Annotated in this window: 47 protein-coding genes; 26 read left to right on the top strand and 21 right to left on the bottom strand. The window is 72.1% G+C overall.

Annotated features, from left to right (window positions below):
- Positions 1-110: 110 nt before the first annotated feature.
- Genes ACWEBX_RS13720 through ctaC form a run of 3 tightly spaced genes read right to left on the bottom strand, consistent with a single transcriptional unit; the run spans position 111 to position 3201 of the window.
- Positions 111-509 (bottom strand): cytochrome c oxidase subunit 4, encoded by a 399-nt coding sequence (locus tag ACWEBX_RS13720; RefSeq protein ID WP_355765877.1) that lies wholly within the window; start codon positions 507-509, stop codon positions 111-113.
- On the bottom strand, positions 506-2239 hold the full coding sequence (ctaD, locus tag ACWEBX_RS13715; protein WP_384784736.1) for an aa3-type cytochrome oxidase subunit I: 1734 nt from the start codon (positions 2237-2239) through the stop codon (positions 506-508). Before ctaD ends, ACWEBX_RS13720 begins: the two co-directional genes overlap by 4 nt.
- A complete protein-coding gene (ctaC, locus tag ACWEBX_RS13710) occupies positions 2236-3201 on the bottom strand; it encodes an aa3-type cytochrome oxidase subunit II (RefSeq protein WP_451885051.1) in 966 nt (321 codons plus the stop codon). Before ctaC ends, ctaD begins: the two co-directional genes overlap by 4 nt.
- Before the next feature lie 297 nt (positions 3202-3498).
- On the opposite strand from ctaC, the gene ACWEBX_RS13705 reads away from it, so the two are divergent.
- Positions 3499-4881 (top strand): aminotransferase class V-fold PLP-dependent enzyme, encoded by a 1383-nt coding sequence (locus tag ACWEBX_RS13705; protein WP_451885050.1) that lies wholly within the window; start codon positions 3499-3501, stop codon positions 4879-4881.
- Between the two features lie 126 nt (positions 4882-5007).
- Here ACWEBX_RS13705 and ACWEBX_RS13700 read toward each other — a convergent pair whose 3' ends face one another.
- Complete coding sequence (locus tag ACWEBX_RS13700; RefSeq protein ID WP_451885049.1) at positions 5008-5982, bottom strand: carbohydrate kinase family protein; 975 nt, start codon at positions 5980-5982, stop codon at positions 5008-5010.
- 133 nt (positions 5983-6115) lie between these two features.
- On the opposite strand from ACWEBX_RS13700, the gene ACWEBX_RS13695 reads away from it, so the two are divergent.
- Positions 6116-6337 (top strand): hypothetical protein, encoded by a 222-nt coding sequence (locus ACWEBX_RS13695; RefSeq protein ID WP_451885048.1) that lies wholly within the window; start codon positions 6116-6118, stop codon positions 6335-6337.
- Positions 6338-6545: 208 nt separating this feature from the next.
- Positions 6546-8738, top strand: a complete 2193-nt coding sequence (locus ACWEBX_RS13690; RefSeq protein ID WP_451885047.1) for a hypothetical protein — start codon at positions 6546-6548, stop codon at positions 8736-8738.
- A 120-nt stretch (positions 8739-8858) separates the two neighbouring features.
- Here ACWEBX_RS13690 and ACWEBX_RS13685 read toward each other — a convergent pair whose 3' ends face one another.
- Positions 8859-9215: an iron-sulfur cluster assembly accessory protein gene (locus ACWEBX_RS13685; RefSeq protein WP_451885046.1), complete on the bottom strand. Its 357-nt coding sequence runs from the start codon at positions 9213-9215 to the stop codon at positions 8859-8861.
- 337 nt (positions 9216-9552) lie between these two features.
- On the opposite strand from ACWEBX_RS13685, the gene nadA reads away from it, so the two are divergent.
- Positions 9553-10737, top strand: a complete 1185-nt coding sequence (gene nadA, locus ACWEBX_RS13680) for a quinolinate synthase NadA (RefSeq protein WP_451885045.1) — start codon at positions 9553-9555, stop codon at positions 10735-10737.
- Positions 10738-10830: 93 nt separating this feature from the next.
- On the opposite strand, the gene ACWEBX_RS13675 is transcribed toward nadA, so the two are convergent.
- The 5 genes from ACWEBX_RS13675 to ACWEBX_RS13655 all read right to left on the bottom strand — a co-directional run bounded on the left by ACWEBX_RS13675 (position 10831) and on the right by ACWEBX_RS13655 (position 17328).
- The gene (locus ACWEBX_RS13675) at positions 10831-13968 is read right to left on the bottom strand and encodes an efflux RND transporter permease subunit (protein ID WP_451885044.1); all 3138 of its coding nucleotides are present in this window, start codon (positions 13966-13968) and stop codon (positions 10831-10833) included.
- Positions 13969-14124: 156 nt separating this feature from the next.
- The gene (locus ACWEBX_RS13670; RefSeq protein ID WP_451885043.1) at positions 14125-14802 is read right to left on the bottom strand and encodes a response regulator; all 678 of its coding nucleotides are present in this window, start codon (positions 14800-14802) and stop codon (positions 14125-14127) included.
- A complete protein-coding gene (locus ACWEBX_RS13665) occupies positions 14799-16094 on the bottom strand; it encodes a sensor histidine kinase (RefSeq protein ID WP_451885042.1) in 1296 nt (431 codons plus the stop codon). Before ACWEBX_RS13665 ends, ACWEBX_RS13670 begins: the two co-directional genes overlap by 4 nt.
- 130 nt (positions 16095-16224) lie before the next feature.
- A complete protein-coding gene (gene pspAA, locus ACWEBX_RS13660) occupies positions 16225-16503 on the bottom strand; it encodes a PspA-associated protein PspAA (protein ID WP_451885041.1) in 279 nt (92 codons plus the stop codon).
- Positions 16504-16533: 30 nt separating this feature from the next.
- A complete protein-coding gene (locus ACWEBX_RS13655) occupies positions 16534-17328 on the bottom strand; it encodes a PspA/IM30 family protein (protein WP_388779202.1) in 795 nt (264 codons plus the stop codon).
- Positions 17329-17573: 245 nt separating this feature from the next.
- On the opposite strand from ACWEBX_RS13655, the gene ACWEBX_RS13650 reads away from it, so the two are divergent.
- Positions 17574-18200, top strand: a complete 627-nt coding sequence (locus ACWEBX_RS13650) for a DUF3043 domain-containing protein (RefSeq protein WP_451885040.1) — start codon at positions 17574-17576, stop codon at positions 18198-18200.
- 83 nt (positions 18201-18283) lie between these two features.
- A complete protein-coding gene (locus tag ACWEBX_RS13645; protein WP_451885039.1) occupies positions 18284-18985 on the top strand; it encodes a class I SAM-dependent methyltransferase in 702 nt (233 codons plus the stop codon).
- A 204-nt stretch (positions 18986-19189) separates the two neighbouring features.
- Here the strand turns inward: ACWEBX_RS13645 and ACWEBX_RS13640 are convergent, their stop codons facing one another.
- Positions 19190-19402 (bottom strand): hypothetical protein, encoded by a 213-nt coding sequence (locus tag ACWEBX_RS13640; protein WP_361691930.1) that lies wholly within the window; start codon positions 19400-19402, stop codon positions 19190-19192.
- A gap of 113 nt (positions 19403-19515) precedes the next feature.
- Between ACWEBX_RS13640 and ACWEBX_RS13635 the strand changes: the two genes are divergently transcribed.
- Positions 19516-20715, top strand: a complete 1200-nt coding sequence (locus ACWEBX_RS13635) for a bifunctional adenosylcobinamide kinase/adenosylcobinamide-phosphate guanylyltransferase (RefSeq protein WP_451885038.1) — start codon at positions 19516-19518, stop codon at positions 20713-20715.
- Between the two features lie 99 nt (positions 20716-20814).
- Here ACWEBX_RS13635 and ACWEBX_RS13630 read toward each other — a convergent pair whose 3' ends face one another.
- Positions 20815-21882, bottom strand: coding sequence for a class I SAM-dependent methyltransferase (locus tag ACWEBX_RS13630; protein ID WP_451885037.1), 1068 nt, complete (start codon positions 21880-21882; stop codon positions 20815-20817).
- Between the two features lie 122 nt (positions 21883-22004).
- On the opposite strand from ACWEBX_RS13630, the gene cobT reads away from it, so the two are divergent.
- The 3 genes from cobT to ACWEBX_RS13615 all read left to right on the top strand — a co-directional run bounded on the left by cobT (position 22005) and on the right by ACWEBX_RS13615 (position 26029).
- Positions 22005-23213, top strand: coding sequence for a nicotinate-nucleotide--dimethylbenzimidazole phosphoribosyltransferase (cobT, locus tag ACWEBX_RS13625; protein ID WP_451885036.1), 1209 nt, complete (start codon positions 22005-22007; stop codon positions 23211-23213).
- A gap of 268 nt (positions 23214-23481) precedes the next feature.
- Complete coding sequence (locus ACWEBX_RS13620; RefSeq protein WP_451885035.1) at positions 23482-25284, top strand: phosphatidylglycerol lysyltransferase domain-containing protein; 1803 nt, start codon at positions 23482-23484, stop codon at positions 25282-25284.
- A gap of 43 nt (positions 25285-25327) precedes the next feature.
- A complete protein-coding gene (locus ACWEBX_RS13615) occupies positions 25328-26029 on the top strand; it encodes a hypothetical protein (protein WP_451885034.1) in 702 nt (233 codons plus the stop codon).
- On the opposite strand, the gene ACWEBX_RS13610 is transcribed toward ACWEBX_RS13615, so the two are convergent.
- On the bottom strand, positions 25966-26733 hold the full coding sequence (locus tag ACWEBX_RS13610; protein ID WP_451885033.1) for a hypothetical protein: 768 nt from the start codon (positions 26731-26733) through the stop codon (positions 25966-25968). The genes ACWEBX_RS13615 and ACWEBX_RS13610 overlap by 64 nt on opposite strands.
- Positions 26734-26793: 60 nt before the next feature.
- On the opposite strand from ACWEBX_RS13610, the gene ACWEBX_RS13605 reads away from it, so the two are divergent.
- On the top strand, positions 26794-27588 hold the full coding sequence (locus tag ACWEBX_RS13605; protein WP_451885032.1) for an adenosylcobinamide-GDP ribazoletransferase: 795 nt from the start codon (positions 26794-26796) through the stop codon (positions 27586-27588).
- A 9-nt stretch (positions 27589-27597) separates the two neighbouring features.
- Here ACWEBX_RS13605 and ACWEBX_RS13600 read toward each other — a convergent pair whose 3' ends face one another.
- The 4 genes from ACWEBX_RS13600 to ACWEBX_RS13585 form a co-directional block, all read right to left on the bottom strand.
- Positions 27598-28245 carry a spherulation-specific family 4 protein gene (locus ACWEBX_RS13600; protein WP_451885031.1) on the bottom strand — a complete coding sequence of 216 codons (648 nt, stop codon included), beginning with the start codon at positions 28243-28245 and terminating at the stop codon, positions 27598-27600.
- Complete coding sequence (locus ACWEBX_RS13595) at positions 28242-29870, bottom strand: hypothetical protein (protein WP_451885030.1); 1629 nt, start codon at positions 29868-29870, stop codon at positions 28242-28244. Before ACWEBX_RS13595 ends, ACWEBX_RS13600 begins: the two co-directional genes overlap by 4 nt.
- Positions 29867-31390, bottom strand: a complete 1524-nt coding sequence (gene pelF / locus ACWEBX_RS13590) for a GT4 family glycosyltransferase PelF (RefSeq protein WP_451885029.1) — start codon at positions 31388-31390, stop codon at positions 29867-29869. The genes ACWEBX_RS13595 and pelF overlap by 4 nt, the downstream gene beginning before the upstream one ends.
- A gap of 123 nt (positions 31391-31513) precedes the next feature.
- Entirely contained in the window at positions 31514-33544 is a 2031-nt protein-coding gene (locus tag ACWEBX_RS13585) for a hypothetical protein (RefSeq protein WP_451885028.1), read from the bottom strand.
- A gap of 346 nt (positions 33545-33890) precedes the next feature.
- Here ACWEBX_RS13585 and ACWEBX_RS13580 point away from each other — a divergent pair, with 346 nt between their 5' ends.
- The 7 genes from ACWEBX_RS13580 to ACWEBX_RS13550 all read left to right on the top strand — a co-directional run bounded on the left by ACWEBX_RS13580 (position 33891) and on the right by ACWEBX_RS13550 (position 44840).
- Positions 33891-35417: a leucyl aminopeptidase gene (locus ACWEBX_RS13580; protein WP_451885027.1), complete on the top strand. Its 1527-nt coding sequence runs from the start codon at positions 33891-33893 to the stop codon at positions 35415-35417.
- 316 nt (positions 35418-35733) lie between these two features.
- Entirely contained in the window at positions 35734-37122 is a 1389-nt protein-coding gene (gene lpdA, locus ACWEBX_RS13575; RefSeq protein WP_451885026.1) for a dihydrolipoyl dehydrogenase, read from the top strand.
- 146 nt (positions 37123-37268) lie between these two features.
- Positions 37269-39065: a 2-oxoglutarate dehydrogenase, E2 component, dihydrolipoamide succinyltransferase gene (gene sucB / locus ACWEBX_RS13570; protein WP_451885025.1), complete on the top strand. Its 1797-nt coding sequence runs from the start codon at positions 37269-37271 to the stop codon at positions 39063-39065.
- A 369-nt stretch (positions 39066-39434) separates the two neighbouring features.
- Positions 39435-40058 (top strand): GntR family transcriptional regulator, encoded by a 624-nt coding sequence (locus ACWEBX_RS13565; RefSeq protein WP_355765485.1) that lies wholly within the window; start codon positions 39435-39437, stop codon positions 40056-40058.
- Between the two features lie 349 nt (positions 40059-40407).
- Positions 40408-43107, top strand: coding sequence for a pyruvate dehydrogenase (acetyl-transferring), homodimeric type (gene aceE / locus ACWEBX_RS13560; protein ID WP_451885024.1), 2700 nt, complete (start codon positions 40408-40410; stop codon positions 43105-43107).
- A 124-nt stretch (positions 43108-43231) separates the two neighbouring features.
- Positions 43232-44215 (top strand): helix-turn-helix transcriptional regulator, encoded by a 984-nt coding sequence (locus ACWEBX_RS13555; protein WP_451885023.1) that lies wholly within the window; start codon positions 43232-43234, stop codon positions 44213-44215.
- A 103-nt stretch (positions 44216-44318) separates the two neighbouring features.
- Positions 44319-44840 carry a DUF4240 domain-containing protein gene (locus ACWEBX_RS13550; RefSeq protein WP_355765523.1) on the top strand — a complete coding sequence of 174 codons (522 nt, stop codon included), beginning with the start codon at positions 44319-44321 and terminating at the stop codon, positions 44838-44840.
- Between the two features lie 21 nt (positions 44841-44861).
- Here the strand turns inward: ACWEBX_RS13550 and ACWEBX_RS13545 are convergent, their stop codons facing one another.
- Together ACWEBX_RS13545 and ACWEBX_RS13540 are read right to left on the bottom strand one after the other, a co-directional pair.
- Positions 44862-45197, bottom strand: coding sequence for a hypothetical protein (locus ACWEBX_RS13545; RefSeq protein ID WP_451885022.1), 336 nt, complete (start codon positions 45195-45197; stop codon positions 44862-44864).
- A gap of 122 nt (positions 45198-45319) precedes the next feature.
- Positions 45320-46012, bottom strand: coding sequence for a peptidoglycan recognition protein family protein (locus tag ACWEBX_RS13540; RefSeq protein WP_451885061.1), 693 nt, complete (start codon positions 46010-46012; stop codon positions 45320-45322).
- Between the two features lie 429 nt (positions 46013-46441).
- On the opposite strand from ACWEBX_RS13540, the gene ACWEBX_RS13535 reads away from it, so the two are divergent.
- Together ACWEBX_RS13535 and ACWEBX_RS13530 are read left to right on the top strand one after the other, a co-directional pair.
- Positions 46442-47626, top strand: coding sequence for a MarP family serine protease (locus ACWEBX_RS13535; protein ID WP_451885021.1), 1185 nt, complete (start codon positions 46442-46444; stop codon positions 47624-47626).
- 58 nt (positions 47627-47684) lie between these two features.
- Positions 47685-48386, top strand: a complete 702-nt coding sequence (locus ACWEBX_RS13530) for a TetR/AcrR family transcriptional regulator (RefSeq protein ID WP_451885020.1) — start codon at positions 47685-47687, stop codon at positions 48384-48386.
- 7 nt (positions 48387-48393) lie between these two features.
- Here ACWEBX_RS13530 and ACWEBX_RS13525 read toward each other — a convergent pair whose 3' ends face one another.
- Positions 48394-48882: an N-acetyltransferase family protein gene (locus ACWEBX_RS13525; protein WP_451885019.1), complete on the bottom strand. Its 489-nt coding sequence runs from the start codon at positions 48880-48882 to the stop codon at positions 48394-48396.
- 72 nt (positions 48883-48954) lie between these two features.
- Between ACWEBX_RS13525 and ACWEBX_RS13520 the strand changes: the two genes are divergently transcribed.
- Positions 48955-49872, top strand: coding sequence for a TIGR01777 family oxidoreductase (locus ACWEBX_RS13520; RefSeq protein WP_451885018.1), 918 nt, complete (start codon positions 48955-48957; stop codon positions 49870-49872).
- Positions 49873-50297: 425 nt separating this feature from the next.
- Entirely contained in the window at positions 50298-51692 is a 1395-nt protein-coding gene (locus tag ACWEBX_RS13515) for an NAD(P)/FAD-dependent oxidoreductase (protein ID WP_451885017.1), read from the top strand.
- A gap of 771 nt (positions 51693-52463) precedes the next feature.
- Here the strand turns inward: ACWEBX_RS13515 and ACWEBX_RS13510 are convergent.
- Positions 52464-53936 (bottom strand): regulator, encoded by a 1473-nt coding sequence (locus tag ACWEBX_RS13510; RefSeq protein ID WP_451885016.1) that lies wholly within the window; start codon positions 53934-53936, stop codon positions 52464-52466.
- Positions 53937-54268: 332 nt separating this feature from the next.
- Here ACWEBX_RS13510 and lipB point away from each other — a divergent pair, with 332 nt between their 5' ends.
- The 4 genes from lipB (at position 54269) to ACWEBX_RS13490 (ending at position 57489) form a co-directional block, all read left to right on the top strand.
- Positions 54269-55075, top strand: coding sequence for a lipoyl(octanoyl) transferase LipB (gene lipB, locus ACWEBX_RS13505; RefSeq protein WP_451885015.1), 807 nt, complete (start codon positions 54269-54271; stop codon positions 55073-55075).
- Between the two features lie 167 nt (positions 55076-55242).
- On the top strand, positions 55243-56208 hold the full coding sequence (lipA, locus tag ACWEBX_RS13500) for a lipoyl synthase (RefSeq protein WP_328453235.1): 966 nt from the start codon (positions 55243-55245) through the stop codon (positions 56206-56208).
- A gap of 292 nt (positions 56209-56500) precedes the next feature.
- Positions 56501-56695, top strand: coding sequence for an SCO2195 family GlnR-regulated protein (locus tag ACWEBX_RS13495; protein WP_103553051.1), 195 nt, complete (start codon positions 56501-56503; stop codon positions 56693-56695).
- Between the two features lie 95 nt (positions 56696-56790).
- Positions 56791-57489, top strand: coding sequence for a DUF4191 domain-containing protein (locus ACWEBX_RS13490; protein WP_451885014.1), 699 nt, complete (start codon positions 56791-56793; stop codon positions 57487-57489).
- Positions 57490-57551: the final 62 nt, after the last annotated feature.

Here is a 57551-nt window from a genome sequence, read left to right as displayed (position 1 = left end):
CGTCAAGCACGGCGCGCCGGGTGAGCCGAGCGAGGGACACAAGTCGCGGCAAACGAGGGAGCCCGGACTCTCCTGACGGAGTGTCCGGGCTCCCGGGCGTTCAGCGCGTGCTACTGGGTGCGGTTCTCACCGTGGTAGTACTCGAAGACCCAGCCCCACAGGCCGAGCATGATCAGCGGTGCCGAGAAGTACAGCAGCCACCAGCCGAAGACGACGCCCAGGAAGGCGAGCGCGCCACCGGTGCCGAGCGCGAGCGGCTGCCAGCTGTGCGGGCTGAAGAAGCCCACCTCGCCGGCCTCGTCCGCGACGTCGGCCTCCTTGTCGTCCTGCGCCATGGCGTCGACCCGCCGGGCCGTGAAGGCCAGGTAGTAGCCGATCATCATGCTCAGGCCGAAGCCCATGAAGAGGGCCGTGGTGCCGGCCGGCTCCTTGGACCAGACGCCGTAGACGATCCCCATGATGAGGATGAACAGCGCCAGCCAGATGAACATCTTGCCTTGGACCTTCACTTGCCGGCCTCCTTTCCGCCAGGAAGGGCCGACGAACCGTGACCGGCGTTCTCGAGCTGGTCGAGAGCGGCGATCTCCGGGTGGTGCAGGTCGAACGCCGGGGATTCACTGCGGATCCGCGGCAGGGTGAGGAAGTTGTGCCGCGGCGGCGGGCAGGAGGTCGCCCACTCGAGCGAACGGCCGTAACCCCACGGGTCGTCGACCTCGACCTTCTTGCCGTACTTGGCGGTCTTCCACACGTTGTAGAGGAACGGCAGGATCGACAGGCCGAGCAGGAACGAGCTGATCGTCGAGACCGTGTTCAGCGCGGTGAAGCCGTCGGCCGCGAGGTAGTCCGCGTAACGACGCGGCATGCCCTCGGCACCCAGCCAGTGCTGCACCAGGAACGTGCCGTGGAAGCCCACGAACAGCGTCCAGAAGGTGACCTTGCCGAGACGCTCGTCGAGCATCTTGCCCGTCATCTTCGGCCACCAGAAGTGGAAGCCGGAGAACATCGCGAACACCACGGTGCCGAACACGACGTAGTGGAAGTGCGCCACCACGAAGTAGGAGTCGGACACATGGAAGTCCATCGGCGGCGAGGCCAGGATGACGCCGGTCAGACCACCGAAGGTGAAGGTGATGAGGAAGCCGACGGCCCAGAGCATCGGTGTCTCGAAGGACAGCGAGCCCTTCCACATCGTTCCGATCCAGTTGAAGAACTTCACGCCGGTCGGTACGGCGATGAGGAACGTCATGAAGGAGAAGAACGGGAGGAGGACGCCCCCGGTGACGTACATGTGGTGCGCCCACACGGTCACGGAGAGACCCGCGATCGCGATGGTCGCGCCGATCAGGCCCATGTAACCGAACATCGGCTTGCGCGAGAACACCGGGATGACTTCGGAGATGATGCCGAAGAACGGCAACGCGATGATGTACACCTCTGGATGGCCGAAGAACCAGAAGAGGTGTTGCCAGAGCAAGGCTCCGCCGTTTGTCGCGTCGAAGACGTGCGCTCCGAATTTTCGGTCCGCCTCCAGGGCGAACAGCGCCGCGGCGAGGACGGGGAAGGCCAGCAGCACCAGAACCGCGGTGAGCAGGACGTTCCACACGAAGATCGGCATACGGAACATCGTCATGCCGGGAGCGCGCATGCAGATGATCGTGGTGATGAAGTTGACCGCGCCGAGGATGGTGCCGAAGCCGGAGAAGGCCAGACCCATGATCCACATGTCGGCGCCGATGCCCGGCGAGCGGACCGCGTCCGACAGCGGACTGTAGGCGAACCAGCCGAAGTCGGCCGCGCCCTGCGGGGTGAGGAAGCCACCGACCGCGATCGTCGAACCGAAGAGGTACAGCCAGTAGGCGAACATGTTCAGCCGCGGGAACGCCACGTCGGGCGCGCCGATCTGCAGCGGCATGATCCAGTTCGTGAAACCGGCGAACAGCGGCGTCGCGAACATCAGCAGCATGATCGTGCCGTGCATCGTGAACGCCTGGTTGAACTGCTCGTTCGACATGATCTGCAGTCCGGGACGCGCCAGCTCGGCACGCATGAGCAGCGCCATGACGCCGCCGACCAGGAAGAACGCGAACGACGTCACCAGATAGAGCGTGCCGATCGTCTTGTGGTCGGTGGTGGTGAGCCACTTGATCACGACGCTGCCGGGCTGCTTGCGCCGCACCGGCAGCTCGTTCTCGTACGAGTCTTCGGCGGCGGCACCCTGGGGTTCGTTGAGGATGCTCACAGGTTGTTCGTCTCCCGGTTCTTCTCGTGGCCCGTCTGCTCAATGCCGGCCGGGACGTAACCGGTCTGTCCCTTCGCCACGAGCTCCTTGAGGTGGGCCTCGTAGCGCTCGGGGGAGACGACCTTCACGTTGAAGAGCATCCGGGAGTGGTCGACGCCGCACAGCTCGGCGCACTTGCCCAGGAAGGTGCCCTCACGGTTGGGGGTCACCTGGAAGGAGTTGGTGTGGCCCGGGATGACGTCCTGCTTCATGAGGAACGGCACCACCCAGAAGGAGTGGATGACGTCCCGCGAAGTGAGGATGAAACGGACCGTCTTGCCCTTGGGGAGCCAGAGGGTCGGACCCGGGTTGCCCGTCTGCGGGTTCCGCGTTGCGGGAGTGCCGACGTCGTAGACACCACCGGCGTTCGCCGGGAAGTCCGTCTTGAACCGGTCCGGAATGGCGGCCAGGTTCGGGTCGGTCTTGGCGTTCCCGGAAGAACCGGGGACGTCCTCGACGTAGTTGAAGCCCCAGCTCCACTGGAAGCCGACCACGTTGACCGTGACGTCGGGCTTCGGCTTGAGGCTGAGAAGCTTCGTCTCGTCGCGTGCCGTGAAGTAGAACAGCACCGAGACGATGATGAGCGGGACCACCGTGTACAGCGCCTCGATGGGCATGTTGTACCGGGTCTGCGGAGGAACTTCGACCTTGGTCCGGCTGCGCCGGTGGAAGACGACGCTCCACAGGATCAGGCCCCAGACCAGCACGCCCGTGGCGAGCGCGGCCGCCCACGAGCCCTGCCAGAGGGAGAGGATCCGCGGAGCCTCCTCCGTGACCGGGGTGGGCATACCAAGGCGGGGGAAGTCTTCCCAGTTGTACGAGCAACCAGTGGCTGTCGCCAGGACCAGGCCCGCAGTCATTGCCTGCAGCAGCTTCCGCCGCATCGGGCGCCGCGGCGAGCGGTCGGAGCCGTTGGGACTCACGTAGCGCCTTCCCGAGAGTCTCGCCCGCGCTGTTGGCTGCGGCCTTCTCGCTGGTCGGTCGCCGCCCTGCGTCGGGCAGGGGTTTGGATGTTTATGCGGACCAAACCCTACTGGACGCTATTTGGGGTCGCGCGGGGAGGGTGCCCAACGCGCCGCCCGACTCCCCGAAGGAGTGCTGTTTGACCTGGAAGCCCCTGTCAGAGCACCTGGAATGCCCCAGTCCGGATGGCTTCTGACGCCCCCTTGGAAGGGCCGGCGGCGGGCGGTCGCGGGCCCTCGCGGAGCTAGCGTGGGGGTGTGTCCTACTTCGACGCCGCGTCCGCGGCCCCGCTGCATCCCGTCGCCCGGCAGGCCCTGCAGGCCTCGTTCGACGAGGGGTGGGCCGATCCCGCCCGTCTCTACCGTGAGGGAAGGAGGGCCCGGCTGCTGCTCGACGCGGCGCGCGAGGCGGCGGCCGAGGCGGTGGGCTGCCGCCCCGACGAGCTGGTCTTCACCCCCTCCGGCACCCGCGCGGTGCACTCCGGGATCGAGGGTGCGCTGGCGGGCCGGCGACGCGTCGGACACCACCTGATCGTGTCAGCCGTCGAACATTCGTCGGTACTGCATTCGGCGGACGCGCACGAGGCGTCGGGCGGTGCGGTGACCCGCGTTCAGGTCGCGCGCACCGGAAGGGTGTCCCCTTCTTCCTACGCCGAGGCCCTGACCCCCGGCACCGCGCTGGCCTGCCTCCAGTCCGCCAACCACGAGGTGGGCACGGAGCAGCCGGTGGCCGAGGTGGCACAGATGTGCCGGGAGGCAGGAGTGCCGCTGCTGGTGGACGCGGCCCAGTCGCTGGGCTGGGGACGGGTGGAGGGCGACTGGTCCCTGTTGGCGGCGAGCGCCCACAAATGGGGAGGCCCCTCGGGTGTCGGCCTGCTCGTCGTGCGCAAGGGCGTACGGTTCGCGCCCCAAGGGCCCGTGGACGAGCGGGAGTCGGGGCGGGCGGCCGGGTTCGAGAACATCCCCGCGATCGTCGCCGCGGCGGCCTCGCTGCGTGCCGTCCGGGCGGAGGCGGCGGTGGAGGCGGCACGGCTGCGTGAACTGACGGAGCGGATCCGGGCGCGGGTGCCCGCCTTGGTGCCGGACGTCGAGGTGGTCGGCGAAGCGGTCCGCCGGCTCCCGGGGATCGTCACCTTCTCCTGTCTCTATGTCGACGGAGAGACTCTGCTGCACGAACTGGACCGCGCGGGCTTCTCGGTCTCCTCGGGCTCGTCCTGCACGAGCAGCACCCTGATCCCCAGCCATGTCCTGAAGGCCATGGGTGTCCTGAGCGAGGGCAATGTCCGGGTGTCGCTGCCGCCCGGTACCGCGGAGGAGGACGTCGACCGCTTCCTGTCGGTGCTCCCGGGCGCGGTCTCGGGCGTCCGCGAGAAGCTGGGGGCGCCGACGGGGGTGACGAAGGTGCCCGCGTCCGCCGACGCGCTGGTGGTCGACGCGCTGGGCAGGCGCTGCCCGATCCCCGTCATCGAGCTGGCCAAGGTCATCGGGGACGTACCGGTCGGCGGCACGGTCCGCGTCCTGTCCGACGACGAGGCGGCCCGCCTCGACATCCCCGCGTGGTGCGAGATGCGGGGCCAGGAGTACGTCGGAGAGGAACCGGCGGATCGCGGCTCGGCCTACGTGGTCCGCCGGCTGTCGTAGGTCGTGGCACCGCGAACCGGGACCCCGGCCTCCGGGGGCACCGGGCGGGCCCGCCTCCCCCGGACAGAGCTCCGGGCCCGCCCCGTCGTACGGAGGCGGGCCCGGACCCGGGTCTGCTGCGCGGGTCTAGGACAGGTGCGCCCGGACCTCGGTGGCGGCGTCGTCGCCGTACGCCTTGGTGAAGCGGTCCATGAAGTGGGCGCGGCTGAGCTGGTACTCCTGCGTGCCGACCGTCTCGATGACGAGGGTGGCGAGCATGCAGCCGACCTGCGCGGCGCGCTCCAGGTCGACGCCCCAGGCGAGACCGGAGAGGAAGCCGGCGCGGAACGCGTCGCCGACGCCCGTCGGGTCCGCCTTGAGCTCCTCCTCGGGGCAGCCGACCTCGATCGGGTCGTGGCCGACGCGCTCGATGCGGACACCGCGCGAGCCGAGGGTGGTCACCCGGTGGCCGACCTTGGAGAGGATCTCCGCGTCGTTCCAGCCCGTCTTGGACTCGATGAGCCCCTTCTCGTACTCGTTCGAGAAGAGGAACGTCGCGCCGTCCAGCAGGACCCGGATCTCGTCGCCGTTCATGCGCGCGATCTGCTGCGAGAAGTCGGCGGCGAACGGGATCGCGCGCGAGCGGCACTCCTCGGTGTGGCGGAGCATCCCCTCGGGGTCGTCCGCTCCGATCAGGACGAGGTCGAGACCGCCGACCCGGTCCGCGACGGCCTTGAGCTCGATGAGGCGGGCCTCGCTCATCGCGCCCGTGTAGAACGAGCCGATCTGGTTGTGGTCGGCGTCCGTGGTGCACACGAAGCGCGCGGTGTGCAGCACCTCCGAGATGCGCACGGAGGCGGTGTCGACGCCGTGCCGGTCCAGCCAGGCGCGGTACTCGTCGAAGTCGGAACCCGCGGCTCCCACCAGGATCGGGCGGGTACCGAGCTGCCCCATGCCGAACGCGATGTTCGCGCCGACCCCGCCGCGGCGGACATCGAGGTTGTCGACCAGGAAGGAGAGGGAGACCGTGTGCAGCTGGTCCGCGACGAGCTGGTCGGCGAAACGGCCGGGAAAGGTCATGAGGTGGTCGGTGGCGATGGAGCCGGTGACTGCGATACGCACGGCTAGGACACGCTCCTGCGAGGGGAGGGGATTGACAGTTAACGCTACCGGGTCCGCACGCGACCCCTGAAGGGCCAAAACTACCCGATAGTAGATCTTTCTTCGTGACGGCAACGGTGCATACGGTTCCGGTATGACGAACCTCAAGGTCCACGGCACTGCTTCGCTCGGCCCGGTCGGCGACGTGGAAGGCGATCTGGCGTCGCTGCGCGGCGACTGCGCCCGGATGGCCGGTCACTGGTCGGCCCCCGCACCTGTTCCCCCGCTCCATGTCTCTCCCTCCCTCATCCACGGCGTGACCGTTCCGCCCGCCTCCGCGCGGCTGCTGGACGCGATGTCCGACTACGGCGACTGACCGGCGGCGTCCGTTCGGCGCCGCCGTACGGGTGAGAGCCCGGCGGCGCCGACCGGGTGAAGAAGGGGTGCGCTCGCAGGGAACCGTGCGCTCCCCCGCTGCGTCCCATCGCCGTCCCCCGTAAAAGGGATGTGCCATACGACCCTGGAGTGCCCGTCATCGACAGGGCCGGGTCATGGGACTGCAGTGGAGCCGAAGGAGCGATGCGGTGAGCACCGAGCGACCCGACAACGACGCGACCGATCCCGCCGGGAGTCACGCCGAGGGTCCCGCCGAGGAGGCGACCGAGAACACCGCCGAGGCCGCCCCGGCGAACACCGCCGCGGATCCCGCCGACAGCACGGCGGAAGACTCCGCCGGGGACCGGACCGAGGACCACGCCGAGGTTTCCGCCGGGGACCGGACCGAGGACCACGCCGAGGTTTCCGCCGGGGACCGGGCAGACGGTCCTGCCGGGGACGCTGACGACGGGGTGGTGGAGGACCCCGCCGGGGACCGGGCCGGGGTTTCCGCCGGGGAGCAGGCGGAAGGTTCCGCCGAGGAGGCCGCCGACAGCACGGCGAAAAACCACGCTGCGGATGCCGAGGACGCGGCCGCTCCCGGCACGCGCGGCTCCGTCGCGGGCTCCGGAGAGGAAGCCGACTCGGGTTTCGGCCAGGGCTCCGGCGAGCAGGCCGACACGAGTTCCGGCCAGGGCTCCGGCGAGCAGGCCGACGCGGGTTCCGGCCAGGGCTCCCCCGGTTCCGCCGCTTCCCTCGAGGGTTCCGACGCGGGTGTCCCGGAGGGCTCCGGCGGCGGTGGGGCCGGGGAGACGTCCCGGGACGAGCACCCCGAAGTCGCCGTCCTCAGGAACGGCTCGGGCACCGTCGAGGGTGACGGGGCCGGTGGGGGCCGCCGGCGGCAGACCCCGGTGCTCGTCGCCTCGGTCGTCGCCGCCGTGTTGCTCATCGGGGGCGGCGGCGCCTACTTCGCCACGACGGCGTCCGGCGGCGGCCGTTCCGGCACCCCCGGCGCCGATGGCACTCCCCCGCCGCTCGCCCTCGACGGCTACGCCGCGAGCACCACGGGCGACGGGTCCACGGGCGGTACGGCGGGCATCGCGCCCGGCGAGCCCAACCCCTACGGCACGACGTACCGCGCGAGCGGCACACTCCCCACCGGCCCCGGCTCGGCGCACGTGCAGTGGGCCGAGGGCCGGGTGAGCCGCGCCGAGGTGGCGCGGCTCGCGAAGGCTCTGGGCCTGGCGGGAACGCCCCGGCTCGCCGGGGACGCCTGGACGGCCGGCACCGCCAAGGACGGGACCGAGCCGAATCTGCGGGTGACCGCCGACGCCCCGGGAACCTGGACCTACAGCTCCGCCCTGCCGGGAGGCGACAACTGCGTCAAGGTCACGATGTGCGGCCCCGCGGGCTCCGGCTCCTCGGACTCCGACTCCTCGCGCTCCGGCTCCGCGCCGGGCCCGGTGAGCGAGGCGGCGGCCGAGAAGGCGGCGGCGCCCGTGCTGAAGGCGGTGGGCCAGGACGACGCGAAGCTCGACGCGAGCCAGCTCATGGACCGGGTACGGGTCGTGAACGCCGACCCGGTCGTGGGCGGACTGCCCACGTACGGCTGGACGACCGGGCTGCGGATCGGCACGGACGGTCATGTCGTGGGCGGCAGCGGCCAGTTGAAGACACCGGTGGAGGGAGACGCGTACCCGGTCGTCGGCGCGCGGAAGACGCTGGACGAGATGAACGGGTCGGCGCCGGCGACGGGCGGCGACCGGCGCATGGGCATCGGCGGCTGCGCGAGCCCCGTACCGCTGAAGGACCGGGACGAGATGCCGTGCGAGCACCCCTCCCCGGAGCCGAGGGACACGGCGGTGACCGTCGAGAAGGCCACCTTCGGACTGGCGGCGCAGCGCGCGAACGGGCGGCAGGCGCTGGTGCCGTCCTGGCTGTTCGAGGTGCGGGCGCCGGGCGCGCAGGACACATACACGGTGACGCATCCGGCGGTCGACCCGGCGTTCCTGGCCTCGCCGGAATCGCCGGCGGCGCCAAGTGCCGACCCGACCGTGCCGGCACCGTCCGGCGAGCCCTCCTCACCGGCGGCCACGCGTGACGTCGGCGTCCAGGGCTACACCGCCGACGGCAGGGACCTGACGGTCGACTTCACCGGCGGGGTGTGCGCCGACTACACGGTGTCGGCGAGCGAGAGCTCCGGCAAGGTCACCGTCACCGTGACGGAGAAGCCCTGGAAGAACAAGGTCTGCATCATGATCGCCAAGTTCTACGAGAAGACCGTGCGCCTGGACGAGCCGCTGGGCGGCCGCGAGGTCGTGGGCAGCGACGGCAAGGCGGTCCACCACGGACGCGTCAATATCCCCGAGGCGTCGGGAGCCACGTCGGCGGGGCCCCGGTAGCGGCCGGCCGGTCCCGGACACGCGAAGGCGGCGTCCCCCTCACAGGGGGACGCCGCCTTCGTCCGTACTCCGCGTGTACGCGCCTTCGCCACGGGCCGTGGACCAGGCCCCGGGGGCGGACTAGCTGAAGGAGTCGCCGCAGGCGCAGGAGCCCGTCGCGTTCGGGTTGTCGATCGTGAAGCCCTGCTTCTCGATGGTGTCGACGAAGTCGATCGAGGCGCCGCCCAGGTACGGGGCGCTCATGCGGTCGGTGACGACCTTCACACCGTCGAAGTCCTTCACGACGTCGCCGTCGAGCGAGCGCTCGTCGAAGAAGAGCTGGTACCGCAGGCCGGAGCAGCCGCCGGGCTGAACGGCGACGCGCAGCGCCAGGTCCTCGCGGCCTTCCTGGTCGAGCAGGGCCTTGATCTTGGCCGCAGCGGCGTCGGACAGGATGATGCCGTCGTTCACGGTGGTGGTCTCGTCCGATACGGACATCTGCTTCTCTCCCGGGTTGTACGGAGACTGCTTGCCGCAGGTTGCAACCCGCGGGGCCGCGGATTCATTCCGGGCCGAGCTCTTGTTCTTCTGCCTTCTCTTCTCATGCTCGCACATGCGCCCGCGCACGAACACCGGCCTGTGGACAACCCCACGGACACCCGGGTGTCACCCGCCGGAGAGGCGACCGGGATTCACGTCACATGGACGCTATGGCCATCGTCAACGTGACGTGAAGCGGTTATGATAGATAGCGTCAAATAGACGAAAAGGCATCGTACCGCCGGCCTGTTCCGCGAGGAGCCCGGCGACCCGCAGAACAGAAAGGGTGCGTGTCGTGACCACCGCCCAGACCCAGGAGCTCGACGTACAGCCGACGCCCCTCGCCCTGCTGCTGCTCGGCCGCCAGGCCGACCCGAAGAGCGAGCGGGGCGTCGAGTGCCCCGGCGACCTGCCCTCGCCGTCCGACCCGGACCTGGTCGAACGCGCGCGGGCGGCCAAGGAGAAGCTCGGCGACAAGGTCTTCGTGCTCGGCCACCACTACCAGCGCGACGAGGTCATCCAGTTCGCTGACGTCACGGGTGACTCCTTCAAGCTGGCCCGCGACGCGGCGGCCCGCCCGGAGGCCGAGTACATCGTCTTCTGCGGTGTGCACTTCATGGCGGAGTCCGCCGACATCCTGACGGACGACGCCCAGAAGGTCGTCCTGCCGGACCTCGCCGCGGGCTGCTCGATGGCCGACATGGCCACCGCCGAGCAGGTCGCCGAGTGCTGGGACGTCCTGACCGAGGCCGGTATCGCCGAGCGGGTCGTGCCCGTCTCGTACATGAACTCGTCCGCGGACATCAAGGCGTTCACCGGCAAGCACGGCGGCACGATCTGTACGTCGTCGAACGCCCAGCGCGCCCTGGAGTGGGCCTTCGAGCAGGGGTCGCAGGTGCTGTTCCTGCCCGACCAGCACCTCGGCCGCAACACCGCCGTCCGCGACATGGGCATGTCCCTGGACGACTGCGTGCTCTACAACCCGCACAAGCCGAACGGCGGGCTGACCACGGAGGAGCTGCGCGGCGCGAAGATGATCCTGTGGCGCGGCCACTGCTCGGTGCACGGCCGCTTCAGCGTGGACTCGGTGAACGACGTGCGCAAGCGCATCCCGGGCGTCAACGTCCTCGTGCACCCCGAGTGCAAGAACGAGGTCGTCGCGGCGGCGGACTACGTCGGCTCCACCGAGTACATCATCAAGGCCCTGGAGGCCGCCCCGGCCGGCTCCAAGTGGGCGATCGGCACGGAGCTGAACCTCGTACGGCGTCTCGCGAACCGGTTCGCGCCCGAGGGCAAGGAGATCGTCTTCCTCGACAAGACGGTCTGCTTCTGCTCGACGATGAACCGCATCGACCTGCCCCACCTGGTGTGGACCCTGGAGTCCCTCGCCGAGGGCAACCTCGTCAACCGCATCGAGGTCGACAAGGAGACCGAGGCGTTCGCGAAGCTGGCGCTGGAGCGGATGCTGGCGCTGCCGTAGCCGCCGCCCCCGCACGTACGTGACATGGAAGAGGCGCCCCTCCTGACCGAGGGGCGCCTCTTCTCTTTCTTTTCCTTCTTTGCCGGAACCCGATCAGACTTCGGCCGGCTCCGGGGACTTGTCCTCGTCGCCGACGGCACTCTTGTCGGTGCCGACGCCGGACTTCGCCTCGCGCTTCGCCGCCCGCTTCTTCGTCCGGCGCTCCTTGCGCAGTTCGATCATCGCGTAGAGCGTCGGGACGAGCAGCAGCGTCAGCAGCGTCGAGCTGATGAGTCCGCCGATCACGACCACCGCGAGCGGCTGCGCGATGAAGCCGCCCTCACCGGTCACGCCCAGCGCCATCGGCAGGAGGGCGAAGATCGTCGCCAGCGCCGTCATCAGGATCGGGCGGAGCCGGTGCCGGCCACCCTCGATCACGGCCTCGACCACGCCGTAGCCCTGCGCCCGGTACTGGTTGACGAGGTCGATCAGCACGATCGCGTTCGTCACCACGATGCCGATGAGCATCAGCATGCCGATCATCGCGGGGACACCCATCGGGGTGCCCGTGGCGACGAGCAGGCCGATCGCGCCGGTCGCCGCGAACGGGATCGACACGAGCAGGATCAGCGGCTGGACCAGCGAGCGGAACGTCGCCACGAGCAGCATGAAGACGATCGCGATCGCCGCCAGCATCGCCAGGCCCAGGTTCTTGAACGCGTCGCTCTGGTCCGAGGAGACACCGCCGATCGACGCCGTGGCACCGGCGGGCAGCTTCAGCTTCGCGAGCTTCGCCGTGAGGTCGTTGCTGACCGCGCCGGTGTTGTCGCCGGTCGGCCTGGCGGTGATCGTGGCGGCCCGCTGGCCGTCGATCCGGGTCATCGAGACCGGCCCGTCGACCAGCTTCACGTCCGCGATGTCACCGAGCTTCACCGCGCCGAGCCGCAGCCCGCGCAGCTCCGCGATCGTGGTGACGGGCTTCGCGGACTTGATGACGACGTCCCGCTCGGTGTCGTCCAGGATCGCCTTGCCGCTGGTGGTTCCGCGGACCGCCTGGCCGACCGCCGCGCCGAGCGTGGCGTCGTCGAAACCGGCCGCCGCCGCCTTGGAGTTGGCCTTGACCGAGATGCGCGGCACGCTCTGGGAGAGGTCGCTCGTGACGTCGGTGACGTCGTCGAGCTTCGCGACCTCGTCGCGGACCTGGCCGGCCGCCTTGCGCAGCACGTCCCCGTCCGCGGCCTTCACGACGACCTTGAGGTCCTGGCTGCCGAACCCGTCGCCGGCCGCGACCGTGATGGTGCCGGCGCCGGAGAGCTTGCCGAGCTCCTTCTCCACGCGGTCCTGGACGTCCTTCGAGGACGCGGAGTCCGCCAGCATGATCTGGTACGACGCCTGGTTGGTGTCCGTACCGCCGCCGAAGGCCGCCATGAAGCCGGAGGAGCCGATGGTGACCTGGTAGTCCTTGACGCCCTTGACGCCGTCGAGGAGCTTCTCGACCTTCTTCGCCTGCGCGTCGGTCTCGGCGAGGCTGGTGCCCGGCTTCAACTGCTGCTTGACGGTGAGGACTTCCTGCTCGCCCTGGTCGAAGAAGTTCGTCTTCAGCAGGGGTGCCATGCCGAACGTGCCGACGAGGATCGCGGCCGCGATCAGCACGCTGGTCAGCCTGCGGCGGGTGGCGAAGCGCAGCACCGGGACGTAGAAGCGCTGGAGACGGCTGCGCTCCTCCTTCTCCTCGGCCTTGCGGCGGGCCTCCTCGGCGTCCGCAGGGGTGCCCTTGGGCGCGCGCAGGAACCAGTACGAGAGCACCGGGACGACCGTCAGCGAGACGAGCAGGGACGCGAGGAGCGCCGCCGTGACCGTGAGGCTGAAGGAGCCGAACAGCTCACCGACCATGCCGCCGGTCAATCCGATCGGCAGGAAGACGGCGACCGTGGTGAGCGTCGAGGAGGTGACCGCTCCGGCCACCTCGCGGACGGCGGTGAGGATCGCCTCCTGGCGCTCCTCGCCGTAGCCGAGGTGCCGCTTGATGTTCTCCAGGACGACGATCGAGTCGTCGACGACCCGGCCGATCGCGATGGTGAGCGCGCCCAGCGTCAGCATGTTCAGCGACAGGTCGCGGGTCCACAGCACGACCAGGGCCAGCACCACGGACAGCGGGATGGACACCGCGGTGACCAGCGTGGAGCGGACCGACGCCAGGAAGAGCAGGATGACCAGGACCGCGAACAGCAGACCGAGGGCGCCCTCGGTGGTCAGCCCGTGGATGGACTTGGAGACCGCCGGGCCCTGGTCGCTGACGACGGTGATCGTCGAGCCGGCACCGAGGTCGGCGCGCAGGCCGGGGAGCTTGTCCTTGACCGCGTCGGAGATGGCGACGGCGCTGCCGTCGTGGTCCATGGTGACCATCACGGCGAGGCTCGGGCTGCCGTCGGTGCGCGTGATGGAGTCGGCCTTGGCCGGCTCCTGCTTCACGGTGGCGACGCTGCCGAGGCGCACCGGCTTCCTGCCGGGCTGTCCCACGACCATCAGGTCCTGGATCTGCCCCAGCGAGGTGAAGCCGCCGCCGACCCGCACGGTGTGGTTGCTGCCGTCCTCGTCGAAGGAGCCGGCCGGGACGGTCGCTCCGCCGGTCTGGAGGGCCTGGCCGAGGGCGGCCGTGGTGAGGCCGGCCTTCGCCAGCTTCTTCTCGTCGGGCGTGACGGTGACCTGGAGGTCACGCACACCGGTGACCGCGACCCGGCCGACGCCGTCGATGCCGTCGAGGGCGGGGACGACCGTGCGGTCGAGCTGGTCGGCCAGGGCCTGCTGGTCCTTGCCGGAGGTGACGGCGAGGACGACGGTCGGCATGTCGTCCGTCGAACCGGCGATGACCTGCGGGTCGACGTCGTCCGGGAGCTGGGCGCGAGCCCGGTTGACGGCCTGCTGGACGTCGGCGACGAGCTGCTTGGTGTCGTTGCCGTAGTCGAAGGACGCCATGATCACGGCGTTGCCCTCGCTGGCGGTGGAGGTGACACCGGTGATGCCGTCGACGGCTTCGAGGTTGTCCTCGATGGGCTCGACGACCTGCTTCTCGACCACATCCGGAGACGCACCCTGGTACGGCGCGAGCACGGACACCATGGGCAGTTCGATGGTGGGCAGCAACTGCTGCTTGAGCTGGGGGATCGCTATCGCCCCGAAGACGAGCGCGATGATCGACATCAGCCCTATGAGGGCCCGCTGCGCGAGGCTGAATCTGGACAGCCAGGACATGGGTGGTGGGTCTCTTTTCCGTGGTTCGAGCGGAACGCGGGGGACGGGGGAACTCCCCACGTCACACCTTGGGTCATGGACGGGCGGTGATCCGTAGCCCCTGGGTCCATTTCCTTACCCGGAACCTACTCCAGCCGCAGTACGCGCAGGTAACGCTCAGTCCACCCTCGGGCGTACCAGCCCCGACTCGTACGCGATGACCACGAGCTGAGCCCGGTCACGGGCGCCGAGCTTGGCCATGGCCCGGTTGACGTGCGTCTTCACCGTGAGCGGACTCACTTCGAGACGCTCGGCGATCTCGTCGTTGGAGTGGCCCGCGGCGACCTGGACGAGCACCTCGCGCTCGCGCCCGGTGAGCGCGTCGAGCCGCTCGGAGCGGACGGCACCCGGCTCGTCGTCGTCGCCCCGCGCGAGGAACCGGGCGATGAGGCCCTTGGTCGCGGCCGGGGACAGCAGCGCCTCTCCGCCCGCGGCGATCCGGATGGCGTTCAGCAGTTCCTCGGGCTCGGCGCCCTTGCCGAGGAACCCGGACGCGCCGGCGCGCAGCGACTGCACGACGTACTCGTCGACCTCGAACGTGGTCAGCATCACGACGCGTACGTGCGCGAGGCCCGGGTCGGCGGTGATCTGACGGGTGGCGGCGAGTCCGTCGGTGCCCGGCATCCTGATGTCCATCAGCACCACGTCGGCCCGCTCCTCGCGGGTCACCGCCACGGCCTGGGCGCCGTCGGAGGCCTCCCCCACGACCTCCATGTCGGGCTCCGAGTCGACCAGCACGCGAAAGGCGCTGCGCAGCAGCGCCTGGTCGTCGGCGAGCACGACTCGGATCGTCATACGGGGTCCCCCAGGGCAGTCGCGTGGTTCTTGACCGGAAGGATCGCATGGACGCGGAAACCGCCTCCGTAGCGGGGACCGGCCGTGCAGCTCCCGCCGATCGCGGTGACGCGCTCGCGCATGCCGAGCAGCCCGTGGCCGCCGCCCTCCGGCGGCCCGGTGTCCGCTCCGGGGCCGTCGTCCTCCGCTCCCGGGCCGGTCTGCTGTCCCGGGACGGTCTCCCCGCCGCGGCCGGTGCCGTGTCCCGGGCCGTTGTCGAGGACGGTCACCTCCAGCACCGGCCCGACGCGGACCACGCTGACCTCGGCCTTCGCCCCCGGGCCCGCGTGCTTGCGCACATTGGTCAGGGCCTCCTGGATCACCCGGTACGCGGCGAGGTCGGCGGCCGCGGGCAACGCCGTTCCGGAGTCGGAACGGGCCACCTCGACGGGGAGCCCCGCGTTGCGGAAGGTGTCCGCGAGCTCGTCGAGCCGGGCCAGCCCGGGGGCGGGCTCGGTCGGAGCCTCGGGGTCGCCGGACTGACGCAGCAGGCCGACGGTCGCGCGCAGTTCGTTCAGCGCGGACCGGCTCGCCTCCCGTACGTGGGCGAGCGCCTCCTTGGCCTGGTCGGGGCGCTTGTCCATGACGTGGGCGGCGACTCCGGCCTGCACGTTGACGAGGGCGATGTGGTGGGCGACGACGTCGTGCAGATCGCGGGCGATCCGCAGCCGCTCCTCGGCGACCCGGCGGCGCGCCTCCCCCTCCCGGGTGCGCTCGGCCCGCAGGGCGCGTTCCTTGATCGCGTGGACGAAGGCACGCCGGCTGCGGACGGCGTCACCGGCCGCGGCGGCCATGCCGGTCCAGGCGAAGACGCCGAGGTTGTCCTGGGCGTACCAGGGCAGCGGCCCGGCGAGCATGGCGACCGCCGTCAGGACCGTCATGGTGACCAGGCCGACGCGCCAGGTGGTGGGGCGGTCGGTGGACGAGGCCACGGTGTAGAGGGCGACGACGGCGGACATGGCCACCGGGGCGCGGGGGTCGGCGGTCACCAGTTCCACCAGGGAGATGCCGACGGTCGCCGCGAGGACCTTCATCGGCGCGCGGCGGCGGAAGACCAGGGCCGCGGCCGCGAGGACCATCAGGGCGAGGCTGAGGCCGTCCGGGGTGCGGGCGCTCCAGGTCGTACCGTCGGAGCCGTGCGGGTCGACGAAGGACCCGGCCACCATGGCGACGAGGACGCCGGCCGCAACGGCGGCGTCCAGGGCGAGGCGGTGGTCCCGCAGCCAGTCCCTCGTACGCTCCAGGGTGCTCATCCGGTCCACGGTACGGGGCTCTGCCGGGCCGGGAACCCGCCGGTACGGCACCGCTGCGGGCCCGGCCCGATTCCCGGCCGGGGCGCGGGCCGGCCCCGGCGTCCCGGGCGGCGCCCGGAACGCGGGGAGGTCAGCCGGGGATCAGACCGTCGTCGCTGAGCATCTCGCGGACCTCTTCGAGCGTGGCGTCCGGAGACGGGAGGATGAGCTCCGACGGCTCCAGCGAGTCGTCGGGGAGCGGGCTCCCGGCATCGCGCACCGCGTCCAGGAGGGCCGCCAGAGTGCGGCGGAAGCCGGACTCGTCGCCCCTCTCCATCTCGGTGAGCAGCTCGTTGTCCAGCTTGTTCAGGCTGGTGAGGTGGCTGTCGTCCAGCCTCACCTGCCCCTCCCCCATGATCCGTACGATCATGTCGCCCTCCTCAGGCATGGGCCCGCCAGGTCACTGCTTGTCGAAGCGCGGAGTGTCCTGCTGCTGAGACGACTGGGACTGGCCGTTGCCGCCCTCGATCGCCTGCTGCTGCGACGAGGAACCGCCGGCCAGCTCGGCCTTCATGCGCTGCAGCTCCAGCTCCACGTCGGAGCCGCCGGAGATCCGGTCCAGCTCGCTCTGGATGTCGTCCTTCGCCAGCCCGGACTGATCGTCCAGGGCCCCGGAGGCGAGCAGCTCGTCGATCGCGCCGGCCCGCGCCTGGAGCTGCGCGGTCTTGTCCTCGGCGCGCTGGATGGCGAGCCCCACGTCGCCCATCTCCTCGGAGATGCCGGAGAAGGCCTCGCCGATCCGGGTCTGTGCCTGGGCCGCCGTGTACGTCGCCTTGATCGTCTCCTTCTTCGTACGGAAGGCGTCGACCTTGGCCTGCAGACGCTGGGCGGCGAGGGTGAGCTTCTCCTCCTCGCCCTGCAGGGTCTGGTGCTGCGTCTCCAGGTCGGTGACCTGCTGCTGGAGCGCGGCGCGGCGCGACAGCGCCTCGCGGGCGAGGTCCTCGCGGCCGAGCGCGAGGGCCTTGCGCCCCTGGTCCTCCAGCTTGGAGGACTGGTTCTGGAGCTGGTTGAGCTGAAGTTCCAGACGCTTGCGGCTCGTCGCCACGTCGGCGACGCCGCGCCGGACCTTCTGGAGCAGCTCAAGCTGCTTCTGATAGGAGTAATCGAGGGTCTCGCGCGGGTCCTCGGCCCGGTCAAGGGCCTTGTTCGCCTTCGCGCGGAAGATCATCCCCATACGCTTCATGACACCGCTCATGGGCTTCGCGCGCCCCCTTCTGACGGACTCCGGCTCCAGGTACTGCAACAGGACCCACAGTACGGGCCCTGCATCCATTACCGCACTGTTCGGGGACGGATGCGCTCATCCCCAAGGACGACTGCGCCCGCCACCGCTCCGGCGTAAGGAGTAGGTGGCACCCGGGGGGCACCCCGGGGCGACGTCCCCTCTGTCCAGCACAGACGCACGGTGTTGCCGGATCGTTCCCCACTCGATCGACGTCCATGCCCGCCGACCCCGTACCCTTGGGTTTTGTGTTCCGTAGCCGTGCGAAGGAAGAGAAGGCCCCCGCCGACAAGGCGCCGGTGACCGACTCCACAATGACCCGTGACCCTCAGGCCCCCAAGGGCCGCCCCACGCCGAAGCGCAGTGAGGCCCAGACCCAGCGCCGCAGCGTCGCCCAGACGCCGACGACGCGCAAGGAGGCCGCAAAGCGCCAGCGCGACGACCGCCGTACGGCGATGGAGCGGCAGCGCCAGGCTCTCGCCAACGGGGACGAGCGTTATCTGCCCGTGCGCGACAAGGGCAAGATGCGCCGGTTCGCGCGCGACTACGTGGACTCGCGGCTGTGCGTCGCCGAACTCTTCCTGCCGCTGGCCGTGATCATCCTCATGCTGAGCGTGGTGCCGGTCGCCGTTCTCAAGAACGTGGCGCTGCTGCTCTGGCTGGTCGTCATCGTGATGATCGTTGTCGACTCGTTCGTCATCGCGATCCGCCTGAGGAAGCAGCTCAACGCGCGCTTCCCGGACGAGAACACGAAGGGCGCCGTCCGCTACGCGCTGATGCGCACGCTCCAGATGCGTCGACTCCGGCTGCCGAAGCCGCAGGTCAAGCGCGGAGAGCGGCCCTGAGCACTACGTCGTTCTCCGGGGGCGCGGCGGATGCCTGGCTGAGCAGGCTGGGCGGGCTGCGGGATGTCGTACGACAGGAACTGGTGGCCCGGCAGCTCGATGAGCAGATAACCGGGCGGTATCCGGTGGGACAGCGCCTGCGGGTGCTGGACGTCGGGGCGGGCCAGGGCACGCAGGCCCTGCGGCTCGCGCGGGCCGGCCACCAGGTGACCGGCCTCGAGCGGGACGCCACGATGATGTCCGTGGCCCGTGAGTCGCTGGCCGCGGAGCCCGAGGGCATCCGGAGCCGGGTGCGCCTCATCGAGGGCGACGGGCACGAGACCGGTGTGCACTTCCTGCCGGGCAGCTTCGACGTGGTGCTGTGTCACGGCGTCCTGATGTACGTCGAGGAGCCGGACGCCCTGCTGGCCGGGCTGGCGCGGATGCTGGCCCCGGGCGGGCTGCTCTCGCTGCTGGTGCGCAACGCGGACGCGCTGGCCATGCGGCCGGGGATCGGCGGGGACTGGGCGACGGCCCTGGTCTCGTTCGACACGACGGCGTACACGAACCGGCTCGGTCTCGACGTCCGCGCCGACCGTCTCACCACGCTGACCGGCACGCTCGCCGGGATCGGGGCCCCGCTGCACGCCTGGTACGGGGTGCGCGTCTTCACGGACACGGCGTCCGACGGCGCCCCGGTGCCGCCGGACGCGGAGGCCATGCTGGCCGCGGAGGAGCGGGCCGGCCGGACGGACCCCTACCGCCAGGTGGCGGCCCTCCTCCATCTGTGCGGCGTGCGGGGCTGAGGGCCCACGGTCGCCGACCGGCTCCGAGCCGTTGACGGGTCCCGGCCGCTGCCGGGTCCGGAGCCGTCGGCCGGTCCCGGGGCGCCGAACGGTCCCGAAGCCCGTACCGGTTCGCCGGGCGGACCGCCGCCGGTGTCGCTCGCACGGGTGCCGTGGCGGGCGGCGGCGGGTTGCCGGAGTGTGGTCCCGGCAACCCCTACCGGCCTACTCCGCTTCGGCGTGCAGGCTCATCGGGCCGTAGATCTGCGTGCTGTCCTCGAAGAGGAACACCTGGTCGGCGCCACCCGCCAGAAGGTCCTTCCACACCTCACCGATCCAGGACTCGGCGTCGCCCTGGGTGGTGAACTCCTCGGGCTGCACCGCGGGTTGGACCTCTGTCCCGTCGGACTTCTCGAACCGCCACGTCCATGCCGCCATGTACGCCTCCAAGATGTGAGCACACTGCACAGCGGAAGCCGGACAAGATCCGTCTCCCGTCCGAAGCCTAGCCGGACGCGCAAGACGTCCGGGGACACGGAAAAATCGGCGGCGTGGAACTGACTCTGCTCGGCACCGGTGCCCCCGCGGGCCTGCCCCGCCCCGACTGTCCCTGCGCCGCCTGCGCGAGCGCGCTCGGCGAGGAGGCGCGGGCGGCCACCGCGCTGCTCGTGGACGGCACACTGCTGCTCGACCTCACACCCGGCGCCGCGTTCGCGGCGGCCCGCGCCGGGCACTCGCTGGGCGGCGTACGGCAGGTACTGCTCTCCCATCCGCACGACGGACCCGCCGTGGAGGTGCCGGCCGGGCTGCCGCAGCCCGGCCGGGTGCCCGACGGACGGGAGTTGGCGCTGCTGACGGGTCACCGGGTGCGGGCGGTGCCGATGGACGCGCCCGGCACGGGGTACGCGGTGACCGGCCCGGCCGGACAGCGGCTGCTGTACCTGCCGCCGGGCGCGGCCCCGGCGGGTCTGGACGAGAACGGCGAGGCCTACCACATGGTGCTCCTGGACGTCGTGGGGCGGCCGGACGCGCTGGCGAGGCTGCGCGCGGCCGGCGCGGTCGACCCGACGACGGACGTGATCGCGGTGCACCTCGACCACGACGTGCCCCCGGGGGCCGAGCTGCGCAGGCGGCTCGCCGCGGCGGGCGCGCGGGCCGTGCCCGACGGGACGACGCTCGACGTGGGTGTCTACGAGGACGTGCCCGACGTGCCGCGCAGGACGCTGGTGCTCGGCGGAGCGCGGTCGGGCAAGTCCGTGGAGGCGGAACGCCGGATGGAGGCCTTCGCCGATGTCCTGTACGTCGCCACGGGAGGGACGCGCGGCGGGGACTCCGAGTGGACGCAGCGGGTGAGGGTCCACCGTGAGCGGCGGCCCGGCTCCTGGGGGACCGTCGAGACCTGCGACCTGGTCCCCCTCCTCGCGGAGGACGGCCCGCCCCTGCTCGTCGACTGTCTCTCCCTGTGGCTGACGGACGCCATGGACGCGGTGAACGCCTGGGACGACGCCGAGTGGTCGGGGGGCGGTGAACGCGCCCTGCGCGCCCGCGTGGAGGAACTCGTCGCCGCTGTCCGCGACACCCGCCGCACGCTCGTCGCCGTCTCGAACGAGGTCGGCTCGGGCATCGTTCCGGCCACGGCGTCCGGACGCCGCTACCGCGACGAACTCGGCCGTCTGAACGCGGCCTTCGCCGGGGAGTGCGAGCACGTGCTGCTGGTGGTGGCGGGACAGGCCCTGACACTGCGGGGCTGACGGAGGAAGGCGGCGGTCCGGATCGCCCTCGCCGGCGGCGGCGGTTCGGTCCTCCTCGCGGGTGGCCGGGGTTCGGGCCTCCTCGCGGACGGCGGAGATTCAGTCCTCCTTGCGGGCGACGACGCGGTACGCGTTCGAGAAGCGGGTGCGGCGCAGCAGGGGAGCCAGCAGCCGGTCCAGCGCGGCGGCCGAGGCGAGGAGCGGGGCGGACGCCCGGCTCAGGGCCCGGCGCGTGGTCCGCTGGAGGGGCGTCGGCGGTGCCGGGCGCCAGGGGGAGTCGGGTCCGGGGAGGACGCGCCCGAGCGCCAGGGCGAGGGCGCCCGAGAGATCGTGGGGGATGTGCGGCTCGCGCCGGTCCGTGGCGACGACCACGCAGCCGAGGGCCTCCAGTTCGCCGAGCAGGTTGGGCAGCGGCATGAGGTGCAGATGGCGCGGCTGGCCGTACGCCGGCCACCATTTCCCGAGCAGCGCGCCGAACGCGCAGTCGGGGTCGGGCACTTCGACCAGGAGGTGCCCGCCGGGTCTCAACACCGCCAGCGCGGCGCGCAGTTCCTCGCGCGGTTCGGGGGTGTGCTCCAGGTGGTGGAGCATGCTCACGACGTCGTAGCGGGCGCGCAGCCGCTCGGCGATCCGCGGGTCGCTGAGCCGTCCGACGTGCGCCTCCTCCACCCGTCCCGCCGCCCGCGCCCGCTCGACGCGCCGGGTCGGGTCGAGGCCGTCGAAGGAGGTGTACGGGTGGACCTCCTTGGCCGCCGCCGGGAAGTGTCCGTGCCCGGTGCCGATGTCGAGCCAGCTCTCCGCTTCCCCGAAGGGCAGCAGGGCGCGGGCCGCCGCGAGGTGGCGTCCGGCTCCGCCGCGGGCACCGAGCAGCCGTTCGGCGAGGCCGTCGTGGGCGTCCTCGCGCACCTCCCGCCGGTAGAAGGCCAGGCCCTCGGCGGTGAGCCGGGGGTTCTGGAAGGCGTGGGCGCAGTCCCCGCACGCGTCGACGACGAACGTTCCCGGCTTGCGCTGGCGCAGATCCGGCGTCCGCAGGCGGGTGCGCAGGCGGTTCGAGCCGCACCACGGGCAGTCGGCCCGGCGTGGTTCATGGAACCGGGCGGTGCCCTGGGCGAGTTCGGCCGCGTAGGCGGCACGGCGTTCGGAGACCGGCTGCGGGGTGGGGGGCATGGACGCTCCTGTCGGGGACGAGCCGTACGACAATCCGATACAAACGGTACGTATGCGATGACGATCCAGAGCGCACCGACGTGGCGCGGACGCGTTCGATCAGTGCCGGTACTGTTCGGCGAATGAGCTCGCTTAATCTCGACGACTTCACCGATCTGATCGAGCGTCCCGACGGAGGCGTACGCCGTGACGCCGAGGCGTACCGGGAGCGCCGGACCGTGCCGCCCGGGGCGCTGGGCCGCCTCGACGACCTGGGTGAGTGGCTGGCGGCGGCACAGTCCGCGGTGCCGGTACGGCCGATCGAGCACCCGCGCGCCGTGCTGTTCGCCGGCGACCACGGCGTCGCCGCCCTCGGCGTGTCGGCGCGCCCCGCGGGCGAGGCCGGCCGGCTGGTGCGGGCGGTCCTGGAGGGCGGGAGCCCCGCGTCGGTGCTGGCCCGGGGGCTGGGCGTGCCCGTGCGCGTGATCGACATGTCGCTGGAGTCGGATCCCGAGGGGCTGCCCGACGAGGTCGTACGGCACCGGGTCCGGCGCGGTTCGGGGCGGATCGACGTCGAGGACGCGATGACCCTGGAGGAGGCCGAGGCCGCGTTCCGGGCCGGCGTGGCCATCGCCGACGAGGAGGCGGACTCCGGTACGGATCTGGTGGTGCTCGGCGACATCAGCGTGGGCGGGACCACGGCGGCGGCCACCCTGGTCGCGGCGCTGTGCGGGACCGACGCGTCCGTCGTGACCGGGCGGGGCGGGCAGGCCATCGACGACCTCGCGTGGATGCGCAAGTGTGCCGCGGTGCGCGACGCGCTGCGGCGGGCGCGGCCCGTGCTCGGGGACCAGCTTCAGCTTCTGGCGACGGTGGGCGGGCCCGATCTGGCGGCGATGACCGGGTTCCTGCTGCAGAGCGCGGTGCGCAAGATGCCGGTGATCCTCGACGGTGTGGTGTCGGCGGCGTGCGCGCTGGTCGGTCAGCGGGTCGCCTTCCGGGCGCCGGACTGGTGGCTGGCGGGGCAGCGGAGCGGGGAGCCGGCGCAGGCGAAGGCGTTGGACCGGATGGCTCTGGAGCCGTTGCTCGATCATGGGGTGACCGTGGGCGAGGGGGCGGGGGCGCTGCTCGCGCTGCCGTTGGTCCAGGCCGCGGCGCGTCTTGCGGCGGAGTTGCCGGAGGCCGCTGTTCCGGCGGCGGAGGAAACCCCGGAGAAGTCCTCGGAGCCCGAGTCCGGCTCCGGGCCCGATGCAGATTCCGGGCCCGAGGCCGAGGCCGATGCTGATTCCGGACCCGACTCCGAGCCCGGCACCGCGTCCGAGCCCACCCCGAGCCCCGGCTCCGAGGCGTAGCCCCGGCGGGGTTCCGGCCGGAGTTCGCGCCCAGGTCGGGTTCCGGCTCCGGTCGGGGGCGTCGCCAAGACCTTCTCTCGCCCCCTCCGCCCCTACCCGACCCCGGGGCTCCGCCCCGGACCCCGCTCCTCAAACGCCGGAGGGGCTGAAATTTCCCCGCGCCCGAAAAGGGGCCGGAGGGGCTGAGTTTTTCGTGTGGCTGACAGGAATCTCCCCCAGGGACTCAATGACCTCTTAGTACTGTTCTTGCCCCATATCATCCCGTTTTATGGGAGATGTCGGGATTGCCGTTGCCGTTGAGCAGGAGCGGGCTTCGGGGCGTCGGAGTGACGGGGAACGGCGGTCCACGGCCGGCTCCCGGCGGGCCGCCGCCCTGGCCGTCTGGTACCTGCGCGCGGTCACGTTCATCAACTTTCTGAGCGCCGCCTGGGTCTCCCTCGGACAGGACGTGCGACGGCACAACACCGAGAACTACTTCACGCCCTACCTGCTGACCGCCGGCTTCGCCTCCGGTGTGTTCACGATGTTCCTGGCCACCACGATGCGGCGGCGCAAGCGGGCCGCGTGGATCCTCAACTCCGTGCTCGGCGGGCTGTTCCTGCTGCTGTTCGGCGTCGCGATGGCGTTCCCGGAGATCCGCCAGTACGCGCAGAACTGGGTCTCGCTCGCACTGACGGCGGCCTTCGTGGGCTCCCTGGCCGTCGGCCGCCGGGAGTTCTACGCCAAGGGCGACCGGTCGAACCCGAAGCTCGCGGCGGCCGTCGCGATCGGCGGGCTCCTGGTCACCTCGCTGCTCGCCGCGCTGCTGGTCACCGTCACCAACGACGCGCACGACGCGCACCGTTCGACCTTCCTGGACCGCTGGCGCTACGGCACGCTGCGGCTCGTCTCGGTCGCCGCCGACGACTCCCACTACCCCGGGATCGCCACCCCGAACTGGGTCAACGTCAGCGTCAACGTGCTCAGCACCCTGCTGGTCCTCGCCGTCCTCTATGCCGCGTTCCGCTCCCGCCGCGCCGTCGACCCGCTCACCGAGGACGACGAGAAACGGCTGCGCGCGCTGCTGGAGCGCAACGGCGACCGGGACTCGCTGGGCTACTTCTCACTGCGCCGGGAGAAGAGCGTGGTCTGGTCGCCCACCGGCAAGGCGGCGGTGGCGTACCGGGTGGTGGGCGGGGTCTCCCTGGCGAGCGGTGACCCCATCGGGGACCCCGAGGCCTGGCCCGGCGCCATCGAACCCTGGCTCGCCGAGGCCCGGGAGCACGGCTGGATCCCGGCGGTGATGGGCGCGAGCGAGGAGGCGGGCACCGTCTACTCCCGGCACGGCCTCGACGCCCTGGAGCTGGGCGACGAAGCCCTCGTCGAGACGGCCGAGTTCACCCTGGAGGGACGGGCGATGCGCACCGTCCGGCAGGCCTACAACCGGGTCGGGCGGGCCGGGTACCGGGTGCGCATCCGACGGCACGAGGACATCCCGGCCGCCGAGATGACGTATCTGCTCCGGCGCGCGGACGACTGGCGCGACGGCGCGACCGAGCGCGGTTTCAGCATGGCGCTGGGACGACTCGGCGACCCCGAGGACGGGCGCTGCGTGATGCTCGAATGCACCGACGCCGAGGGCGACTTGAGGGCGGTGCTGTCCTTCGTGCCCTGGGGTCCCGGCGGGCTCTCCCTCGACCTGATGCGGCGCGACCGCGACGCGGAGAACGGGCTCATGGAGTTCATGGTGATCGAACTCCTGCGGCGCGCCCGGGAGATCGGGATCACCCAGGTCTCGCTCAACTTCGCGATGTTCCGTTCGGTCTTCGAACGTGGGGCGCGTCTCGGCGCGGGTCCGGTGCTGCGGCTGTGGCGTTCGCTGCTCAGCTTCTTCTCCCGCTGGTGGCAGATCGAGTCGCTGTACCGGGCCAACGCCAAGTACCGGCCCATCTGGGAACCGCGGTTCCTGCTGTTCGAGAAGAGCGCGGACCTGCTGCGCATCGGGGTCGCGTCCGCGCGCGCCGAGGGGTTCCTGGAGGCGCCCGGCCTGCCGAAGTGGCTGCACCGCAGGCACCTGGAGTCGCACCGATGACACCGGCCGGGGCCGGCGCGAGGAGAGCCGCGGGGACGACCGGATGACGGCACTCGCCCGCTGGGCCCGCGCCGAGTGGGGCCCGCTGTACGCGACCGTGCGCCGGGCCCTGCGGGCGAGGGGGTGGCGGGCGGTCCCGATGACCCTCGGCGCGGTGTGCCTGACGGCCGTCCTCCAGTTCGTCCAGAACCAGTCCTGGGGCTACCGGCTGGTGCAGGACGCGGGTGCCGTCCGGGCCGAGGACCCGCTGTGGCTCGCCCTGGTCCGCACCCCGCTGTCCCTGTTCGTGCCGGCGCTGGATCTGCCCGTGTGGGGCGCGCTCGCGCAGATCCTGATCGTCTTCGGGATCGCCGAGATCTGTCTGGGGTGGTGGCGCACCCTCGTCGTCGCGTACGTCGCCACGCTGGCCGGGACGCTGTACGCCCGCGTCGGCATCGCGCTCGGACCGCACGCGCCTCTGGGGCTGCCCGGGGCGGACGCGCTGGTCGTCGACACCGGTCCGTCGGCGGCGGTGGTGGGCCTCGCGGTGTTCCTGGGCTGGCGCTACCGGGCGTACGCGACGGCGGCGATCGTGACCGGGGCGATGGTGGCCGAGGTGATCGTCAAGGACAACCTGGCGGGCAAGGAGCACCTGGCGGCGATCGCCGCGGTACTGGTGGTGTGCGCTCTGTCCGCCGCGCGTCACCGCCGTTCGGACAGGGAGCGGGCGGGGGCGGGGTCGGGTTTGCCGCCGATCCACTCCTGAAGCCTGCGGGCGGGGCCCGACCAGCGGCGGTCGTGCCGGTACGCGCGCAGCCTGGCCTTGGCGCGGGCGCGCGGCCGGTTCCGGTAGAAGCGCTTGGCCCAGGGCGAGGCGGGCTTGGCCAGTCGGACGGCTCCGATGAAGGCGATGAAGGGCACGATCACTCCGAAGATCGCCATGCGGGCCTTGCCCTTGCTCAGGGTGAGCAGCGCGAAGAAGAAGTTGAGGGCGATGGTCGCGATCGCGCTCACGCGGCTCTGCGCCTCCTGGTCGCTGACGTCGTTGACGCCGAACGGTGAGAAGCCGCTGAGCATCAGGCCGACGAGGGCCGCCGTGACCACCACGACCTCGACGCTCTTGCGGCCGTCATCGGTCCAGTAGACGTCGTCGAGGTGCAGGATCAGCGCGAACTCGTCGAGTACGAGGCCCGTTCCGACACCGAAGACCACGGCGCTCACGCAGGGCCAGAAGCCGTGGCGGCTGCCGGCGACCGCGCCGAAGCCGCCGATCACCGTGAGCACGACTCCGGGGACCACGTGGTGGATGTGCAGATCACCGGCCTTGACGTTGCCGAAGGGCCCTTTGCCGGCGCGGATCATCCGCACGACGGCGCGGGTGACCACGAAGGTCACGACGAACGAGGCCAGCGCCAGAAACAGGGGGAGCTTCCCGGGCTCGACGATGTTCCGATTCAACCAATGACCCATATGCGAACTTTATCCAGCACCGCTGTATCCGCCCTCCGGGCGTCCGGATAGCCTGCGCCGATGTCCAAGACCGCCTCCGGCGCCTCCCTGCCCGACAGTCTCCGCTTCGCCTTCGGCACCCTCACCGTGCTCCCGGTGAACGTGACCCGCTGGGACCGTGCCGCGGCGCGCGGCGGCATGCTGTGCGCCCCCCTGGCCGGTCTGGTGGTGGGGGCGGGCGCGGCGCTGGCCGGTGTGGCCCTGCTGGCCATGGGTGCGGGCCCGCTGCTCGCGGCCGTGGCCACCGCCTCCGTACCGGCCGCGCTGACCCGGGGTCTGCACCTCGACGGTCTCGCCGACACCGCCGACGGACTGGGCAGCGGAAAACCGGCCGAGGACGCGCTGCGGATCATGAAGCAGTCGGACATCGGGCCGTTCGGCGTGATCACCCTCGTGTTCGTCCTGCTCGCCCAGGTGGCGGCACTCGCCCAGGCGTACGAGGTCTCGTGGGGCCGGGGTGTCCTCGCGGCCGTCGTCTCGGCGGCCGCGGCCCGCCTCGCCCTCACTCTGGCCGCCCGCACCGGGGTGCCCGCGGCCCGCCCCGGGGGGCTGGGCGCGGCGGTCGCGGGCACCGTGCCGGTGTGGGGCGCGCTGCCGGTGGCGGCGGCCGTGACCGGGGCGGCGGCGGGCGCGGGCGCGCTCGTCGGGACGTACGACGTCGTGCGCGCCGCGATGGCGGTGGTGCTGTCCGTCCTGACCGCCGAACTGCTGCTGCGGCACTGCACCAGGCGCTTCGGCGGTGTCACCGGCGATGTGTTCGGCGGTCTCGCGGAGACGGCGGCGACGACCGCGCTCGTGGTGCTCTCGCTGGGCTGATCACCGCGTTCACGGGGTGGGGGCCAGCCCGTGGGGCAGGGTGCCCCAGGGATGGTCTCCGGTGCCGGGGACGGCGCAGAAGAGTCCGGCACCCCGTTCCCGGGCGAGCGCCGCCGTGTCGACGCCGGCGGGCGCCGCGTGGACGAGATGACACAGGCCCACGCCGGTGCCCGTCCACGGCGGCGGGGGCTTCCTCCGGTAGGTGGCCCAGGTGCCCTCGAAGGTGACGAGGGCGTCGGCGACACGGGCGTACGAAGGGTGCGGTGCCGTGCCGTGGTTGAGGACGAGGGTGCCGCCGTCCCGTCCCCGGACCGCGGTCGCCAGCCGCCGGTAGTAGCCCACCTCGCCCTCCGCCGCGGCCACCTGGTCCAGGAAGACGCCGTCGGTGCCGAACCAGTCGCGGTGGCGGGCCAGTTCGCCCTGGACGTCCCCGAGCGGCCTGCGCCCGTAATCCGTGTCGACGTACCCGAGGACCCGGACGTCCGCCGCGCGCAGCCGGGCGGCGACCGCCGCGAACCCCGGGTCGGGGCGGTCGCCGGGTCCACTGGCGGGGTTGAGCACCACGCCGTACAGCCGGGGCGCGGCGGCGACGAGCGCGTCCCACTCGGCCGGGCGGACGGCGGGGTGTTCGTAGTACGGGACGAGGAGGGTCTTCACCGGTGGGCCGTCACCTTTCCCAGCCGGGCGCAGACGAGCAGGGTCTGTGCGCCCGCCGCCGCGCCGCAGGCGATCAGGCCCACCCAGTGCGCGTCGCCCGTGTGCGTGGCGAGGGCCGCGGTCTGGGCGACCGCGGCGGCACAGACGACGGCGGCGGTGCCGGTGACGGCACCGAAGGACTGGAGCAGCAGCCCGGTCCACATGACCACCCCCAGCAGGAGCAGTCCGCCGAGCCTGACCGCGTCCGCGGCGGCGGGCGCGTGCGGCCACAGCGCGGAGACGCCGAGGCCGAGCACGAGCAGCGCGGCGAGGTAGCCGGTCAGGCACCTCAGGAGCGCGCCGGCGGTGACCCGCCGGAAACTCCTCGCCGAGGTGCTGGAGCGCAGTCCGGCGAGGCTGCCGCTGCGGAAGCGGAAGAGCAGCCACTCGGCGGGGCCCATGCTGAGGGTCAGGGCGACCGCGGCCGGCGCGGCGGCCGCCCCCCGCGCTCCGGTCAGGACGTCGCCGAGCGCCGCGTACAGCACGAGGACACCGCTGCCGAGCCCGAAGAGCGCGTACGCGAGGGTTCCGGCGTGCCGGCGCGGGGCGGACCGGCGGGCGCGCAGCCGTGCGGCGAGGACGGCGACGCGGCCCGGAGCCGTCACCCGTTTCCCCGTGGCCGGCCGGCCCGCGGAGGCCGGCCGTGGGGCACCGGCCCGTGCGGACGGCTCGGCGCCGCCCCGCAGGGTGCCGTACGGCAGCAGCGCGATCAGTCCCGCGCCCCAGCTTCCCTCCCCCAGATCCCTTACCGCCGGCGCCACTTCGAGGAGTCCGAGCAGGGCGACCGCCACGAGGGAGCCGAGGAGCAGGGCCACGCGGGCCAGGTCGGGGACCGGGTGGAACACGGTGAGGGCCGCGCCCGCCGTCATGGGGGCCAGGGCGGCGAGCAGTGTGCGTTCCCTGCCCATGACCAGCAGAACGGTGGCCGCGCCGAGGTAGCCGGACTGCCCCGCGGCGAAGGCGACGGCGCCCCGGCCGGCCGATCCCGCCGCCGCGAGGGCCACCAGGGAACCGAGCAGGACACCGACCGGGGTGCCGACGAGCAGGGCGCGGCGGGCGGCCGCGCGGTCGCCGAGCCCCATCCAGGTGTACGCGCGGTGGGCGAGCCCCTGGTTCCAGGTCCAGCCGCACAGCGCCCCGGCGAGCATCGGAACGGTCCCGGCCGGGAGTCCGAACGCGCCCCTCGGCCCCGCGAGGAGCGGTGCGGCGAGGACGTAGCCGAGGCCGGGGAGGGCGAAGACGACGCCGCGCAGGAGGCAGCCGATCAGACCGGTCACCCAGGGATCGGGGGCCGGCGCGTCCGGTTCGGGATAGCCCCGGTCGACCCGCCGGAACAACTCCTCGGCGAGGGCGAAGGAGTTGGTGACTCCGTACCGTTCGCGGATCTGGTCGTCGGAGAGGCCGTCGGACTCGAGGAGCGCGGCCACCTCGTCGGGATGGACGGCCGCGGTGACGGACTCCGTGAGTTCGGCGGCGAGTTCGTCGATCGGGTCGGGCCGTCCCCAGCTCGCCGGGCGGCGCTGGCTCGGCACCAGGGGACGGGTGGCCTCGTGCGCTCCGGGCTGGGTGCGCAAGGAGCCGCTCACCAGCCGGTCCCGTCCGTGGCGACGGCCTGGTACCAGGGGTCGCGCAGTTCGAGGGTCCAGTCGTCGACGGTCTCCACGGCGGGCTCGTACACCGTGGGCCGCCCGGCCAGTTCCTGGTAGACGGTCCTGAACGCGTCGACGGAACGGCGCAGCGTGAACCGGTCGATGACCCTCTGGCGGGACAGCTCGCCGAGATCCAGGCGCCGTTCCTCGTCCCGCAGCAGGGCGAGGGCGGCGGCGGCCATCTTCTCCGGTTCGCGCGGCGGAACGACGATGCCGGTGTCGCCGACGGCCTCCCGGACCCCGCCCACGTCCGTGGAGACCGTCGTACGGCCGCAGGACATGGCTTCGATGATCGAGAACGGGAAGCCCTCCGAGATCGAGGACAGCATGACGACATGGCCGGCCGCGTAGGCGCGCCACACCTCGGTGATACGGCCCTCGAAGGTCAGCCCGTCGGTGACGCCCAGTTCGGCGGCGAGCTTCTCCAGGCGGGTGCGGTACGCCTCTCCGCCGGGCGGTACCGGACCGAACAGCCGCAGCCGGGTCTCGGGCAGTTCGGCGCGCACCATGGCGTACGCGCGCAGGAGGGTCTCCAGGTCCTTGATGGGGTCGACCCGGCCGCACCAGGTGAGGGTGGGCACGGCGGGTTCGGGTCCCGCGTGCGGGAAGGCGTGCGGGTCGACGCCGTTGTAGACCGTACGGATCCGGTCCCCGTCGGCGCCGCCGCGCTCCTCCCAGCGGCGGTTGTACTGGTTGCAGGGGGTGATGAGGTCGGCGGCGCGGTAGCCGAGGGAGTTCAGCTCGCGGTAGAAGCCGAGCATGAACGCCTTGACGGGCCAGCGCTGTTCGGCGCCGCGGTAGCCGAGGTAGCGCTCGCGCAGATAGATGCCGTGCTCGGTGAGCAGGAACGGGACCCCGTCCAGGTGGTGCGCGACGAGGGCGGGCAGCGTGGCGAGGCCGCTGCTGACCGCGTGGGCGACGGAGTCCTCGGGGATCCGGACGCCGAGCGGACGCAGCGCGTGTTCCAGCAGGTCCGTCGCGGTGAGCGCGTCGTGCACGGTGGGCCGGGCGGCGGCCGTCGGCAGATGCGGCATGGTCCAGATCCACATCAGCGAGCGCAGCGCCGCTTCGCCGCGCAGGGCGGCCGAGAGGCGTCCGTCGCGGGCGAGCGCGGCCAGTTCGAACAGGGCGTCGCCGAAGTCCTCGGCCGAGTCGGGGTCGAGGAAGGAGAGCAGGAAGCGTTCGTAGATCTCGGCGAAGCGGCGCTGGGCGCGGCCCAGCGGCGGGCGCCCCCGGCCGGGGCGCGGCCCCCAGGTCGGTACGCGGGTGTGCCGGTAGACGTTGGGCGGCAGCTCCCAGGTCACGGGTTCGCGGCCGCTGCCGGTGAGCGAGACGATGTGGAAGTCGACCTCCGGCATGCCCTTGACCAACTGGTCGCACCAGGTGCTGACCCCGCCGTGGACATGTGGGTAGGTGCCTTCGGTGAGCATGGTGACATGACGGCCGGTGCGCATCATGCGTGGTTCCCCCCTGGGACTGTTTCTTCCGGAGAGCCCCCCCGGCTCCCCGTCGCACGGCTCACGAGCGCACCCCGGCCGGTCGGGCCGGGGTGCGCGTCGCGAGCCGCGATGCCGCCGTGCTTACGCGGGCAGGTTCAGCTTGACCGCGGACTGAAGAAGCTCCGGCTTGGTCCAGTCGTTGCGCGCTCCCGCGTAGGCCGTCCCGAACGGGGTGGTGCCGACCAGGAGTTGCTTCGTGGTCCCCGCGGGCGCGGTCACCGGGATCTGCGTCCCCGACGGGGCGGTGACGGTGACCTGGTTGCCGACGCGGTAGGCCGTGACCTTGCCGCTCGCCAGGGCGGTCTGCCAGTCGGTACGGCGCTGCAGTTCGGTGCCGATGGCGCTCTGGCGGGGGTTCTGCAGCGGGGTGTTGTCGGCGTAGATCGCCTTGTAGTCGGCGAGCACCTTGTCCAGGACCGGGTAGAGGATGCGGCCCTCGGCCAGGTTGGACTGGTGGACGTAGTGCGGACGCGGGTCGTTGCCGATGGCGTGCCCGAGCGCGGTGCGCGCCTCGGCCGGGACGATGTAGTCGGCGTAGCCGGTGGCCGTGTTCAGCGGGGCCGACAGGCAGGTGGACGTCGCGTTGTTCTCGCACACGCCGCTGCCGCCGGCGGCCTTCGAGGTGTAGATGTAGTTGTACTCGTCGGCCATCTCCTGGGGTGTGCCGGTGTTGTAGTAGATGTTCATCGGGTAGCGGGGGACGGTCGTCACGCCGTTGCCGACCGAACGCTGCTCGGGCTCACGGGAGTTGTCGGACCCGGTCCACTTGACGCCGTTCTCGGACGTGGCGCGTGCGAGGTTCGGGTTGTCGACGGGCTGCTGGGGCAGCGTCTTGAGGCCCGAGTGCTCGCCGGTCACCAGCTCGGTGCGGTCGGTGGACAGGCCGTGGGAAGCCGCCCAGTCGTTGTTGTCCGAGATCTGCTCGGAGATGTCGGCCCGGCTCACGTACTTCGTGGTGCCGTTGGTGTTCTTCGCGCAGGTCCAGGGGACGGTCGTGGTGTCCTGGACGCAGCCGAGGAACAGGTGCGTGTAGGTGTGGTTCATCCAGCGGAACTTGGCCTTGTCGGCGAGCAGCCGGTCCGTGAGGGCGTCGGTGCCGCCGTTCTCGGTCTTCCACTCCTCGCCCGCGCCGGCGTTGAAGACCATGTCCAGCGTGAATCCGCGGTCGGCCTCCCACTGGGCGGCGTAGGCGGCGTCGGCCGCGGTCATCCGGATCGGCGTGGTGGTGTCCTCGCCGTCGCTGCCCGCGCAGTCGATGTCGCCGGGGGTGCAGTTGCGCTCGGAGTCCCAGCGGGCGTCGGGCGCGAAGACGTCGTCGACGTGGACGGAGAAGTAGTTCCTGGCCTGCCCGAGGTGGACTCCCTGGGTGAGCCATTCGACGATTCCGCGCGCCAGGACCTTGAACTGCTTCTGGTACTGGTTGTACGCGAAGGTCACCACGAGTTCGCGGCGCCCGTCGTGCTCGTACTGCCCGAGCATCGAACCGCCGCTGGGCGCGTTCAGGTAGCTGGTGAACCCGTCCCTCGGGTGGGCCGCGTAGCCGTAGGTCTCCTGCACGGCCGGGTCGTTGTCCTCGAAGGTCAGGGGTCCGTCGAGGTAGCGGAACGGGCCGGTCGTGCCCGCCGCGGTGATCTGGGTGGTCCGGCCGTCCAGCACGCCGGACCAGCCGCCGTTCTGGTCGGTGTAGTCGAGACCGACCTCGGGGTGGGCCCACGTGTAGGCGTCGACCTGCGGGATGCCGAACGTCTTCTCGTAGGTCTCCAGGGCGGTCTGTTCGGCCGAACCCGCGCCGAAAGGCGCCTCGTTCGGCAGGACGACGCCCTGGTACTTGGCGCGCGGGGCGCCGTTCACGGTGTCGCTCAGGAACGTCGCGTTGATGGTCGGACGGTTCGCGTCACCCAGGTTGACCGTGGTGTACGGGACACCCTCGTTCCTCAGTTCGGTGGTGATGGCTCCGACCTGGCCCGCGCCGTTGTCGACGACCAGGACCTTGAGATCGATCCGCGGCGTCGGCGCCGCGGCCGCGCCGGGTGCCCCCATGCCCAGCGCCAGGAGTCCGGCGGCCCCCAGGACGGCAGCCGTCCCTCTCCACCGATGCAGACTCTGTGCCATATGTAGCTTTCTCCCCCTCGAGCATCCCCCACGGGTGGAAACCATGGGGAATCTGTGGAAATCGTGCAAAGCAGTGGGCGGCGTGCCCACTGAACACGATGAGTGTGTCTCAGGTCACCGGGAGTGAGGGGCGGGAATACGGCACGGCGCCACCTGTGGGTGAACGTCCGTAGAAATGAGCGAAACCCGGCCCCGAGCGTAGGCTCGTCCCGGGTACTGGCCCGGCCCTTCGGGGGCCCCGGCAAGGACCGCCCCCGAGGACGGATCTAGGGTCAGCCGTCGGGCCCGGTCGACCCACCCCTTCTCGGCCACACGAACTTTCAATGGAAGCGGAGATCTCACCACCGTGACTGCTCTCACTCTCAGCACCGCCGCAGCGTCCGGTCTGCGGGCCGACGCGATCGTCGTCGGTGTCGCGAAGGGCCCCAAGGGCCCGGTCGTCGCACCGGGCGCCGAGGCCGTTGACAACGCCTACGACGGCGGGCTCGCCGGAATCCTGGAGACCCTCGGCGCCTCCGGCTCCGAGGGCGAGGTGACCAAGCTGCCCGCGCCGTCCGGATTCAAGACCCCCGTCGTGGTGGCCGTCGGCCTGGGAGCGGTCCCCGAGGACGAGGCCGGCTACGACGCCGAGACGCTGCGCCGCGCGGCCGGTGTCGCCGCCCGCGCGCTCGCCGGTGCCAAGAAGGCCGCGTTCGCGCTGCCGGTCTCGGACGCCGCCGACGCCGGTGCCGTCGCCGAGGGCGCCCGCCTGGGCGCGTACGGCTTCGACGCCTACAAGGAGACGGGCCGCAACGAGGCCGCCAAGGGCCGCAAGGGTCCCCTCGGTGAGGCGACCGTCCTCGGCGGCAAGCCCCGCGACGCGGCCTACAAGGCGGCCCTCGCGCGCGCCACCGCCGTGACCGAGGAGCTCAACCGCGCCCGCGACCTCGTCAACACCCCGCCGAACGACCTCAACCCGGAGTCCTTCGCCGCTGTCGCCACCGCGGCCGGCAAGGAGCACGGCATCAAGGTGCAGGTGCTCGACGAGAAGGCCCTGGCCAAGGGCGGCTTCGGTGGCATCCTCGGCGTCGGCTCCGGCTCGGCCGCCGGTCCCCGCCTGGTGAAGCTGTCGTACACCTCCTCGAAGGCCACGAAGCACCTCGCCTTCGTCGGCAAGGGCATCACCTACGACTCGGGCGGCATCTCGCTGAAGCCCGCCGGTCACAACGAGACGATGAAGTGCGACATGGCCGGCGCCGCCGCGGTCTTCGCCGCCGTGGTCACCGCCGCGCGTCTCGGCCTGGAGGTCAACGTCACCGGCTGGCTCGCGCTCGCCGAGAACATGCCGTCCGGCTCCGCCACCCGTCCGGGTGACGTCCTGCGCATGTACAGCGGCAAGACCGTCGAGGTCCTGAACACCGACGCCGAGGGCCGGCTGGTCCTGGCGGACGCGCTGTGGAAGGCGTCCGAGGAGAAGCCGGACGCGATCGTCGACGTGGCGACGCTGACCGGCGCGATGGTGCTGGCGCTCGGCAACCGCACCTTCGGCGTGATGGCCAACGACGACGCGTTCCGTGGCGCGATCGTCGAGGCCGCCGAGGAGGTCGGCGAGGAGTCCTGGCCGATGCCGCTGCCCGAGCACCTGCGCAAGGGCATGGACTCCCCCACCGCCGACATCGCCAACATGGGCGAGCGCATGGGCGGCGGCCTGGTCGCCGGTCTGTTCCTGCGCGAGTTCGTGGGCGAGGGCATCACCTGGGCGCACCTGGACATCGCGGGCCCCGCCTTCAACGAGGCCGGTCCGTTCGGCTACACCCCCAAGGGCGGCACCGGTTCCGCGGTCCGCACCCTGGTCCGCCTCGCCGAGCTGACGGCGGCCGGCGACCTGGGCTGAGCCCTCGTACGGCACACCGGCCCCGGGCGTCACCGCGCCCGGGGCCGCTCGTATGGCCGAACCGGGGTTTCGCCCACGACGAAATCCGCAGGTTCACCCGGCTCCGCACCCCGTCGACGTGATGGATCAGACGTCCCACACACCGGCCCGGCGTCTCGCTCGCCCCCGACAAGTGCGAAGATGGGTTCTCGGCAGGACAGGGCCCCCACCACAGGGCCGTAGAAAGAGCGGCCGGACACCAGCCGACCGACCGGTCAACCACCCGTAAGGGACAAAGGTGCCCGGCGTAACGGCGCACATGCATGGAGGACGTGACGTGGCGAACGACGCCAGCACCGTTTTCGACCTAGTGATCCTCGGCGGCGGTAGCGGCGGTTACGCCGCGGCGCTGCGCGGAGCGCAGTTGGGCCTGGACGTCGCCCTGATCGAGAAGGACAAGGTCGGCGGTACCTGCCTGCACCGTGGGTGCATCCCCACGAAGGCCCTGCTGCACGCGGGCGAGATCGCCGACCAGGCCCGCGAGAGCGCGCAGTTCGGCGTCAAGGCCACCTTCGAGGGCATCGACGTACCCGCCGTCCACAAGTACAAGGACGGGGTCATCTCGGGCCTGTACAAGGGTCTGCAGGGTCTCATCGCGTCCCGCAAGGTGACGTACATCGAGGGTGAGGGCCGTCTGTCCTCCCCGACCTCCGTCGACGTGAACGGCTCGCGGATCCAGGGCCGCCACGTGCTCCTCGCGACCGGCTCCGTGCCGAAGTCGCTGCCGGGCCTGGAGATCGACGGCAACCGCATCATCTCGTCGGACCACGCGCTCGTCCTGGACCGCGTGCCGCAGTCCGCGATCATCCTGGGCGGCGGCGTCATCGGCGTCGAGTTCGCCTCGGCGTGGAAGTCCTTCGGTGCCGAGGTGACGGTCATCGAGGGCCTCAAGCACCTCGTCCCGGTCGAGGACGAGAACTCCTCCAAGCTTCTTGAGCGCGCGTTCCGCAAGCGCGGCATCAAGTTCAACCTGGGCACCTTCTTCTCGAAGGCCGAGTACACCCAGAACGGCGTCAAGGTCACCCTCGCCGACGGCAAGGAGTTCGAGGCCGAGGTCCTGCTCGTCGCCGTCGGCCGCGGCCCGGTCTCGGCCGGTCTCGGCTACGAGGAGCAGGGCGTCGCGATGGACCGCGGCTACGTCCTGGTCGACGAGTACATGCGGACGAACGTCCCCACCATCTCCGCCGTCGGCGACCTCGTCCCGACGCTCCAGCTCGCGCACGTCGGCTTCGCCGAGGGCATGCTGGTCGCGGAGCGGCTGGCCGGTCTGAAGACCGTCCCGATCGACTACGACGGCGTCCCGCGCGTGACGTACTGCCACCCCGAGGTCGCCTCCGTGGGTATCACCGAGGCCAAGGCCAAGGAGATCTACGGTGCGGACAAGGTCGTCGCCCTCAAGTACAGCCTCGCGGGCAACGGCAAGAGCAAGATCCTCAACACCTCGGGCGAGATCAAGCTCGTCCAGGTGAAGGACGGTGCCGTGGTCGGCGTCCACATGGTCGGCGACCGCATGGGCGAGCAGGTCGGCGAAGCCCAGCTCATCTACAACTGGGAAGCGCTGCCCGCCGAGGTCGCCCAGCTCATCCACGCCCACCCGACGCAGAACGAGGCGCTCGGCGAGGCCCACCTCGCGCTCGCGGGCAAGCCGCTGCACGCGCACGACTGACCGGCCCGGCCGGGGGTTTCCCCGGCCGCCCGCCGTCCCAGTCACCGCGTCGAGCAGGGCTCGACGACGACCACAGACTTCCGCACTTCCCCGAGCCCTCGACCCCGGTCGGGCAGGGGAGACCCCAATAAGGAGCAACAGAAACCATGCCGGTTTCCGTAACCCTTCCGGCACTCGGTGAGAGCGTCACCGAGGGCACTGTCACCCGCTGGCTGAAGGCCGAGGGCGAGCGCGTCGAGGCCGACGAGCCGCTGCTGGAGGTGTCGACGGACAAGGTCGACACCGAGATCCCCTCCCCCGCCGCCGGCATCCTCGCGTCCATCAAGGTCGCCGAGGACGAGACCGTCGAGGTCGGCGCCGAGCTCGCCGTCATCGACGACGGCACGGGCGCGCCCGCCGCCGCCCCGGCTCCCGCCGCCGAGGCCCCGGCCGCCGCTCCGGCCGCCCCCGCCCCGGTCGCCGAGGCTCCCGCCGCTCCGGCTCCGGCCGCTGCCGCCCCCGCCGCTCCCGCAGGTGGCGCCTCCGGTACCGACGTCGTGCTGCCCGCGCTGGGCGAGTCGGTCACCGAGGGCACCGTCACCCGCTGGCTGAAGGCCGTCGGCGAGGAGGTCGCGGAGGACGAGCCGCTGCTCGAGGTCTCCACGGACAAGGTCGACACCGAGATCCCCGCGCCGGTCGCCGGCGTGCTGCTGGAGATCGTGGTCGGCGAGGACGAGACCGCGGAGGTCGGCGCGAAGCTGGCCGTCATCGGCGCTCCGGGCGCGGCTCCGGCCGCCGCCGCGCCGGCCGCCCCCGCTGCCCCCGCCGCTGCTCCCGCCGCCCCGGCCGCCCCCGCCGCCCCGGCCCCCGCCCCGGCTGCTCCGGCCGCCCCGGCCGCCGCCGCCCCGGCTCCGGTCCAGCCGGCCGCTCCGGTCGCGCCCGCCGCTCCGGCTCCGGCCCCCGCGCCGGTGGCCGCGCCCGCCCCCGTCACCCCGGCCCCGGCGCCCGCCGCGACCACCGGTGACGACGGCGCGTACGTGACCCCGCTGGTGCGCAAGCTCGCCGCCGAGAACGGCGTCGACCTGGCCGCCGTCAAGGGCACCGGCGTCGGCGGCCGTATCCGCAAGCAGGACGTCGTCGCCGCCGCCGAGGCCGCGAAGGCCGCCCTCGCCGCGCAGGCTCCGGCGGCTGCCGCCGCTCCGGCCGCCTCCGCCAAGAAGGCGCCGGTCCTGGAGGTCTCCCCGCTGCGCGGCCAGACCGTCAAGATGCCCCGCATCCGCAAGGTCATCGGCGACAACATGGTGAAGGCCCTGCACGAGCAGGCGCAGCTCTCCTCGGTCGTCGAGGTCGACATCACCCGGCTGATGAAGCTCCGCGCGCAGGCGAAGGACTCCTTCGCGGCCCGCGAGGGCGTCAAGCTCTCCCCGATGCCGTTCTTCGTGAAGGCGGCGGCCCAGGCGCTGAAGGCCCACCCGGCCGTCAACGCCCGGATCAACGTGGCCGAGGGCACGATCACCTACTTCGACACCGAGAACATCGGTATCGCGGTGGACTCGGAGAAGGGCCTGATGACCCCGGTCATCAAGCGTGCCGGCGACCTGAACATCGCCGGTATCGCCAAGGCCACCGCCGACCTGGCGGGCAAGGTCCGGGCGAACAAGATCACCCCGGACGAGCTGTCCGGCGCGACCTTCACCATCTCCAACACCGGCTCGCGCGGCGCGCTCTTCGACACGATCATCGTGCCGCCGAACCAGGTCGCGATCCTGGGCATCGGTGCCACCGTCAAGCGTCCGGCCGTCATCGAGACGGAAGAGGGCACCGTCATCGGCGTCCGCGACATGACGTACCTGACGCTCTCCTACGACCACCGTCTGGTGGACGGCGCCGACGCCGCCCGCTACCTGACCGCAGTCAAGGCGATCCTGGAGGCGGGCGAGTTCGAGGTCGAGCTCGGCCTGTAATCCGCACCGCCGGCATACGGCACGCTGACACGGCACCCCCGTCCGGACCTCCGGGCGGGGGTGCCGTGTTTCCGTGCCACCCGGGTTCCCCCGGCCGCCGATCTTCCGCCGCGCCCCGGGTTCCGCGATCACATCGACGGCACGAATCCCGACTTCACCCGGTACGAACCCGTACGGCCGGGAACACTCTGACAGCGTGTAAGTCTCGTCTCACCTGCGGGAAAGCGCCACCATGCGCCCCTCACCGACCGGGCCCCGGCCTTATTGTCTAAAGGTCAAGCCCCGGGTCCCGCCCGCCGCCCGGCCACCGCCCCTCATCGGGGCACTCCGTGCCACAGCATTGGATCTGCCCCTCCCAAAGGAGCCTTCATGACCGCGCCCGTCGTCCACTCGCTGCGCGAACAGATCCGCGAGCACATCGTGGAGGGGATCGTCAGCGGGCGCTGGAAGCCGGGCGAGCGGATCGTGGAGCGGCGGATCGCCACCGAGCTGGAGGTCAGCCAGACTCCGGTCCGCGAGGCGCTGCGCGAGCTGGAGTCACTGCGGCTGATCGAGTCGGCGCCGAACAAGGGCGTCCGGGTGCGCAATCTGACCGCCGCCGACCTGGAGGAGAGCTACCCCGTACGAGCCGGTCTGGAGGCCATCGCGGCGGAGCTGGCGGCCGGCAGGCTCGCGGAGGACTGCTCGGCCCTTGAACCGCATGTGGCGGCCCTGTACGAGGCCGACCGGCTGGCCGACGGTACCGGTCAGGTGCGGCACACCGTGGGCTTCCACCGCGAGCTCGTCCGGGCGGCCGGGAACTCCGTCCTCCTGCACACCTGGGAGGGCCTGGGCATCGAGGTCTTCACGGCCCTGTCCATCCGCTGGCTCGGGACCGTGCAGCAGTCGTACGCGGAGGAGCACGAGGCCCTCGTGGACGCCTTCCGACGGCGCGATCCGCAGATCGCCGACCTCGTGAAGGCCCACGTCCTCGGCTGCGCCCCGCGTCCCTGAGGCCGCGCCTCGCACCCCCGAGGGGCGCCCGGACAGCACCGGCACCCGGCATCGAAGGTGCCCGGACGACACCGGCGCAGGGGAGCACACCCCCGCTCAACCGTGCTCCCACCTGCGAAAACCGTCGATTTTCAAGGCACCCGGTGCCTGACTCCAAGGCACCCCGTGCCGACTTTCCGATCTGAAGAGGATTTCCCCCGGATTCCTTTGATCGATCATCGATCAGGGGGTTACAGTCCTCGACGGGCTCCTACAAGAGCCCGCCGCCCTGTCCTGCCATAGACCAAGGGCACCCCCGAATACCCCTTGCCGATGAGGGAACCCCCCTCCGCATCCGGAAGGCGGCGCAATGACCGACCCCACCGCAATCCAGCCGAGCGAGCTCGACCAGCTCCCGGACCGCGACCCCGAGGAGACCGCCGAATGGCAGGCCTCCCTGGACGCCGTCACCCAGGCGGCCGGACCGCACCGTGCCGCGTACCTGATGCGCCGCACGCTGGAGCGCGCCGAGGGCAACGGTCTCGCGCTGCCCAAGCTGCTTGAGACCGACCACGTCAACACCATCCCCACCGCCGCCGAGCCCGCCGTGGCCGGCGACGAGGCGATGGAGGCCCGGATCACCGCGTGGAACCGCTGGAACGCGGCCGCGATGGTGACCCGGGGCGCGAAGCACGGCGTCGGCGGCCACATCGCCACCTTCGCCTCCGCGGCCTGGCTCTACGAGACCGGCTTCAACCACTTCTTCAAGGGCAAGGAGGGTGACGGGTCCGGCGACCAGCTCTTCATCCAGGGCCACGCCTCTCCCGGCATCTACGCCCGCGCCTTCCTCGACGGCCGGCTGACCGAGCAGCACCTGGACAACTTCCGCCAGGAGTCCGGCGGCAGCGGCCTCCCGTCGTACCCGCACCCGCGCCGGCTGCCCTGGCTGTGGGAGTTCCCGACCGTCTCCATGGGCCTCGGCCCGCTGTCGGCGATCTACCAGGCCCGCTTCAACCGCTATCTGACCAGCCGTGGCATCAAGGACGTCTCGCAGTCCCACGTGTGGGCGTTCCTCGGTGACGGCGAGATGGACGAGCCGGAGTCGACGGCGGCACTCACGCTCGCCTCCCGCGAGGGTCTGGACAACCTGACCTTCGTCATCAACTGCAACCTCCAGCGCCTCGACGGCCCGGTCCGCGCGAACTTCAAGATCGTGCAGGAGCTGGAGGCGCGGTTCCGCGGTTCCGGCTGGAACGTCGTGAAGTCGCTGTGGGGCTCGGCCTGGGACGAGCTGTTCCAGCTCGACACCACGGGCGCGCTCGTACGCCGGCTGCGCGAGGTACCCGACGCGCAGGTGCAGACGTACCAGACCCGCGACGCCGCCTACATCCGCCAGGACTTCTTCGGCTCCGACCCGGCGCTCGTCGAGATGGCGAAGCTGATCGGCGACGACAAGATCATCGAGTGCTTCCGCACCTCCCGCGGCGGCCACGAGTCGCGCAAGGTGTACGCGGCCTACCGCGCCGCCGTGTCCCACAAGGGCGCGCCGACGGTGATCCTGGCCCAGACGGTCAAGGGCCACACCCTGGGCGAGGGCTTCGCGTCGAAGAACGCCAACCACCAGATGAAGAAGCTGTCCACGGACGAGTTCAAGCAGATGCGTGATCTGCTCGAACTGCCCATCTCCGACAGCCAGTTCGTCGACGGTGTGGTGCCCTACGGCCACCCGGGCGCCGACGCCCCCGAGGTCCGCTACCTCCAGGAGCGCCGCGCGGCCCTCGGCGGCCCGGCCCCGGCCCGCCGCACGCACGCCGTGGCCCCGCTGCCGGCCCCCGCCGACAAGACGTTCGCCTCCTTCGACAAGGGCTCCGGCACCCAGAACCTGGCGACGACGATGGCGTTCGTCCGTCTCGTCAAGGACCTGGTCCGCGACAAGCAGACCGGCCGCCGCTGGGTCCCGATCGTCCCGGACGAGGCCCGTACCTTCGGTATGGAGTCGCTCTTCCCCTCGCTCGGCATCTACTCGCCCAAGGGCCAGACGTACGAGCCGGTCGACCGCGACCAGCTCATGTACTACAAGGAGGCCACGGACGGCCAGATCCTCAACGAGGGGATCACCGAGGCCGGTTCCATGGCGGACTTCATCGCCGCGTCCACCGCGTACTCCACGCACGGCGAGACGATGATCCCCTTCTACATCTTCTACTCGATGTTCGGCTGGCAGCGCACGGCCGACCAGATGTGGCAGCTCGGCGACCAGCTCGGCCGCGGCTTCCTCGTCGGTGCCACGGCCGGCCGGACGACCCTGACCGGTGAGGGCCTGCAGCACGCCGACGGCCACTCCCCCGTCATCGCGGCGACCAACCCGGCGGCGCTGTCCTACGACCCCGCGTTCGCGTACGAGATCGCGGCGATCGTGAAGGACGGTCTGCGCCGGATGTACGGCGAGGCCGCCCCGGGCGAGGACCAGGACGTCTTCTACTACCTGACCGTCTACAACGAGCCGATGCCGCAGCCCGCCAAGCCGGCCGGTGTCGACGAGGGCATCCTCAAGGGCCTGTACCGCTTCAACACGGCGGAGTCGGCGGGCCTGAACGTGGCCGCGGCGAACGCCCCGCGCATCCAGCTCCTCGGCTCCGGCACGGCGATCCACTGGACGCTGGAGGCCCAGAAGCTGCTCGCCGAGGAGTGGGGTGTGGCCGCCGACGTGTGGTCCGCGACCTCCTGGACCGAGCTGCGCCGTGACGCGCTGGAGGCCGACGCGGCCCTGCTGCGCGGCGAGGAGCGGGTGCCGTTCGTCCGCCGGGCGCTCCAGGGCGCCGAGGGCCCGGTGCTCGCGGTCTCCGACTACATGCGCCAGGTCCCGGACCAGATCGCGCAGTGGGTCGAGCAGGACTGGTCCTCGCTCGGTGCCGACGGCTTCGGCCTCTCCGACACCCGTGCGGCGGCCCGCCGCCACTTCGGCGTGGACGCGCAGTCGATCGTCGTCGCCTCGCTGGCGCAGCTCGCCCGCCGCGGCGAGGTCAAGGCGTCGGCCGTGAAGGAGGCCCGGGAGCGCTACGGCCTGTAGTGCCCTGGAGGGTGACACGGAGAAGGGGTACGGCGGCCGCCGTACCCCTTCTCGGCTTTTCCGGCTGTCGGTGGTGCCCTCTCCTGCTTTCCCGGCTGTCGGTGGTGCCCGGCATCATGAACCCATGCGTGCCGCTCGTCTGATCAAGATGGTGCTGCTGCTCCAGACCCGCGCGTCGATGACCGCCGCCGAGCTGGCGCGGGAGCTGGAGGTGTCCGAGCGCACGGTCGCCCGGGACGCGCAGGCGCTGTCGGAGGCGGGGATCCCGGTCTACGCCGACCGGGGCCGGGCCGGCGGCTACCGCCTGGTGGGCGGGTACCGCACGCGGCTGACGGGGCTGGCGCGGAACGAGGCGGAGGCGCTGTTCCTGAGCGGGGTGCCGGGGGCGCTGCGCGCCATGGGTCTTCAGGACTCGGCGTCGGCGGCCCGGCTGAAGGTGTCGGCGGCGCTGCTGCCCTCGCTCCAGGACGCCTCGCGGTCGGCCGCGCAGCGGTTCCACCTGGACGCGCCCGCCTGGTTCAGCGAGCCGCGGACGCCCGGGCTGCTGCCCACGCTCGCGGACGCGGTGTGGGACGACCGCCCGGTCCTCGCGCGCTACCGGCGCGACGACGCGGAGGTGGAACGGACCCTCGAACCGTACGGGCTCGTACTGAAGGCGGGGCTCTGGTACCTGTGCGCGCGGGTGGCCGACGCGGGGGCATTCCGTGTCTACAGGATCGACCGGTTCACCGCGGTCGAGCCCGGCCCGGAGCGGTTCCGGCGGGACGACGGGTTCGACCTGCCGGCGTTCTGGGAGGAGCGGGCCGAGGAGTTCGCCCGGTCCGTCCTGCGGTCCGAGGTCGTCGTCCGGCTGTCCCCGGAGGGCGTGCGGATGCTGCCGTACGTCCTCGATCCCGCGTCGGCGAGGGAGGGGCTCGGCACGGCGGGCACCCCCGACGGGCGGGGCTGGGTGACCCTCACCCTGCCGGTCGAGTCCGAGGAGGTCGCCCGCGCGCAACTGCGGGGGCTCGGGCCCGAGGTGGAGGTGCTCGCTCCGGCGGCTCTGCGCGAGCGCTGCGCCGAGGACGCGGCCGGTGCGGCGGCGCTCTACCGGTCTCCGACCGCTTGAAATCCGTAGGAACCCGGCGGTTTTACCTTCGGCATGTGCATGCATAACAATCTGCTCCGCTCCACGTGCGTCGCTCCCGCCCAGGCCCGATGCTGGACCCGTGATGGACGAGACGGAGTTCTGGGAGCTGGTGGACACGACCCGCGAGACGGCCGAGGGAGACCCCGAGGAACAGGCGGATCTGCTCGTCGAGCGGCTCGTCCAGCTTGATCCGGACTCCGTCCTGGACTTCGCCCGGCACTTCGAGTCCCGCTACAACCGCGCGTACCGCTGGGATCTGTGGGGCGCCGCCTGGGTGCTGCTCGACGGGGCGAGCGACGACGCCTTCGACTTCTTCCGGTGCTGGCTGATCGGCCAGGGCCGGGACGTCTTCGAGGGGGCGATGCACGACCCCGACACGCTCGCCGAACTGCTGGACGACTTCGACGAGGAGATCGACGGCGACGGCGAGGAGCTGGGGTACGCGGCAGACGAGGCGTACGAGCAGCTCACCGGTGCCGTCGCGCCCGCTCTGGGCATCCCGGCCGCGGCCGCCGAGCCCGAGGGCACCCCGCTCGAGTTCGAGAACGAGTCGGTCGTCGCGGAGCGCTACCCCAAGCTGTGGGAGCGGTTCAGGGAGGACTGACGGGCCGAACGGGCCGGTGTGTCAGGGCGTGCCCGTGCGGCTCCGGAGTACGGCCTGCGGGCGCGTCCGGTCCGCGGGGATGTACGCCTGCGGACCGTCGGCTCGCGCCGTGTGGTGCCGCGGGGCCGCGTTGGCCTGGTCCAGCGCGGACGCCGTGACCGCCGCCGGGCCCAGGACGACCGTGACCACGGCGCACACCACCGCCCACGGCCCCCGCGCCGCCGTCCACGGCCCCCGTGCCGCCGTCACCCGGCCGCCGGACGGCTCCTCCGCCCGTGTGTCCTGTCCGCCCCTGGTGCGCCCCGCGTGCGCCCCGCTCTCCGCGCGGCGCGTGGGCCCCGTCCGACTGATCCTCATGATCCCCGCCTCCGGTCGGCGCGTACGGCACCGTGCGGCGCCGTACGTGGACGGTAGGGCGCCCGGCTCTGGGGACGCTGTGAGCCGCCGGGGGTGTGCCTGTGACCGGAGGCGCCGGGCGCTCAGCGGCCCTGGATGCGGGCGGCGAGCTCGCGGATGTCGGGGAGGCGGGCGCTGAGGGCGGCACCCGGGCAGCTCGTCATGAAGGCCGCGTCGTGGCCGGAGACGGTGGCGAGCACGGCGGCGGTGCCCGCGGCGTAGCGGCTGAGGCTGTTGCTGGAGACGAGACGGACCGTGCCCCGGGGGTCCGCCCCGCCGAGCCCGAGCTTCCAGGCCACGAGACGGGCGATCGCGTCGGTCATCGCCTTCGGCACCTGCGATCCCGCCGTGAAGGTGCCGATCGCGGCGATTCCGGCGGAGCGGTGGTTGAAGCCCTGGGTGTGCGCTCCGGTGACGGGCCGGTCGACCCCGCCCGCGCGGCCCTCGTAGATCGTGCCGCAGCGGTCGACGAGGAAGTTGTAGCCGATGTCGTCCCAGTCCTTGGCGCCCGTCTGGCCCGCGTACACGTCACGGATGATGCGGGGCACGTCGGCGCAGTCGTAGCCGTTCGGCGTGTCGGTGTGATGGATGAAGACCGCCACGACACGGTCGTCGTAGCGGGGCGGCGGCTGCTCGCGCGTGCTCGCGGTGTCCAGCCACGCCGTCCGCGGCACGATGGGCGGCCTGGCGACGGGACGGGGGACGGTGATCCGGGCCGCGACCGGGGGCGGGGTGGCGGCGCGGGACGCCGTGCGGTCCACCCCGGCCGCGCACATCACCAGCGCCAGGACCGCGAGCAGGCCGGGCGCGCATCCGAGGGCGATGAGGGCCGGTTTCGGGAGCCTCAGCGGCGCACGCCGGCGCGCGCCAGGCGGCACGGGCGCACGAGGGGCCCGCGCCGCCCGGCCGGTGCGCCTGTCGCGCGCCCGGGGCTCCGGGCGTCCGTGCCGCCCGTGCCGGGACGCCCGCTCCCCGCTCCGTATTCGAGGCCCCCGCGGATTCCGGAAGACACGCATGGAGCCACCCTGACCCGGATCCGCGCGGGCCGCGATGTGTGGTGTGCCACCTGGTGGAACCATCGGTCGTGTCCGGGACGTTTCTACAGGTCCACGGGTGTGTGGCCGTTTCCGCGGGCACCGAACGCGCGTGGCTGATCACTGGGCCCGCCCGGCGCGTACTAAGGGGCCCTAGAGAAAGGCGGCTCCGTGGACGTTCTCGACCTCCTGCTGGTGCTGGTCATCCTGGTCTACGCGGCCTCCGGGTACCGCCGCGGCCTGGTGGCCGGGTGTGTCTCGCTGGCCGGCTTCGTGGGCGGCGCCGTCATCGGCGTGTGGGTGCTGCCGTGGGTGATGGAGCTGGTCACGGCGGGAACACCGGCGGCGACGGTCACGGCGGTGCTGACGGTGCTGGTGCCCGGGGTCGTGGGCCACGAGCTGGCCGGGCGGCTGGCGCTGAAGCTGCGCCGCGAGCTGGACCAGGGGCCGCTGCGGGTGGCCGACGGGATCGGCGGAGCCGCGGCGAACACCGTCGCCGTGCTGCTGGTGGCCTGGGTGGCGGCGAGCGTCCTGGGCGCGTCCTCCTCGACGGTGGTGACGCAGTCGATCCGCAACTCGGCGCTGCTGGGCGCCGTGCAGAACTCGATGCCGGAGACCACGCCGACCTGGTTCTCGCGGGCGACGTCGGCCCTCACGGAGGCGGGCTTCCCGCAGGTCTTCAACCCGTTCGAGAACGAACCGACGGCCGGTGTCGCCAAGCCCTCCGGGGACAGTGTCACGCCCTCCGCGACGAACGCGGCCAAGCTGAGCACCGTGAAGGTCGAGGGCACCTCGGGCAACCAGGGCCGGGAGGGCAGCGGCTTCGTCTACGCCGCCCACCGCGTGATGACCAACGCGCACGTGGTGGCCGGGATCGACCGGCCGACCGTGCGGGTGGGCGGGGTCGGCCGCCCCTACCAGGCGCGGGTGGTGCTCTTCGATCCGCAGAAGGACGTCGCCGTCCTGTACGTGCCGGCGCTGCAGGCGCCCGTCCTCCACTTCGACGGGGTCGCCTCGCGCGGCGACTCCGCGGTGGTCGCGGGCTACCCGCAGGACGGCGGTCTCGACCTCCAGGCGGCCACCGTCGCGAGCCGCATCAACGCGACGGGCCAGAACATCTACAACTCCGGCACGGTCACCCGCGAGATCTACTCGATCCGCTCGACCGTCCGTCCCGGCAACTCCGGCGGTCCGCTGCTGAGCACCGGCGGCAAGGTGTACGGCGTGGTCTTCGCGCGTTCGACCTCGGACCCCGAGACCGGTTACGTCCTGACGGCGCACGAGGTCGCGGGCGACGCCCGCAAGGCGGCCCACGCCACGGCCCGCGTGGACACGGGCGACCTCGTCACGTCCTGACCGGGAGCGGCCCGCATCCGGCCGGGTCCGCGGGCCGCTCCCGGCGTACGCTCTCCGCGTGAGCAGCCAGCCGCCCGAGGCACCCGCACCGTCGCTGACCGAGCGCCGCAAGGCGGCCACCCGGCTCGACATCGCGCGCGCGGCGGCCGAGCTCTTCACGGAGCGCGGTCCGGACGGCACCACGGCGGAGGACATCGCCCGCAGGGCCGGGGTGGGGCCGCGCACCTTCTACCGCTACTTCCGCGACAAGCGGGACGCCGTGGGCCCGCTGCTCGCGGCGGGCGGCGACCACTGGCGTGCGCTGCTTGCGGCGACGGAGCCGGGCACGGCCCTGCCGGCGGCGCTGGAGCGGGCGATCCGGGAGGCGCTGGCCGCCCCCGACCCCCACGCGGCGGAGCGGCTGGAGCAGACCCGCGCGCTGCTGCGGGCGGCCACCGGCGATCCCGCGCTGCGCTCGGTCTGGTACCGGGTGAACCAGGAGTCGGAGGAGCTGCTGGTCCCGGTGACGGCCCGGCTGGCGGGCAGCGGCGCGGACCCGCTGGAGTCCCGGCTGGCCGCCGCCGCGGCGACGGCCGCGATCCGGATCGCCCTGGAGACCTGGGCGGCCACGGACGCGCCGGCCGAGGGACCGGGTTCACCCGCCGAACTGGCCGTCCGCTGTCTGCGTCACCTCATGGCCGGCCCGCACCCGTCGCCCACCGACGGCGCGTACCCGTCGGGGCCGGCGGCGCGCCACGGACGGGACCCGTCAAGGCGGTGAGATCCGGTCAGAGCGGGCGCCCCATCAGGACGTCGTCCACGTAGGCGCCGTCCAGCAGGAACTCCCCGGGCAGGATCCCCTCGACGACGAACCCCTCGGACTCGTACAACGCGCGCGCCGGGGTGTTGTGGCCGAGCACGCGCAGCGTGATGCGCCGGGCCCCCTGACGGCCGGCCTCCTCGCGTGCCGCCCGCAGCAGCGCGCGGCCCACCCCGGCGCCGCGGGCCTCGTCGGCGACGGCGAGTCCGAGGATCTGCCGGACATGCGCGTTGCAGGCCAGCGGGGTCGGGAAGCCCAGCCGGAGGTACCCCACGAGGCGGCCGTCGAGCTCGGCGACGACATGGTCCCGGGGGCCGAACCGCTCGCTGTAGAAGGGTTCGTACGGCGGCCGGGGACGCGGCATGACGGCATGCAGCGTGGACCAGGTGTCGCGGTCGATCCGGCCGAGCGCGTCCTCGTCGTCCAGGGTGGCGGTGCGTATCCGCGGAGCTGACATACCGGTCACTGTACGGCCGCCGCGCTGCGGTCCTTTCCGTGAAGTCCGAGGCGGCGCGGGCAGGATGGACCCATGAGCGACTCACCGCTGTCCCCGGGTTCCCGCATCGTGATCGCCGGCGCGTCCGGTCTGATCGGTTCCGCGCTGGCGCGCTCCCTGAGCGCCGAGGGGCACGAGGTGGTCCGGCTCGTGCGCCGTGAGCCGCGGTCGCCGGACGAGATCCGCTGGGATCCGCAGCGGCAGCGGATCGACGCGGTGGGACTCATCGGCTGTGCGGCGGTGGTCAATCTGGCGGGGGCCCCGGTCGCGGGGCGGCCGTGGACGCGTACGTACAAGCGGATGATCCGGGACAGCCGGGTGCTCGGGACGGTGACGCTCGCGGAGGCGGTGGCCTCGCTCGACGAACCGCCGCGGGTCTTCGTCAACGGGAGCGCGATCGGGTTCTACGGTGACACGGACGGCCGCGCGGTGGACGAGTCGGCACCGCCCGGGGACGGTTTCCTGTCGTCCGTCTGTGTGGAGTGGGAGGAGGCGACGGCTCCCGCGCAGGAGGCGGGGGTACGCACGGTGATCCCCAGGACCGGGCTCGTGGTGGCCCGTGAGGGCGGGGCCTGGGCGAGGCTGATTCCGCTGTTCAAGGCGGGTGCCGGGGGGCGGATGGGGAACGGACGCCAGTACTGGAGCTACATCGCGCTGCACGACGAGGTGGCCGCGATCCGGCATCTCATCGACACGGAGTCGCTGTCCGGGCCGGTGAACCTGACCGCCCCCGACCCGCTCACGAACGGCGAGATCACCGAGGCCATGGGGCGTGTCCTGCACCGCCCGACCCTGCTGACCGCCCCCGCCCCGCTCCTGCGGCTCGCCCTCGGGGACATGGCCGAGGACGTCCTGGGCAGCCAGCGCGTCCTGCCCACCCGCCTCCTGGAGTCGGGCTTCACCTTCGCGTTCCCCTCGATCGAGGCGACACTTCGAGCCGCCCTGGGCTGAGGAACGCCTCTCCGGGCCCCAGAGTCTCCGGGCATCGCCCCCGGGCGGAGGCGAAGGCTCCAGGCACCTCCCTGGACAGGCCCCTCCCAGGACGGCCGCCTCCCCGGATGTGCGCCTCCCCGACTGGCTTCCGGTCGGCGCGCCGGCCTCGGGCGCTCGGACAGGGCTCGGCGGCCCGATCCGCCGGGCTCGGCACCGGGTGCCACCGCGTCAGTCCTGGGCCGCCCGAGGCGCCCGGGTCGGTCCCCGCGGGGTCAACCACCCCCACCGGGCGGGCACATGCACCCCCCATGCACCCGTGCACGGCCGCCGCGCGGCTTCCCCCGGGCGGCCGAACCTCGCACCCTCGATCCGAACTCGGGCATTCCAGAAGCGTGTTGGGGGCATGACGTCCCCACCGGCCGCGCAACCTCGAGGAGGGGCACGTGCTAGAGCCCGCACGCCACGCCACGCACACGGCGGAGATCACGGAAGACGTCGACGTCGTCGTCGTGGGAGCCGGTGTCGCCGGCCTCGCGGCCGCACGGCATCTGACCGGGGCGGGGCTGAGGACCGCCGTCCTGGAGGCCGCCCCTCATGTGGGCGGGCGCATGTCCACGGAGAAGGTGGACGGCTTCCGGCTGGACCGGCTCGGCCGGCTCCTGTCCACCTCGTACCCGGAACTGCGCCACACTCCGGGCCTGGGCGGCCTCGCCCTGTGCCCGTTCTCGCCGGGCGTGCTGCTGCACAGCGACGGCCACCGCCATCACACGGGCACGCCCAGCGCTCCCCGGAGCGCGAGGGGCGCACTCACCACCGCACGCGCCCTCGCGAGCGCCCCCCGGCTTCCGCTGCCCCGGCCCGCGCGCGGCACCACCCGCCCCGGACCGCTCGGCAGCCCCCTCGATCAGGCCCGGCTGAGCGCGGCCCTCGCGCGGCTCGCCGCCACCACGCCGGAGCGTCTGCTCGCCCGCCCCGACCTCACCGCGGCGAAGGCGCTGACCGCCCGGGGGCTTCCGGCCCGTACGGTCGAAACCTTTCTGCGCCCCCTCCTCGCGGCCCTGCTGTGCGACCCGGAGCTGCGGACGTCGAGCCGTTGCGCCGACCTCGCGCTGCACTCCTTCGCGACGGGCCGGCTGTGTCTGCCCGAAGGCGGCGCGGACGCGCTCCCTGAGCTGCTCGCCGCCGGCCTTCCGCCCGGCACCGTGCACACGGGCGTCCAGGTCACCGCCGTATCCACGACCCGGGTCACGACGAAGGACCACGGCGAACTGCGGTGCCGGGCCATCCTGCTGGCGACCGGGGCCCGCGCCGCCGCCGGGTTCCTGCCCGGGCTGCACGTGCCCGCCTTCCATCCGGTGACCGTCCTGCACCACACCACGGACGAACCGCCGCTCACCGATCCGGCGCTGCTCCTGGACGCCGACCGGAGCGGGCCGGTGGCGCACACGGCGGTCGTCAGCCAGGTCGACCCGACCCGCGCGCCCGCGGGCCGCGCCCTGATCTCCTCGACCGTGCTCGGCACCCCGCCCGCCGCGGCCCATCTGGACGCGACGGTCCGCGCCCAGCTCGCCCGTCTCTACGGCACGTCGACGAGCCGCTGGGAACTGCTGGCGGTCCATCACGAGCCGGAGGCGGTCCCGGCGATGCCGCCGCCGCACGATCCGCGCCGCCCCGTACGGCTGCTCGCGGGCCTGTACGTGTGCGGTGACCACCGGGACACCAGCACCGTGCAGGGCGCCCTGCACTCGGCCCGGCGGGCAGCCCACGCCCTCCTGACCGACCTGGAAGTCCGCACCCCCGCCCTGTCGGCCGAACCCCTGGAACCCGCCGCGGCCTGACCCACCCACACCCTGCAACTCCGGCCCGGAGCCCACAACGCCGACGCCGACCCCCACAACTCCGGCCCGGAGCCTCACGACTTCGGCGCCGGAGCCTCACAACTTCGGCGCCGGGTCCCGCAACTCCGGCACGGGGCTCCGGAGCTCCGGGACCCGGCGCACGAGGCCCGCGGGCCTGCCGGGCCTGCGCCCTCCGGGTCCTCCGGGTTCTCCGGGTTCTCCGGGTTCTCCGGGGCCGGGGACGCCGCTTCCGGGCGGGGGACGCCGACCACTGGCGGGCGAAGCCCGACTTCCGGAGGGCGGGCCCCGGCTCCGGCCGGCGGACCCGCTCCCCGGGGGAGGACACGCTCGGCAGGACAGACCTCCGCACCTCCGCTCCGGGCAGGCGGACCCGAATCCCGAAAGGCGGACCCGAACCTCCGAACGACAAACCCCAGCCCCGGCGGGCGGGCCCCACTCCCGCCCGCCGGACCCGGGCCCCGACGGGCGAACCCCGGCCCGGAAGGCGGCTCGGGGACCGGAGGGCAATCCGCGATTCCGGCAGGTGGACCCCGCCCCGGGGAAGCGGCCCCGCCACGGCGGGGCAACCCCTGCTCCGGTGGGCCGGTATGCGGGTGCCGGGGGCGGACTCCCGCCCCCGGTGCGCGCGTCGGGCTTCCCGGTCTCCGGTTCCCCAGGCCGGAGACCGGGGACGGACCGGGCCGGAGACGCGGGGCCCGGCACGCGCGTCCGGACCCGCGCGACACCGTGCCCCCGCCGGACAGGCCCCGTTCAGCTCAGCGCGGCCACCTTGTCGCGGTAGCCGCGGACGGGAGCGGCGTCCTTGTACGGTTCGAGCCGTTTCTCGAAGTCCCGTACGTACTCGACGGCCCGCGCCGACCGCATCTCGGCCGCCTGCCCCGCGGCCTCCGCGCCGAGCAGACAGGCCTGGTCGAGCTCACCGAGCCCGAGCCGCGCCGTAGCGAGCACCACCCGGCAGAACAGCCGGCTGCGCGCGTAACCGGGCGCCCGCAGTTGCAGCGAGCGTTCGGCGTGCTGCGCCGCCGCCCGGAACTGCTGAAGGTCCCGGTGGCAGTGCCCGAACTCGTCGGCGAGCTGCGCCTCGTCGAAGTACCGGGCCCAGTGCGGGACCTCGTCGCCGGTCCGGGACGCCTCCAGCGCGCGCTCGGCCCGGACCAGGGAGGCCGTGCAGGCCCGCACCTCGCCGAGCACCCCGTGCCCGCGCGCCTCGACGGCGTGCAGCAGCGCCTGCACGACGTGCGGCCCCCCGGAGCCGAGGCCCTGCTGCGCGACCCGCGCGAGCTGCACGGCCTCACGTCCGTGCCCGAGGTAGACGGCCTGCCGGCTCATCGTGATGAGCACGTACGAGCCGTACACCCGGTCCCCCGCCGCCTGCGCCAGCCGCAGCGCCTGGACGAAGTACCGCTGCGCGAGTCCGTGCGCGCCGATGTCGTACGACGTCCAGCCGGCGAGCCGGGTGAGGTCGGCGGCGGCGGCGAACAGGTGGCGGCCGGTCTGCTCGCCGTACGCGCCGCGCAGCATCGGCTCGGCCTCGTGCTCCAGGTAGCGGACCAGCGCCTGGCGCGCGTGGCCGCCGCCGTAGGCGTGGTCGAGGGCGCGGAAGAGTTCACCGACCGAGCGGAGCGCGGCGATGTCCCCGCCGGTGACCCGCTGGCCGGGGCCCCGCTCGGTCCGGCCGCGCCGGGAGGCGGGTCCCCCCTGCTCGGGCGGTGCCGTGAGTTTGGGCGGGGCCGGGCGGCCCTGGGCGGGGATGCGGGAGGGCTGCTCGCCGCGGGCGACCCGGTCGTCGGCCCGGCCGATCAGCCAGTCCCGGCTGGGCACGACGAGCCCGGCCGGGGTGAAAGCGATCTTGCGGAGCTCGGCGTGGCTTCCGGAGTCCTTGCGCCACAGGCCGCTGACGATGTCCACGGCCTCCTCGGGGGTCGCGGCGAATTCGAGCCCCGCGTACACGGGGGCGCAGGCGTCGAGCCCGAGGTCCTGCGCGCTCAGGCGCCGGCCCAGGCGTCGGGTGAACACCTCGGCGATGAGCGCGGGGGTGGTCCCGCGGGGCTGCTGGCCCCGCAGCCACCGGGTCACCGAGGTCTTGTCGTATCTCAGGTCCAGTCCGTGTTCGAGTCCGAGCTGGTCCACGCGACGGGCGAGACCTGCGTTGGAGAACCCCGCTTCTGCGATGAGCGCGGCGAGCTGTCGATTGGGCGTGCGCTGCGCGGGTCGTTCCGTCATCTGCGGTGCGGTCTCCTGCCTTCGGGTCTCCAGGGGTTCTCGGGGCGGCGTGAGAGCGTGCTCGCGCCTCCCCGAGGCCCCCCTGTGCCCGGATTGCCTGTGAGCAGCCCTTATGGCCTCGTGAACGGCGCGAATGTAGCGGAGCGTGAGCACGTCATCGCACACATCGACATTCATTCATCCGATCGTGTGAGGATTGACCGTCGAGCTGACGCGGATCGGACGGACGTACAGTGGCGTGGGCGCGCCACGGACCTGACGAAAGGTTCCTCCGCGTGCCCCGCACGGGGATCACCACGTGCCCAAAGGAAGCTTCTAGGGAGGCGCTTGCCGTGAGTGGGTTGCGGTTCGTCCGCATGGGATTCGGTGCCGAGGCCGTCGAGTACCAGGAGGCGTGGGACGAGCAGCGCCGTGTGCACGCCGCCCGGTTCCTGGACGAGATCCCCGACACCTGTCTGCTCCTGGAGCACCCCCCGGTGTACACCGCGGGCCGGCGCACGGCGGACAACGAGCGGCCCCTGGACGGCACTCCCGTCATCGACGTGGACCGCGGCGGCAAGATCACCTGGCACGGTCCTGGCCAGCTCGTCGGCTACCCCATCCAGAAGCTCCCGCGTCCCGTGGACGTCGTAGCCCATGTACGCCGTCTGGAAGAGGCCCTCATCCGCACCTGTGCCGAGTTCGGCCTGGAGACGAGCCGGGTCGAGGGCCGCAGCGGCGTCTGGGTCCTCGGTGACGCCAAGGACCCCGCCCAGGGGGCCTCCGCGCTCGGGGGCCTCTCCCTCGATTTCGATCCCCGGCTCCAGGACGAGGAGTTCGACCCCCGGCTCAACGGCCCGGAGTACGCCCCGTCCAACGCCGGCCAGCGCCGCGAGGACCGCAAGATCGCCGCGATCGGCATCCGCGTCGCCAAGGGCGTCACCATGCACGGTTTCGCGCTGAACGTGAACCCGGACAACGCCTGGTTCGACCGGATCATCCCGTGCGGCATCCGCGACGCGGGTGTCGCCTCGCTCGCGGGCGAGCTGGGCCGCGACGTGACCATCGACGAGGTCCTGCCGGTGGCCGAGAAGCACCTCAGGGACATCCTGGCGGACGCGGACCTCAAGCCGCGCGTCGTGGAACGCACTCCGGCCTGAGCCCCGCGTGACCCCGTGGGGCGCGGCGCCCGCCCGGGCCCCGGGCCGCACGGCGGAACACCTCCGGGAATGCACCCCCGCTCCCGAAGGTTGCCCACCTCGGGGGCCGAGCACCGCACGGGCGTACCCTGGTGTACGCCGAAGAATCGAAGTTACAGGGAGCCGATGTGTCCGCAGTCGCACCCGACGGACGCAAGATGCTGCGCCTGGAGGTCCGGAACAGCCAGACCCCCATCGAGCGCAAGCCCGAGTGGATCAAGACCCGGGCGAAAATGGGCCCCGAGTACACGAAGATGCAGGCGCTCGTGAAGAGCGAGGGCCTGCACACGGTCTGCCAGGAGGCGGGCTGCCCCAACATCTACGAGTGCTGGGAAGACCGCGAGGCCACCTTCCTCATCGGCGGTGACCAGTGCACGCGGCGCTGCGACTTCTGCCAGATCGACACCGGCAAGCCGGAGGCCCTGGACCGCGACGAGCCGCGCCGCGTCGGTGAGTCCGTCGTCACGATGGACCTGAACTACGCCACGATCACCGGCGTCGCCCGCGACGACCTGGAGGACGGCGGCGCGTGGCTGTACGCGGAGACGGTCCGCCAGATCCACGCGCAGACGGCGGGCCGCGAGGCCGGACGCACCAAGGTCGAACTGCTCGCCCCGGACTTCAACGCCGAGCCCGAGCAGCTCGCCGAGGTCTTCTCCTCGCGCCCCGAGGTCTTCGCCCACAACGTCGAGACGGTCCCGCGGATCTTCAAGCGGATCCGTCCGGGCTTCCGCTACGAGCGCTCGCTCAAGGTCATCACCGAGGCCCGTGACTACGGTCTGGTCACGAAATCCAACCTGATCCTCGGCATGGGCGAGACCCGCGAAGAGGTCAGCGAGGCGCTCCGGCAGCTCCACGAGGCGGGCTGCGAGCTCATCACGATCACGCAGTACCTGCGCCCCTCCGTGCGCCACCACCCCGTGGAGCGCTGGGTCAAGCCGCAGGAGTTCGTGGAGCTCAAGGAGGAGGCCGAGGAGATCGGCTTCTCCGGCGTCATGTCGGGCCCGCTGGTCCGCTCCTCGTACCGGGCCGGCCGCCTGTATCAGATGGCCATCGAGAAGCGCGGCGCGTACGTCGCCTCCCAGGCGGTCTGATCCCCCGAACGGCACACGTTGCGAAAGGAAAGCGGTGGCACTCGGTGCCACCGCTTTCGTGTGAATCCGCGCACAAGCAACTCGCCCTTCACAACGGCCCGTTCACACCCCCTCGGGGCATCCCCGCAGTTGAACGCCGCATCAGGAACGGGTCAGGAAAACGACCCGCGGTATCAAGGTTTCATTGGTGTTTGACCGCTCGGTCACGTACTGGTAACACCAATCAGTGACTCTGGTTCCACGTCACACCCGTCCCCGTCCGAGCCGTCGATCCCGAGGGGGGATCTCCATCATGCAGGCCGCGCCCGTACGCGCCACCGCGATTCCGTCGTTCACCGATGCACTGCGTGCCGTCGAGTCGTTGCTCATGAGCAGTGGGCAGCGCACCGCCCGCCGCAACGCCTGGACCTCCGTCCTGGAGGACCGCCGCCGGGCCAAGGACCGCGTCGAGGCGCAGCGCGTGCTGGAATCCGTCTCGCACTCCTGAACGACGTGCCTCCGGCCACCGCTCCCCCGGCGGAGCGGTCCACGTCACGTCGTACCGCCGTCGTCCGCGCCTTCCGGGCCACGTAGACTCATGGCATGGCGAGGAAGGAACCCGCAGCGGACGCTGCGAACCCCGGGCGACTCAAGCAGATCGCTCAGACGTACAAAATGACCCGCAAGGCCGATTCCAGGATCGGTCTTGTACTCGCGGCTGTCGGAATTCTCACCCTCGGTGTCTTCCTCGCGATCGGCTTCTTGATCGGCCACCCCGTCTATCTCGGGATTCTCGGGCTTCTGCTCGCCTTCCTCGCGACGGCGATCGTCTTCGGACGCAGGGCCGAGCGGGCCGCCTTCGGGCAGATGGAAGGCCAGCCGGGCGCTGCCGCGGCGGTGCTCGACAACATCGGCCGGGGCTGGACCACGACTCCGGCGGTGGCGATGAACCGCAGCCAGGACGTGGTGCACCGTGCGGTCGGCAAGGCCGGCATCGTGCTGGTGGCCGAGGGCAACCCGAACCGGGTGAAGACCCTGCTGGCCGCCGAGAAGAAGAAGATGGCGCGGATCGTCGCGGACGTCCCGGTGCACGACATTCTCGTGGGCACCGGCGAGGGCCAGGTGGAGCTGAAGAAGCTCCGCACGACGATGCTGAAGCTGCCGCGTGTGCTCGCCGGTCCCCAGGTGACCGCGACCAACGACCGGCTGCGCGCGATGGGCGACCTGATGAGCAACATGCCGCTGCCGAAGGGCCCGATGCCCAAGGGCATGCGGATGCCTCGCGGCGGCCCGAAGCGGTGACGCTCGCGCTCGCTTGACCAGTCCTACGGCGGTGGGGCGCCCGGAGATCTACATATCTGAAA

The sequence above is a fragment of the Streptomyces sp. NPDC005070 genome (assembly GCF_053600395.1).
The sequence above is the reverse complement of the archived record's forward strand: the minus strand, read 5'-3'. Positions and strand labels throughout refer to the sequence as shown.

Coding starts and splice junctions, on each gene's coding strand:
- ACWEBX_RS13550 (WP_355765523.1), top strand. CDS start 44,319: ATGGACGAGACGGAGTTCTGGGAGCTGGTGGACACGACCCGCGAGACG.
- cobT (WP_451885036.1), top strand. CDS start 22,005: ATGAGCTCGCTTAATCTCGACGACTTCACCGATCTGATCGAGCGTCCC.
- ACWEBX_RS13620 (WP_451885035.1), top strand. CDS start 23,482: ATGGGAGATGTCGGGATTGCCGTTGCCGTTGAGCAGGAGCGGGCTTCG.
- ACWEBX_RS13615 (WP_451885034.1), top strand. CDS start 25,328: ATGACGGCACTCGCCCGCTGGGCCCGCGCCGAGTGGGGCCCGCTGTAC.
- ACWEBX_RS13510 (WP_451885016.1), bottom strand. CDS start 53,936: ATGACGGAACGACCCGCGCAGCGCACGCCCAATCGACAGCTCGCCGCG.
- ACWEBX_RS13540 (WP_451885061.1), bottom strand. CDS start 46,012: ATGTGCGCGGCCGGGGTGGACCGCACGGCGTCCCGCGCCGCCACCCCG.
- ACWEBX_RS13640 (WP_361691930.1), bottom strand. CDS start 19,402: ATGGCGGCATGGACGTGGCGGTTCGAGAAGTCCGACGGGACAGAGGTC.
- pspAA (WP_451885041.1), bottom strand. CDS start 16,503: ATGATCGTACGGATCATGGGGGAGGGGCAGGTGAGGCTGGACGACAGC.
- ACWEBX_RS13555 (WP_451885023.1), top strand. CDS start 43,232: ATGCGTGCCGCTCGTCTGATCAAGATGGTGCTGCTGCTCCAGACCCGC.
- ACWEBX_RS13675 (WP_451885044.1), bottom strand. CDS start 13,968: ATGTCCTGGCTGTCCAGATTCAGCCTCGCGCAGCGGGCCCTCATAGGG.
- ACWEBX_RS13610 (WP_451885033.1), bottom strand. CDS start 26,733: ATGGGTCATTGGTTGAATCGGAACATCGTCGAGCCCGGGAAGCTCCCC.
- ACWEBX_RS13655 (WP_388779202.1), bottom strand. CDS start 17,328: ATGAGCGGTGTCATGAAGCGTATGGGGATGATCTTCCGCGCGAAGGCG.
- ACWEBX_RS13650 (WP_451885040.1), top strand. CDS start 17,574: ATGCCCGCCGACCCCGTACCCTTGGGTTTTGTGTTCCGTAGCCGTGCG.
- ACWEBX_RS13605 (WP_451885032.1), top strand. CDS start 26,794: ATGTCCAAGACCGCCTCCGGCGCCTCCCTGCCCGACAGTCTCCGCTTC.
- ACWEBX_RS13525 (WP_451885019.1), bottom strand. CDS start 48,882: ATGTCAGCTCCGCGGATACGCACCGCCACCCTGGACGACGAGGACGCG.
- ACWEBX_RS13685 (WP_451885046.1), bottom strand. CDS start 9,215: ATGTCCGTATCGGACGAGACCACCACCGTGAACGACGGCATCATCCTG.
- ACWEBX_RS13665 (WP_451885042.1), bottom strand. CDS start 16,094: ATGAGCACCCTGGAGCGTACGAGGGACTGGCTGCGGGACCACCGCCTC.
- sucB (WP_451885025.1), top strand. CDS start 37,269: ATGCCGGTTTCCGTAACCCTTCCGGCACTCGGTGAGAGCGTCACCGAG.
- ACWEBX_RS13565 (WP_355765485.1), top strand. CDS start 39,435: ATGACCGCGCCCGTCGTCCACTCGCTGCGCGAACAGATCCGCGAGCAC.
- ACWEBX_RS13495 (WP_103553051.1), top strand. CDS start 56,501: ATGCAGGCCGCGCCCGTACGCGCCACCGCGATTCCGTCGTTCACCGAT.
- ACWEBX_RS13695 (WP_451885048.1), top strand. CDS start 6,116: ATGACGAACCTCAAGGTCCACGGCACTGCTTCGCTCGGCCCGGTCGGC.
- pelF (WP_451885029.1), bottom strand. CDS start 31,390: ATGATGCGCACCGGCCGTCATGTCACCATGCTCACCGAAGGCACCTAC.
- ACWEBX_RS13520 (WP_451885018.1), top strand. CDS start 48,955: ATGAGCGACTCACCGCTGTCCCCGGGTTCCCGCATCGTGATCGCCGGC.
- ACWEBX_RS13490 (WP_451885014.1), top strand. CDS start 56,791: ATGGCGAGGAAGGAACCCGCAGCGGACGCTGCGAACCCCGGGCGACTC.
- ACWEBX_RS13670 (WP_451885043.1), bottom strand. CDS start 14,802: ATGACGATCCGAGTCGTGCTCGCCGACGACCAGGCGCTGCTGCGCAGC.
- ACWEBX_RS13545 (WP_451885022.1), bottom strand. CDS start 45,197: ATGAGGATCAGTCGGACGGGGCCCACGCGCCGCGCGGAGAGCGGGGCG.
- ACWEBX_RS13585 (WP_451885028.1), bottom strand. CDS start 33,544: ATGGCACAGAGTCTGCATCGGTGGAGAGGGACGGCTGCCGTCCTGGGG.
- ACWEBX_RS13630 (WP_451885037.1), bottom strand. CDS start 21,882: ATGCCCCCCACCCCGCAGCCGGTCTCCGAACGCCGTGCCGCCTACGCG.
- aceE (WP_451885024.1), top strand. CDS start 40,408: ATGACCGACCCCACCGCAATCCAGCCGAGCGAGCTCGACCAGCTCCCG.